The following is a 56,432-nucleotide window of genomic DNA, read 5'->3' as shown; positions in this document are numbered from 1 at the left end:
GGGGGCTTGACCTCGATGACCATGCGGCCGGTCTGCACGCGCATGCCCTGCCGCTCGGCCTCCGCCCGGGCCCACGCCTCGACCTGCTCGGCCAGGTGCGGATTGGTGCGCCAGTGCAGGGCGACGGAGAGCCGCTTGTATTCGACCAGGACGCCCTCGGGCAGCTCGCGCTGCGCCCGCTCGGCCACCTCGGCCATCCCTGGCACCCAGGGCAGGGCGGCCGGCTCGGTGACCGTCTCGCCCGCGCCGTGGCTGTGCTCGAGCCCGTACAACCCGTACAGGTCGACGGTGGTCAGGTGGCCGAAGCGCTCACGGAGGAAGGCGACCGGGCGGGCGGAGACGACCGCCACCCGCTGGACCACCTCGGCGAGCCCGGCGATGGCGGTCATGACCTCCGGCACCGGCTGGACCGCGTTTGGGTCGTCGCCAACCGGTGCCACCACACCGTCGAAGTCGAAGAAGAGCATGCACTCCGCGGCCCGGGCTGTGGTGATCTGCCACGCCTGGTCCGCGGTCAGGGGACGGGACGGGCGCTGTTTACCCGCATCGTTCGGCCGCACGCGGGCCAGCGTACCGAATGAACGACCTGGCGTTCGACGGTCGCGTAAGGATCAATCGTCGCTTCCGGTCATGGCCCGCCGTCCGATCCGCGGTCCCAGCGGCACCACGCTGGCATCCTGGCCCTGGCCGAGCAGGTAACCCTCGACGAAACCGCTGTTGCGGTCGCCGACGCGGTCATCGAGATCCGCCAGGCGGACGACCAGGAAATCGCTGAGCGCGCGCAACCTGTCGGTGGTCCGCTGGTGCAGCTCGGCCACGACCGCGAGCAGGGCCATCACCGAAGCGGTGGCGACCGCGAACATGTTGACGACGATGGGCACGTGCCGGGCGCTCAGCACCTCGACCAGGATGTTGGCGGTCACGCACAATGTGAACGCCACGGTCGCCACGACGACCGCGGTCCATTTCAGGGGCATAGACGACCCCTCCCTCTTGTCCCGCAGGGCTGGTGCGGCCTTGTCCCGTCCCCCCCGCCGACGACGAGCCCAAGCAGTACGAAGTGGACGGTAGCTTGCCGCGAGCCGGGGCACCGCAGTTTTGCGACAGCCGTACCGGGCTTCTTTCGCTATTTGGAGACTTGGCGTGCCTAGCTAGCCCTTTTGCGACCCTTGCGCGAGTCGGAGGGGACAGGGGGCCGGTAGGCGAGGTAGCGGACGGTCTCTCGAATGTGGAACTTCTCGGCGTCCGAGACATTGGGGTCGACCAGGCGCCGGAGCAGCGCCTCGACGTCGGGGTCCATCGGCGGTGCCGCCGGCGCTGATCTGGTGGGGGCTGCGTCGGCCCAGCCGAGGACGCCGAAGGCCACCGTGGGGTTGATGCCGAGGCCCTCGCAGAAGGCCACGACACGCTCGGCCTCGGGGTCGCTGGCCCACTCGCCGCGGACCCATCGGTTGATGGTCTGGCGCGACACACCTGTGCGTCGTGCGACCTCCGAACCGGTCCAGGCGCGGGTCGTGCGCGCATCTTCCAGCGCTTTGCGTACGAACGCGGCGAAAGCGATCTTTCGCCCATGCGTGCTTTCCGGCACCGGGTGACGGTACGGCCAGTTCGGCGGCCCGCTTTCTCGCGAAACGGCACTGTCCCGCGAGCGTGACGGGTCATGATCAGAACTGCCTAGCCAGTATTTCCTTTTCCTGAGGGGCGCCACGCCGATAGAGTAGGTCATCTGTCTGTCTCGTACATATCAGCCGAAAAGATGATGCTGTCACGCGTATGAGACGCCGTACGCTCTGTCACGTGCTTGGGACGATTCGTAGTCAAAGCTGTCACGTAGGTGTGACAGGAGGGAACGGATGACCGAGGTTGAGACGCGAGCGGACGCCTTCGGGTTGATCGCTGAGGGGGTGGCGGCTGGGCTGAGTGCTCCCTGGCGGCTGTATCTGGCCCGCGGTTCCCGGTACGTCTCGCTCAACGTCGGTAGCCGTGCCGAGTGGGACTCCTGGCGGACCCACCTGGGATGCCCCGAATTGAGTGTGCGGGTGTACGACGCGGGAGGCGACATCCGCCGCTCATCGGTGGCCGAGGTGGTGCTTGGGGGCTGCCGGATCAGCGTAGAGCTCGTCGAGGAGGTGAGCATGACGGACATCAGCCGGCTCCTGGATGCCGAGGTTGATCCATGAGCCCATTCTTCGCGCTGTTCTTCGTACTCCTGCTGGGTTCGTCGAGCTACGCCGCCGGTCGGCTGCATGGTCAGTTGAGCTATCGCATCGGGTACCGGTTCGGGTACCGCCAAGGCTATTTGGACGGCGACCGCGGGGCATGGAACCGGCGGCGTCGCGAGGTGCAGACGGCCAGGACCAGAGCGGGTAACGAACTGCCGGCCGGGCCGGCGGTGGTCGTACGGCAGGGAACCACGTACACCAGCGCCTCATTCGTGGAAGCCGCGTCCAACGGCGGAAGGCACTCCACTCCGGTGGGGTGAGCGGCTTCCTCAGGGGGTCGTGCGGCCAGACCGGTGGCCGTACGACTCGCCGACCGGGATGCGCGCAGGGGGCACGCATCCTGGTCGGCCCCTCCCAGCCGGCCCGTCCGACCCTGGGTCGCAGCCGCCCTCGGGTCGGGCGGGCCGGCGCCTAAAAGCTTGGCGCTGGTCGCCTGAAAAGCTCCGGGGCCATCGGCATGTCGGTGGTCCCGGCTCCAGCGCTCGTGCGGCGTCGATCACGGCGCGCCGGCCGGCTTGTACTAGCCCAAGCCACCCTTCGCCGGTTAGCTTCTACGCATGGCGCGGGGTCATCCCAAGCCACCGGCCGGCCCGGGACCTGCGTTTTACCGCCACGGGACCTCGCATCCGACCCCGTGACTCCGGGCACCGGACGAGGCGGATCGCGGGCGGTCCGGGTGCACGCCCGCCGGAGCAGGCCTGTGACGACTCGCCGTACCAATCCTCGGGCCACCAATCAGGACCCAGCCGCCACGACCCCGAGCCGCCGTTCGAAGTCCACTCGCACCGCAGCACCGGCCGAGCCCGCGCCCACGGAGCCGGCCGGTAAGTCGTATGTGCTGGACACCTCGGTGCTGCTGTCCGATCCGGCGGCTTTCTACCGCTTCAATGAGCACGAGGTGGTCCTGCCGCTGGTCGTCATCTCCGAACTGGAGGGCAAGCGCCACCATCCGGAGCTTGGCTGGTTCGCCCGCCAGTGCCTGCGCATGCTCGACGAGCTGCGGATCAAGCACGGTCGTCTGGACGCCCCGCTGCCGGTCAACGACGTCGGTGGCACGCTGCGCGTGGAGCTCAACCACGCCGACCCGTCCGTGCTGCCGCAGGGCTTCCGCAACGAGTCCAACGACGCCCGCATCCTCTCCGTCGCCCTCGGCCTGGCCGCCGAGGGGCGCGACGTCACGCTGGTGAGCAAGGACATGCCGCTGCGGGTCAAGGCCGCCTCGGTCGGCCTGCACGCCGACGAGTACCGCCATGGCCAGGCCAGCGATCCCACCTGGACCGGCATGGCCGACCTGGAGCTGGGCGAGGAGCAGGTCAACCAGCTGTACGCGGGCGAGACGCTCGATGTGGACGAAGCCGCCGGCCTGCCCTGCCACACCGGCCTGGTGCTGCACTCGTCACGTGGCTCGGCGCTGGGCCGCGTGCTGCCCGACAAGACCGTGCGGCTGGTCCGTGGCGACCGGGAGGCGTTCGGGCTGCGCGGGCGCTCGGCGGAGCAGCGGATCGCGCTCGACCTGCTGCTCGACGAGTCGATCGGCATCGTGTCGCTCGGCGGGCGGGCCGGCACCGGCAAGTCCGCGCTGGCACTCTGCGCCGGCCTCGAAGCCGTGATGGAGCGGCGCAAGCACAAGAAGGTCATCGTCTTCCGCCCGCTGTACGCGGTGGGCGGCCAGGAGCTCGGCTACCTGCCCGGCTCCGAGTCGGAGAAGATGTCGCCGTGGGCCCAGGCGGTCTTCGACACGCTGGGCGCGGTGGTGCACGAAAACGTCATGGAAGAGGTCCTGGCCCGGGGCATGCTCGAGGTGCTCCCGCTGACCCACATCCGGGGCCGCAGCCTGCACGACGCGTTCGTGATCGTCGATGAGGCGCAGTCGCTGGAGCGGGGGGTCCTGCTCACCGTCCTGTCCCGGATCGGGCAGGGCTCGCGGGTCGTGCTCACGCACGACGTGGCCCAGCGCGACAACCTCCGGGTCGGCCGCCACGACGGTGTGACCGCGGTGATCGAGGCGCTGAAGGGTCACCCGATCTTCGCCCACGTCACCCTGAACCGGTCAGAACGGTCACCGATTGCCGAAGTGGTCACTGACCTGCTGGAGGACATCCCCCGCTAACCGCGCGGGATATGTCCATATTTGCCCAGATAAAAGGCGTGGCGCAAATCACAAAGGGTCTAGCGCGACTCCCCAATCGCCTCACTGTGCGCAATGGTGTCCTGCGGGCACCCGCACAACGCTGGCACCGCTCGTCGGTCCAGGAGCAGGTGCCCACGGCGCGGACCGCCGTCCCCCTCGCAGTCGTCCGCGCCGTGTCCTTGCCCCCGACGAAGGGACCACTTCGTGAGTCGGCTGTGGAGCCGGTTCGGGATCCGGGCTTCAGCCCTCGCATTGCTCCTCGCGGGCGTTGGCGGTGGCTACCACCTGGGTCAGGACCGGGAAGCGCAGCAGCAAGGGATCAGCGCTCAGCTGGCCGCCGATGCCGATCAGGAGGAGATCGCGTACATCAAGGAGCGCCACCGCGAGCACATGGTCGCGACGGCGCACCAGCGCGAGGCCCAGCGGGTCGCCGCCGAGAAGGCCGCCGCCGCGGCCAAGGCGGAGGCCGAGCGGGCCCGCAAGGCCGCCGAGGCTGCGAGCCGCAAGAAGCGTGAGGAGCAGGAGCGGAAGGAAGAGGAAGAGGCCAACGCGGCACCAAAGCCGTTCACCGGCCCGATTCCGGCCTCCTGCAACGAGTACAGCGGCAACCGCAAGACCGGTTGTGCACTCCTCCTCAGCAGCGGCTTCAAGATCGACCAGATGCCCTGCCTGGACAAGCTGTGGACGAAGGAGAGCGGCTGGAACCACAAGGCCCGCAACCCGTCCTCCGGCGCGTACGGCATCCCGCAGGCACTGCCCGGCGGCAAGATGGAGTCGGCTGGTTCCGACTGGCAGACCAACCCGGCCACGCAGATCAAGTGGGGCCTGGGCTACATCAAGGGCCGTTACGGCGACCCCTGCGGCGCATGGGCGCACTCGCAGGACGTGGGCTGGTACTGACGACCCGCTGACCGATCGGAAAGGGCACGCCCCGCGAGGGTGCGTGCCCTTTCTGGCGTTTCGTGACCGGGCTCGCGGCGACCGACCGTCCATACTGGTCAAACTGCCTATATCGGGGGGAATCGCATGCGTGGTGCGGGGTGGCTCGGCGCGCTGGTCGCTGGCGCGGTGCTTGGCTCGATCGCGGTGACCGGGCCGGTCACGGCGGCGCCCGTACCTTCGCCTCCGCCGCGTGACGAGATCGTCGGCGGCCGGCTGGCCGAGCCGGGGGAGTTTCCCTGGGTGGTGCGCCTTTCGATGGGCTGCGCGGGCGCCCTGACCGCGCCGCGCGTGGTGCTGACCGCGGCGCACTGCGTCGACCGCACCGGCTTCGACAGCGGCATCACGATCATCGCCGGCACGGCCGACCAGCACTCGCCGGACGCGATCCGGGTCAAGTCCCGGTACGTGCTGCGCGCCCCCGGCTTCCGGGACGCGACCCGGGGCGACGACTGGGCGCTGATCCAGCTCGCCCAGGAGCTCGACCTGCCGCTGCTCCCGCGCGCCGCCGACAGGTCGTACGACAAGGGGACCTTCACGGTCATGGGCTGGGGCTCGACCCGCGACGGCTCGGCGACCCAGCAGCGGTACCTGCGCACCGTCGACGTGCCCTTCGTCTCCGACCGGATCTGCGGGCAGACGTACCGGGACGCCGGCTTCCCCTTCGTCTCCAGCGACATGATCTGCGCGGGCGACACGCGGCGGGGAGGGGTGGACGCCTGCCAGGGCGACTCGGGTGGGCCGCTCGTACGCCGTGACGCGGCCGGCGCGTGGGTCCAGGTGGGCATCGTCAGCTGGGGCCGCGGCTGCGCTCGCAGGGACTACCCCGGCGTCTACACGCAGATCTCCCGGTACGCCGAGGTCCTGGATAGCCGCACCGGTGAATTGGACTGAATGAGGCCCGCTCATTTGGCGACGGCCCCCGAGAGCTGATAGCAACGGGAGCGTGGTTTACGGCGGCACCTCGAGCGGCGATCCCAACCGCTTCGGCACTGATGCGTTCTACGCCTCGTTGGGGCGGGCCTTCGTGGCGATGTGTGCCGTGGTGCCGGTGCTCTTCGCGATCGAGGCGATCGACAGCTGGCTGGGCAACCCCTTCGACACGACGGTCGGCATCGTGCCGAAGCACATCGAGGGCCTCGACGGCGTGTTCTTCGCGCCGTTCCTGCACCACGGCTTCGACCACCTTTACAGCAACAGCGTGCCACTGATCCTGCTCGGCACGTTCGTACTGGCGGCGGGGGGCAAGCGCTTCCTGTACTCGACGCTCTTCATCATCTTCGCGAGCGGCCTGGGCGTGTGGTTCACCGGCAACTCCAACACCATCGTGGTGGGCGCGAGCGGCGTGATCTTCGGGTACCTCGGTCTGCTGCTGATGCGCGGCCTGGTCGAGCGGAGCTGGTGGAACCTCGGCGTGGTCTTCCTGGTCGGCCTGCTCTACGGCTGGCAGCTGATCGTGGGCATCCTCCCCTCCGACCCCCAGGTCTCCTGGCAGGGGCACCTCTTCGGCTTCCTGGGCGGCCTGGTGGCGGCGATCCTCTTCCGCCGGCGCCCCGCCCAGTCGACGTACCCGCTCGACTAGGGCACCTCGGGCGCACCGGCTCCTGGCGCGTCCTCGTCGGCGGCGAGATCGAGGGTTGGGTGGGGGCGTGGGGACGCGGAGGGTGAGGCTGCGGGAGCGACGGTCTTGACCGCGACGGGCATCGCGGTAGCCCAGATCGGGGTCTTCGAGGGCTTTCAGTGAGGTAGGGCAAGCCCCTGTTCTGCGGGACGTCCTTGCCGGCCGCCGCGCGGTGTGCCTACGGTCTGGTCCTGCGATGCATCTGTTAGCGGCAGGCTCGGTCCCACGGAAGGCTACGGTGGACGCATGCGCGAGGTCGATGTCGCGATTGTGGGGGCTGGACCCACAGGGCTCTACGCGGCTTACTACGCCGGGTTCCGAGGGCTCACGACGGCGGTCATCGACGCGCTGCCCGAGCCAGGCGGCCAGGTCACGGCGATGTACCCGGAGAAGGCGATCTACGACGTCGCCGGCTTCCCCGTGATCAAGGGGCGTGACCTGGTGGCCAACCTGGTCGAGCAGGCCGCCCCCTACAACCCCGAGTACATCCTGGGCGCCCGCGCCGAGGAGCTGTCCTACGTGGATGAGCGGCCGCTGCTCTCGCTCGGCGGGGGCGAAAAGCTGCTCTGCGGTGCGATCATCATCACAGGCGGGCTGGGCAGCTTCAGCCCGCGGCCATTGCCGGCCGCGGCGGCGTTCAGCGGGAGTGGGCTGGTCTACTTCGTGCCCCGCCTCGCCGACCTGGCTGGCCACGACGTGCTGATCGTGGGCGGCGGCGACTCGGCGTTCGACTGGGCGCTGGCGCTGGAGCCGCTGGCCAAGTCGATCACGCTCGTGCACCGCCGGGAGAAGTTCCGGGCGCACGCGGCCACCGTCTCCCGTGTGCAAGGGCTGCCGGTGCGGATCGTCGTCAACGCGGAGATCGCCAAGATCCACGGGGTCGAGCAGGTGACCCACGCCGACATCGTGGTCAAGGGCGCCGAGGCCGAGACGGTCCCGGTCGACACGGTGGTCGCCGCGCTCGGCTTCACCGCCGACCTGGGCCCGCTGGCCGAGTGGGGGCTCGATATCGACAAGCGGCACATCAAGGTGGACAGCACGATGCTGACCAACCGGCCGCGGGTCTTCGCCGCCGGCGACATCGCCGAATACCCGGGGAAGGTGCGGCTGATCGCCACCGGCTTCGGCGAGGCGGCCACCGCGGTCAACAACGCCGCCGTCACCATCGACCCCGGCGCCCACCTCTTCCCTGGCCACTCGTCCGACGCGGGCTGACGGGTCACCTGCGCGGTCGCCATGACCGGCCGGCGCGAACCCCACAAACCTGGACAAAACATGCGGGCTGCCGCGGCGTCCGCCGTGGTCCGGACCGTCGCTCCCGCAGCCTCACCCTCCGCGCCCACACGACCGCCGCCGGCCCACTGGGCCGGCGGCCGGGTCGCGGAGCGGGGCCGGAGGTCAGGAGATGTCGGCCAGCGGGCGCCCGTCGAAGTCGACGGCCGAGTAGAGGGCGAGCTTCTCCAGGCGGTGGTACGAGTCGATCACTCGGATCGTGCCGCTCTTGGAGCGCATCACGATCGACTGCGTGTACGCGCCACCGGCCCGGTAGCGCACCCCCTTGAGCAGGTCACCGGTGGTGATGCCGGTGGCGACGAAGAAGCAGTTGTCGCCGGTGACGAGGTCGTCGGTGGTGAGTACGCGGTCGAGGTCGTGGCCGGCGGCGATCGCCTTCTCCCGCTCGGCGTCGTCGCGCGGCCAGAGCTTGGCCTGCATCGCCCCGCCCATGCACTTGAGCGCGCAGGCGGCGGTGATGCCCTCGGGCGTGCCGCCGATGCCCACGAGTAGGTCTACATCGGACTGCTCGCTCGCCGCGGAGATGGCCCCCGCGATGTCGCCGTCGGAGATGAAGCGGATGCGGGCGCCGGCATCGCGTACCTCGCGGACCAGCTCTTCGTGCCGGGAGCGGTCGAGGATGCAGACGGTGACGTCGGAAACGCCGGAATTCTTGACCTTCGCGACGCGGCGGATGTTTTCTGTCACGCCCGCGTTGATGTCGATCACATGCGCGCAGTCGGCCCCGACCGCGAGCTTCTCCATGTAGAAGACCGCGCTCGGGTCGAACATCGCGCCCCGCTCGGCCACCGCCAGCACCGCGATCGCGTTGGGCATGCCCTTGCTCATCAGCGTGGTGCCGTCGATCGGGTCGACCGCCACGTCGACCTCCGGCCCGCTGCCGTCGCCGACGTGCTCGCCGTTGAAGAGCATGGGCGCGTTGTCCTTTTCGCCCTCCCCGATGACCACCACGCCGCGCATCTGGATCGAGTTGATCAGTTTGCGCATCGCGTCGACCGCGGCGCCGTCACCGCCCTCCTTGTCGCCCCGGCCGACCCACCGGCCGGCGGCCATCGCCGCGGCCTCGGTGACCCGGACTAGTTCGAGGGCGAGGTTGCGGTCGAGATCCTGAGGGATACGGTCCTGCGGCATGGTGGTCCTCCTCGCGACGTTGCGGGGCTCTGCTGGCTGGCGCGCGCTTTCGCTCGCACGACGCCCCCGGGGCGCCGCCTCGGTCCCCCCGACCGGACCACGCGACGCCGCAGGGGGCGTTAGCTGCCTAAATCCTGTCATGGTCGGGGGCTGAACGCCTGTTCGGTGCGAGGACTGAGAAGATGGTTACGTGGACCAGCCGACACCACCGCCCGTAGCCAGCACGCGCACGCCGCGCGACATGGTGCTGTCGCTGATCGTGCTGCTCGTCCCGGTGCTGCTGGTGGTGTTGATCTACCGAGTGGTCCAGGGCGGCGACCAGCCGGTCACCGTCGACACCGCGCCGGCCATCTCGCAGGCGCGGTCGGCCAACGCCTTTCCGGTGAGCGAGCCCGCGGGGCTGAGCGACGACTGGCGGGCGATCAGCGCCACGTTCCAGAAGGCGGAGGGCGGCCAGATCCTCCGCCTCGGCTACGTGACGCCCGACGGCGCCGGCCTCCAGTTGATCCAGAGCAACGTGCCGGCGGAAAACCTGCTCCCCGCGGAGCTGACGAAGAGTGGCCGCGCGGAGGGGGCTGTCAAGATCGAGGGCCGGAGCTGGCAGCGATACACCGCCCGCCCCGGCGAGCGGGCGCTGGTGCTGCTGGAGCAGGAGCGCACGATCGTGGTCGTCGGTAGCGCCCACGAAGAGGAGCAGGGCGAGCTGGCCGCGGCCGTACGCTGAGTGTCGTGACCGATCTCGGATCCGCCTCTGTCGACGGCGAGCTGGAGAGCTTCAGCCTCGTGGAGCTGGCGGTCCTGCGCCTGCGGCGGGAGATCCTGAGTGGCCGCACCGATCCGGGCGAGCGCCTGGTCGAGGAGCAGCTGACCCGCCGGCTCGGCATCAGCCGGGCACCTTTGCGCGAGGCGCTGCGCCGGCTGGCCGAGCAAGGGCTCGTCGAGCACGTGCCGCGGCGGGGCGTGCGGGTCGCGACGCTCTCCGAGCGTGACGTGCGCGAGCTGTACGAGGTACGCGACGTGCTGGAGCGGCACGCCATCTCGACCGCGCTGCCGCTGCGCCGCGAGGCCGACCTGGCCGGGCTGCGGGCGGCGCTCGACCAGATGCGCGAGGCGACCCGGGCCGGCGACCGGTTGCAGATCGCCGAGGCGCACCGCCGCTTCCACGTCGCGGTGGTCGCGCTCGCTGGCAACAGCCAGCTCACCTCGATGTACGAGTCGATCCTGGTCAAGCTCCAGCTCTACATGGCGCGCAACCTGAGCCGCGAGGCCGAGGTGGCCCAGCCCCAAGACGGCGTGCACCGGCACGAGCGCCTGCTGACCGCGGCGGCGGGCGATGCCGAGGCGATGCTGACCGAGCTGGCCGGGCACGGCGCCCGCTCCTACCTCGCGTAATTCCCCCGTTACTCGGCGGACTTTGGCGGGAAACGGTTCGGTCGACAATCGACTGTATGCCAGGCCCAATCATCGGACCCGTCAAGGCCGACCCCTACCTCTGGCCGTACGACGGCGCGGCTCCGGTCGCGCGCACCGCCCTGCTCTGCATCGACTGGCAGACCGACTTCTGCGGCCCCGGTGGCTACGTCGACAGCATGGGCTACGACATCGCTCTCACCCGGGCCGGGCTGCCCGCCACGCGGCGATTGCTGGCGCACGCCCGTGACCTCGGCATGCTCGTCATACACACGCGTGAGGGGCACGATCCCGACCTCGCCGACCTCCCGCCCAACAAGCGCTGGCGCTCTGCCCAGATCGGCGCCGAGATCGGCTCCGCCGGCCCCTCCGGACGGATTCTGATCAAGGGCGAGCCGGGCTGGGAGATCGTGCCCGAGGTCGCGCCGGCGCCCGGCGAGGTGGTGATCGACAAGCCGGGAAAGGGCGCGTTCTACGCCACCAACCTCGACCTGGTGCTGCGTACGCGCGGGATCAGCCACCTGATCCTCACCGGCATCACGACCGACGTCTGCGTGCACACGACCATGCGCGAGGCGAACGACCGAGGGTACGAGTGCCTCATCCTCTCCGACTGCACCGGCGCCACCGACCCGGGCAACCACGCGGCGGCGCTGCACATGGTGACGATGCAGGGCGGCGTCTTCGGCTGCGTCGCCACCTCCGATGCCGTGATCGAGGCGACATCATGATCACGGTCGGGGCGCGGCCGGCACCGTTCAGCTTCGAGCCGGCGCACACCGTGCTGCTCGTCATCGACATGCAGCGCGACTTCCTGGAGCCCGGCGGCTTCGGCGAGACCCTCGGCAACGACGTCAGCCAACTCCGCCGCACCATCGCGCCGCTGGCCGCGCTGCTCGCCGGCTGGCGGGCGGCCGGGCTGGGCGTGATCCACACGCGCGAGGGGCATCTGCCCGACCTCTCCGACTGCCCGCCGGCCAAGCTCGCCCGCGGCGTGCCGAGCATGCGCATCGGCGACCAAGGGGCGCTCGGCCGCATCCTGGTGCGCGGCGAGTACGGCCACGACATCGTCGACGAGCTCTCACCCGCGCCGGGTGAGCCGGTCATCGACAAGCCGGGCAAAGGCGCCTTCTACGCCACCGGGCTCGGCGCGCTGCTGGAGGAGCGGAAGGTCACCAGCCTCCTCGTCACCGGCGTGACCACCGAGGTCTGCGTGCACACGACAGTCCGCGAGGCGAACGACCGCGGGTACGAGTGCCTCGTGCTCGCCGACTGCGTCGGGTCCTACTTCCCCGAGTTCCAGCGGGTCGGGCTCGACATGATCGCCGCGCAGGGCGGGATCTTCGGTTGGGTCGCCGACTCGACCGACGTGCTCAGGGCTCTCCGGGAGGAGTCATGAAGCTTCCGTACTGGGTGCGCGGGGACACCAACGCCTTCTTCGGTTTCGGCGTCAACGTGCTGGTCAACGTCCTCACACTGACCGGCCTGTGCATCGGCGTCATCCACATGTCGTCGGGCGACGTCTTCGGCACGGTGCTGCCGGCGCTCGGCATCGCGCTCGTCTTCGGCAACGTCTACTACACGTACCTGGCGCGGCGGCTGGCCCGGCGGGAGCGGCGCACCGACGTGACCGCGATGCCGTACGGGCCGAGCGTGCCGCACATGTTCATCGTGATCTTCGTGATCATGCTCCCCATCTACCTGCGCACGAACGACCCGATGCGGGCGTGGCAGGCGGGCCTGGCGTGGGCGTTCATCATCGGCGTGATCGTCCTCATCGGAGCGTTCGTCGGGCCGTACATCCGGAGGTACGCGCCGCGGGCCGCGCTGCTCGGCACGCTCGCCGGCATCTCCATCACGTTCATCTCGATGAACCCGGCCGCGCAGATGTGGGACATGGCCTGGATCGCGCTGCCGGTCTTCGCGCTGCTGCTGATCGGGCTCCTCACCGACGTCAAGCTGCCGGGCAACATCCCGATCGGGCTGGCCGCGCTGCTGGTGGGCACCGCGATCGGCTGGATCGGCGGCGCGATGTCGGTGCCCGACGTGGAGGCGGCGGCGAGCGACATCGCCGTGGCGGTGCCCGACCTGAAGCTCGGCCTCCTCTTCGACGGGCTGGGCGACATGGCGCCACTGCTGGCGACCGCGATCCCGCTGGGCGTCTACAACTTCACCGAGGCGATGACCAATGTGGAGAGTGCGGCGACCGCGGGCGACAGCTACAACCTGCGCAGCGTGTTGCTCGCGGACGGCGCGGGCGCGGTCATCGGCTCGGCGCTGGGCTCGCCCTTCCCGCCGGCCGTCTACGTCGGACATCCGGGATGGAAGGCGGCTGGCGGGCGAACGGGATACTCCATGGCGACCGGTGTCGTCATCGCCCTGCTCTGCTTCCTCGGCATGTTCGGCCTACTGGGCGCGCTCCTGCCCACACCGGCGATCGTGCCCATCCTGCTCTACATCGGACTGTTGATCGGCGCGCAGGCGTTCCAGGCGACGCCACGGGCACACGCGGCGGCGGTGGTCGCCGCGCTGATACCCAACATCGCCGCCTGGGCCAGCGGGCAGATGGACAACGCGCTGGTGGCCGCGGGCACGACCGCGGCGCAGGTGGGCGACGCGGCGCTCGAAGGGGCCGGCGTCTTCTACCACGGACTGCTCGTGCTCGGGCAGGGCGCGATCCTCGCCGGCCTCGTGCTCGGCGCGATGGTCGCGTTCATCATCGACAAGCGCTTCTGGCACGCCGCGGCATTCGCCACCTCGGGCGCCGTGCTGTCGTTCATCGGGCTCATCCACGGTGAGAAGGTCGAGTGGGCCGCCAACGGGCAGGTCGCCCTCGGCTACGCCTTCGTGACGGTGGTCTGCGTCGCGTTCGCGCTCGCCAAGGTGCCGCCCCGCGAGCCCGAGCCGGACGAGGCCGGTGCCGAGATGCCGGAGCCTCGGCCAGCCTCGCCCCGCGAGGAGGCGGCGGCACCGGCCGCGTGACCATCCATGTCGACCCTCACGAGAGGACGCCAATGGAGATCAACCGGCCCGAGGTGGTCGCGGAGGTGGCGGCGGCCTTCGCCGCGTACGAGGCCGCCCTCGTCGCCGGTGCGCCCGACCGGATCGTCGACTTCTTCTGGCAGTCGCCGGAGGCCGTGCGGTACGGGATCGCCGACCAACAGATCGGCGTCGAGGAGCAGCGGGCCTGGCGTTGGGCACAGCCGCCGCTGCCCGCCGGCCGGCGGCTGTGGGAGACCCGGATCGCCACCTTCGGCGCCGACCACGCCGTGGTCAACACGCTCTTCGGGTATCCGGGCGGCAGCGCCGTGGGCCGGCAGTCACAGACCTGGGTACGCCTCCCGGCCGGCTGGCGGATCGTCGCCGCGCATGTCTCGGAGCCGGCGGTGCAGCCCGCCCAGCCATAGGGGCGTGCTCAACGCTCGGCCCACACGCCGATCCGGCGGAAGCGCATCGGCACGTCCACCACGATGATGTCGCTGTCGGTGCCCGACTCGATCACCAGGTCGTGCGGGCCCACCACTTTGCCAGCGTCGCGGGCGGACACGGCCCGGCCGTCGAAGGTGCCGGAGCCGTCGATCAGGTACACGTACCCGCCCCGGTCGTCTCCGAACGTGTACGTGAGGCCGCGGCCGGCGGTGAGTCGGGTCACGTGGACCCGCGCGTCCTGGGCCAGGTCGAGGCCGTCCTCGCCGGGCGGTCCCATGATCTGCAGCCAGATGTTGGTGCGCGCCCCGGGGTCGAACTGCCGCTGCTGGACGTGAGTGGGCAGCACCGGATCACTGGGCAGGATCCAGAACTGGAGGAAGCGCAGCGGCTCGCGGTGTGACGCGTTGCGCTCCGAGTGCAGCGCGCCACCGTGGCTGAAGTCCATCACCTGCGCACCGCCGGGGCCCAGCCGGCCGCCGTTGCCGAGCGAGTCGGCGTGGTCGAACTCGCCCTCCACCACGTACGTCAGCGACTCCAGGTCGCGGTGCGGATGCATGGGCCAGGACGCGCCGCCGATGATGCGGTCGTCGTTGAACACCCTCAGCGCGCCCACGCCCATCTGGTCTTCGTCGCGGTAGTGGTCGAAGGAGAAGTGCCACCGGGCCTGGTACCAGCCGCCGTCCTTCTCGAAGATGTCGATCTCGCGCCGAATGGTCAGCATCGTCGGCGGTTACCCGTGCCGCGCGGCTCCTAACTCTCCTCGCGCGCGGCGCGGGCGGCGTCGAGCCGGGCCCGGGCACCGTCGAGCCACTGCTGGCAGATGTCGGCGAGCTGCTCGCCACGCTCCCACAGCGCGAGCGACTCCTCCAGCGAACCGCCGCCGGTCTCCAGCCGCTCCACCACGGAAGCCAGCTCCGCGCGGGCCTGCTCGTAGCTCAACCGCGAGTCGCTCATGGCCGTCCTCGCTTCGCCGCGGGCGGCCATGAGGCTCCTGGCGCGCTGTGCCTAATGATTCGCTCGCTTCGCTCGCTCATGGCCGTCCTCGCTTCGCTGCGGGCGGCCATGAGGCTCCTGGCGCGCTGTGCCTAATGATTCGCTCGCTTCGCTCGCTCATGGCCGTCCTCGCTTCGCTGCGGGCGGCCATGAGGCTTCAAACACGCCGTGCCTGATGGTTCGCTCGCTCATGGCCGGTCACCCTACCGGTGGCCGGGCGGCCGGCCCGCTCACGTCACGCCGGTGAGTCGGTCACCTGGGCGGACACCTCACCAGCCGCTAGTCGTACCCGGAGATCGTCGCCCTTGGCCACGTCGGAGGGTGAGCGCACGACGTGGCCGTCGGCGCGCTGGACGATGGCGTATCCGCGATCGAGCGTCGCGGCGGGGGAGAGCGCGCGGAGGCGGGCGAGTGTGTGGCGCAGGTCGCCGCTCGCGGCGGCGAGCTTGTGGTCGAGGGAGCGGGCGGCGCGGTCGCGGAGCGCGCCCACCTCGGCGGCGCGCTGCTCGATCATGATGTGTGGGCGGGCCAGCACCGGGCGGGAGCGGATCGCGTCGAGGCGGTGCTGCTCGCGGTCGAGCAGCCCGGTCACCGCGCGCCCCAGCCGCTGCCGGGCGAGGGCGATGAGGCGCAGCTCTTCGGCGAGGTCGGGGACGATCCGCTTGGCGGCGTCGGTGGGGGTCGAGGCGCGCACGTCGGCGACGTAGTCGAGCAGCGGTGCGTCCGTCTCGTGGCCGATCGCGCTGACCACCGGCGTGCGGCAGGCGAAGACCGCGCGGCACAGCGCCTCGTCGGAGAAGGGCAGCAGGTCTTCCACGCTCCCGCCGCCCCGGGCGATCACGATCACGTCGATCGTCTCGTCGGCGTCGAGCACCTTGAGCGCGTCGACGATCTGCGGTACGGCCGTCGGCCCCTGCACCGCCACGTTGATCACGCGGAACTCCACGGCGGGCCAGCGGCGGCGGGCGTTGGTCAGCACGTCCCGCTCGGCGGCCGAGGCGCGCCCGGTGAGCAGCCCGATCCGCGCCGGCAGGAACGGCGGTCGCCGCTTGCGCTCGCGGGCGAAGAGTCCTTCGGCGGCGAGCAGCTTCTTCAGCTTCTCCAGCCGGGCCAGCAGCTCACCGAGTCCCACCTGGCGGATCTCGTCGGCGCGCAGGCTGAGCGTGCCCCGCGCGGCGTAGAACTCGGGCTTGGCGTGCAGGACGACGCGGGCGCCCTCGTTGAGCTGGGGCGCACCGATGTCCAGTACATCCCGGTTTGTGGTGACGGTGAGGCTCAGGTCGGCGGACGGATCACGCAGCGTGAGGAAGACCGTGCTCGCCCCCGGGCGGCGGCTGATCTGCGCCACCTGGCCGTCGACCCAGACCCAGCCGAGCTTGGCGACCCAGCCGCTGATCTTCTGGCTCACCACTCGGACCGGCCAGGGCTCCTCAGGCGTGCTCTTGGGCGTCTCCGGCTGCGTCACGCAGGCCAGCCTATGTGCTCCTCATCCGGGTACTCCCCGGTCTCGGCCCGGGCGGGTCGGGCGGCGCGGCACGTACGATGGCCGAGTGACCGAGATCCGCAAGCGCGTGCTGCTGGCCAAGCCCCGCGGATACTGCGCCGGCGTCGACCGCGCGGTGCAGACCGTGGAGGAGGCGCTCAAGCTCTACGGGCCGCCGATCTACGTGCGCAAGCAGATCGTGCACAACAAGCACGTGGTGTCGACGCTCGAGGCCCGGGGCGCCATCTTCGTCGAGGAAAACGAGGAGGTCCCCGAGGGGGCCATCGTGATCTTCTCGGCGCACGGCGTCGCCCCGGAGGTGTACGAGCAGGCCAAGGCGCGTTCGCTCAAGGCGATCGACGCGACCTGCCCGCTGGTGACCAAGGTGCACCAGGAGGCGAAGCGGTTCGCGGCCGACGACTACGACATCCTGCTCATCGGTCACGAGGGTCACGAGGAGGTCATCGGCACGGCTGGCGAGGCGCCCGCGCACGTCCAGCTCGTCGACGGCCCCGATGATGCCGACAAGGTGACGGTGCGTGACCCGTCCAAGGTCGTGTGGCTCTCCCAGACCACACTCTCCGTCGACGAGACGATGGAGACCGTGGCCCGGCTCAAGCAGCGGCTGCCGCTGCTCCAGTCGCCGCCCAGCGACGACATCTGCTACGCCACGCAAAACCGCCAGCACGTGGTCAAGCAGATCGCCCCCGACTGCGACGTGGTGATCGTCGTGGGCTCGCGCAACTCCTCCAACTCGGTGCGGCTGGTCGAGGTGGCCCTCGACGCCGGTGCGCGCGCCGGCCACCTGGTCGACTACGCGCACGAGATCGCCGACGAGTGGCTGGAGGGTGCCACCACGGTCGGCGTCACCTCCGGCGCGAGCGTCCCCGACGAGCTGGTCATGCAGGTGCTGGAGCACCTCGCGGCGCGCGGCTTCGGCGATGTGGCGGAGGTCACGACCGCTGACGAGCGGCTCACCTTCTCGCTCCCGCAGGAGCTCAAGCGCGAGATGAAGGCGGCCGCCGCCGCCCGCTCGAAGGAGGCCGCGGCGCTAGTCGCCGACCAGCTCGGGTGACTGGGGCTGCCGGGGCGAGATCTCGACCTGGGCCGGCGCGGGCAGCTCGTCGTCGGAGACGCCCAGCTCGGCGAGCTTGCGGGCGCTGACCAGCACGCGGGCCTCCAGCGAGCCCACCGCCCGGTTGTACGCGCTCACCGCCCCGCCCAGCGCGCCACCGAGCTTGCTCACGTGGTCGCCGAGCGTGGAGAGCCGCCCGTACAGCTCGCGGGCGAGCGTGTGCACCGCGAGCGCGTTACGGGCCAGCGCCTCCTGCCGCCAGACGTACGCCACGGTGCGCAGCAGCGCCATCAGCGTCGCCGGCGTGGCGAGCACCACATTGCGGGCGAACGCGTGCTCGAGCAGTGCCGGGTCGCGCTGGAGTGCCGCGTCGAGAAACGGGTCGGCCGGCACGAAGAGCACCACGAACTCGGGCGTCTGCTCGAACGCCGACCAGTACGACTTGGCGGCCAGCGCGTCGACGTGCCCGCGCAGGTGGCGGGCGTGCTGGTCGAGGTGGCCGTCACGGCCCCGCTCGTCGCGCGACTCCATCGCCGCCAGGTATGCTTCGAAGGGCGCCTTGGCGTCGACCACCACCGACCGTCCACCATGGAGCTTGACGACCAGGTCGGGCCGGACCCCCTGGATGTCGTTGGCGGCGGTGACCTGCTCGGCGAAGTCGCAGTGCTCCAGCATCCCCGCGGCCTCGACGATCCGCCGTAGCTGGTGCTCGCCCCACCGCCCGCGCACCTGCGGCGCCCGCAGCGCGGCGACCAACTGCTTGGTCTCGGTGCGCAGCTCGCCGGAGACGGTGGACATCGAGCGCACCTGCTCGCGCAGCTCGGCGTAGGCGTCGACGCGCTCCCGCTCCAGCTCGGCCACGCGCAGCTCGTAGCGGCGCAGCGACTCGTGCAGCGGGGCGACCGCGCGGGCCACCGCCTCCTGCGACTGGGCGGTGGCCTCATAGGACAGGGCGCGCATCGACTGCTCCAGCCGCTCCTCGCCCTCGCGCGTGGCGCGCAGCGTGGCGTCGAGACGGGCCAGCTCCGCACCGGCTCGGGCCCGCGCCGCCAGCCACCCCACCGCACCCCCGGCACCGAGACAGACGACCACCACGGCCAGCGTCGAAATGTCCACGTCCGTGAGCTTGCCAAACGAGTACGACGAAACCGGCCGGGTACCGTCGTGACATGGAGTGGTTTTTGCTGGTCGTGCTCATCGTGCTGATCGCCGGCGGCGCGTTCCTGCTGCGCCGGGCGAGTGCGGAGCGGCACGCCCGGGAGCTGGCGGACGCCCGGGCCGAGGCACAGCGGTGGTACGAGCGGCTGGGCGGACAGGTCATGAACCTGCACGGCGACGAGCCGGCCGTCCGGCAGGCGCTGGTGGACGCCGGCGAGCGGTACACGGCCGCCGGCAGCCAACTGGAGCAGGCGCGCACGGTGCGGCAGTACGCGCTGGCGCGGGAGACGGCGCTGGAGGGGCTCGCGTACGCGCGGGCGGCCCGGCTGGCGATGGGGCTCGACCCCGGCCCCGACCTGCCGCCCCTGGCCGCCGCGCAGGGTACCGGCCAGTTGACGGTGGAGCGCGAGGTCGACGTGCAGGGCCAGCACCTCAAGGCGGGGCCGCGCCCCGGCAGCGACACGCCGTACTACTACCCGGGCGGGCGCGTGCAGGGGCGCCCGGTGCCGGCCGGCTGGTACTCGCAGCCGTGGTGGAAGCCGGCGCTCGCCGGTGCCGCCGGTGCGGTCGGCGGCCTGTTGATCTTCGACGCCCTCTTCTCGCCGGCCTTCGCCGACCCCGGCTACGGGTACGACGCCGGCTACGCCGAGGGCTTCGGTGACGGCGCCGACCACGCAGGTGGTGGCGACTACGGCGGTGACTACGGCGGCGGCGACTTCGGCGGTGACGCGGGCTTCGGCGGCGGCGACTTCGGCGGCGGCGACTTCTGACCCGTGAGCCCCGCTCCCTGGCGGGCGCTTGGCCGGCGTGGGCCGCGAGGCCCGGCGCGGCGGGCCAGCCGGAGCGCGGAGAGTAGGGCTAGCCGGATGGTGTCCGGCCGGTGCGCCGGGCAGAGTCGACAAGCGTGAGCCTAGAGACGCAGACGAGGGCGGGGGTCCAGTCGGTGCGGATCCAGCCGCTGCGGGCCTGGTGGTTCGCGGCGGCCGCGGTGGCGATGGGCGCCGCGACGGTGACGGCGATCGCCCAGGCGACCGGGCGTTTCCACTGGTGGGCCGGGTTTGTGCTGGTGCCTGGTGCGTTCATCGCGGCGGCCGGTGCGCCGCTGCTCACCAGGGGCGGCGGCCGGGCGGTCACCGGCTACCTGATCAGCTGGGTCGGCGCGATCGTCTTCGCGGTCGGCGCGATGCTGATGTTCGGCGTGATGGCCGAGGGCTGGCCGGTGATGATCATCCTGCCCACGCTCGCGGTCGCCGGCACGTACATCTGGCGGCCGGAGCATCCGCTCGCCCGGGCCTTCCACCGCACGATCGCCACGCTGGCCCTCTGCGGCGCCGCGCTCGGCGTGATGTTCCTGCTCATGAGCGGCGACGCGGTCGACTTCGGCGACACCGACTGGTGGGGTGGCTTCATGATGGCCGCCGCCGTGGCCGTCGCGCTCAACGGGCTGGCGCTGCTGCGCCATCAGATCGAGTACCGGCTCCAGGCGGTCACGCTCGCCGTCTTCCCGGCTCTGATCCTCTTCCTGCTCGGCCTGCGCTTCATCCGAGGCGACTGGCCAAGCCACTTCTGACCGCGTTCTCGGGCGAGCCGGCCCGACCCACCGGCGGGCCGAGCCCGACCCACCGCATCGGGCCGGGCCAGCCCGACGGCCCGACCCACCGGTGGGCCGAGCCCGACCCACCGCGCCGGGCCAGCCCGACCTACCGCGGGTCGAGCCCGACCCACTGAGGATCGGGCTCGACGGCTCAGAACGCGCAGGCGATGACCAGCTCGGGCGTCCGGTCGGGGAGCAGGTCGAGCCGCTCGATCCGCCCGGCCGCGCGGAAGTCACCGGCCACGCGGGCCAGCCGGTCTAGCTGCTCGGCCGGTCCCAGCGCCTCGGCCAGCGGCACGTCGGCCCGCATCGAGAGCTGCCGCTCCGACTTGGCCCGGCGCACCTGGGTCAGCGCCGCGCTCGCCACGCGCAGCAGCTCCGGGTCACCCTCGCTCTTCAGCTCGTACCGGGACGGCCACGGCGCGCGGTGCACCGAGCCGTACCGCCACCACGACCACACCTCCTCGGTCACGTACGGCAGGAAGGGCGCGAACAGCCGCAACTGCACCGAAAGCGCACTCGCCAGCGCCGCGCGAGCCGACTCGGCGCCCTCGCCCGAGCCGTACGCCCGCTCCTTGACCAGCTCGATGTAGTCGTCACAGAACGTCCAGAAGAACGCCTCGGTGGCCTGGAGCGCGCCGGTGTGCTCGTAGTCGTCGAACGCGGCGGTCGACGCATGGAGCACCGCGGAGAGCCCGGCCAGCATCGACCGGTCGAGTTCGTCGGTCACCGGTGCCCGCAGCGCCTCGGCCGCGCCCAGCCCGAGCGCGAACTTCGACGCGTTGAGCAGCTTCGTCGCGAGCCGGCGCCCCACCTTGATCTGCCGTGGCTCGTACGCCAGGTCGGTGCCGGGACGCCCGCTCGCCGCCCAGTAGCGCACCGCGTCGGCGCCGTGCTCCTCCAGCAGGCCCATCGGCGTGACCACGTTTCCCCTGGACTTGGACATCTTCTTGTGGTCGGGGTCGAGGATCCAGCCGGACTGGACGGTGGTGTGCCACGGCAGCACACCGTGCTCGAGGTGGGCCCGGACCACCGAGGAGAAGAGCCAGGTGCGGATGATCTCCTGCCCCTGCGGCCGCAGGTCCATCGGGAAGACCCGCGCGAACAGGTCGGGATCGGTCTCCCAACCGCCGACGATCTGCGGCGTAAGCGAGGAAGTCGCCCAGGTGTCCATGACGTCCGGATCACTGATGAAACCGCCCGGCCGTCCCCGGTCTTCTGTGAGGTATCCATCAGGCACGTCGGTGGACGGGTCGATCGGCAGCCGCGCCTCGTCAGGTGTGAGAGGGTGGTCGTGGTCCGGCTCGCCAGCGTCGTCGAGCCGGTACCAGATCGGTATCGGCACGCCGAAGAAACGCTGCCGGCTGATCAGCCAGTCTCCGGTGAGCCCGCCCACCCAGTGTTCGTACCTGTGGCGCATGTGCTCTGGGATCCAGCGCAGCTCGCGCCCTCGCGCGAGCAGTGCGTCCCGGAGGCCGGGGTCGCGACCGCCGTTGCGGATGTACCACTGGCGAGTGCCGACGATCTCCAGCGGCTGCTCGCCGTTTTCGTAGAACTTCACCGGGTGCGTGATCGGCCGTGGCTCGCCGACGAGGTCTTCGCCGAGCAGGCCGACGATGGCATTGCGGGCGGCCTTGACGGTGAGCCCGGCCAGCGGGGAGTACGCCGGCGCCGGCACGCCCGCCGGCGGCTCGGGCAGCAGCCGCCCGTCGCGCCCGATCACCACGCGCGTGTCGAGCTGGAGCTCGCGCCACCAGGTCACGTCGGCCAGGTCGCCAAACGTGCACACCATCGCGATGCCGGTGCCCTTGGCCGGATCGGCGAGCGGATGGGCGTGCACCGGCACCGCCACGTCGAAGAGCGGCGTGCGCACGGTGCGGCCGACCAGCGCCGCGTATCGCTCGTCGGAGGGGTGGCAGACCAGCGCCACGCACGCAGGCAGCAGCTCGGGCCGGGTCGTCTCGATGTGCACCGGCTCGCCGTCGGGGCCGTGGAAGCGGAGCTTGTGGTAGGCACCGGGGCGCTCCCGATCCTCCAGCTCCGCCTGGGCCACCGCGGTGCGGAAGCCCACGTCCCACAGCGTCGGCGCCTCGGCCGTGTACGCCTCGCCCCGGGCCAGGTTGCGCAGGAACGCCCGCTGCGAGGCCAGCCGCGCGGCGCGGCCGATCGTCGTGTACGTCAGCGACCAGTCCACCGACAGCCCCAGCCGCCGCCACAGCGCCTCGAACGCCTGCTCGTCCTCGGCCGTGAGCCGCTCGCACAGCTCGATGAAGTTTTGCCGCGAGATGCTGGTGGGCTCTCCGGTGGGCGCCCAGTCGGGGTCGTACGGCAGCGCGGGGTCGCACCGCACCTTGAAGACGTTTTGCACACGGCGCTCGGTGGGCAGGCCGTTGTCGTCCCAGCCCATCGGATAGAAGACCATCTTGCCGCGCATGCGCTGGAAGCGGGCCACGACATCGGTGTGCGTGTACGAGAACACGTGCCCCACGTGCAACTCGCCCGATACGGTCGGCGGAGGCGTGTCGATCGCGTATACGTCCGAACGGCGCAGTGCCCGGTCGCTCCGCGCCGCTCCCCGGTCGCTGGCACTCCCTGCGATGCTGTCGCCGAGTGCCGACCGGTCGAACGCGTACGTGCCCTCCTCCTGCCAGCGGCGCGCCCACTTCTCCTCCAGCCCGTCCAGCGTGGGACGGTCGGGGAGACCGGGGCGCGCGGTCCGCGCCGTATCAGTCATGCGATCGAGACTACGGACGGGCGGGCGGCCGGGCATCTCCTATACAAGGGAGTCGCGCCACTGGCGGTGCAGATCGGCGTAGCGGCCGCCGCCGGCGATGAGGCTGGACGGCGGGCCGTCCTCGACGATGCGACCGGCTTCGAGCACGAGCACGCGGTCGGCGATCTCCACTGTGGACAGCCGGTGGGCGATGACGAGGGCGGTGCGCTCGCGCAGGATCGTGCGGAGGGCGCGCTGCACCAGCCGCTCGCTCGGCACGTCGAGCGAGGAGGTGGCCTCGTCGAGGATGAGCACGGCCGGGTCGGCGAGGAACGCGCGGGCGAACGCGACGAGCTGCCGCTGCCCGGCGGATAGCCGCCCGCCTCGGCGGTGCACGTCGGTGTCGTACCCCTTGGGGAGCGCCTCGATGAAGGTGTGCGCGCCGATGGCGCGGGCGGCGTCGGCCACCTGCTGGTCGGTGGCGCCGGGACGGCCGAAGCGGATGTTGTCGGCGACGGTGCCGGAGAAGAGGTGGTTTTCCTGCGTGACCATCACGACCGCGCGGCGCAGCTCGGCGTCGTCCACCTCGCGCAGGTCGACCCCGTCGAGCGTGACGGTGCCCCGCACCGGGTCGTAGAAGCGGGCGACCAGCTTGGCGACGGTGGACTTGCCGGCACCGGTGGGTCCGACGAGCGCGACCGTCTGCCCGGCCGGGATCTCGAGGTCGAGCGTGGGCAGGATCGGCTTGTCGGGCCGGTAGTGGAACGCCACGGCGTGGAAGACCAGCGCGCCACCGCCGCCGGCCGGCAGGGGAGTGGCGACCGCCGGCTCGGGGACGGCGGGCTTTTCGTCGAGTACGCCGGCGAGCTTCTCCAGCGCGGCGGTGGCCGACTGGAGCGCGTTGTAGAACTGGCTCAGCTCCTGCATCGGCTCGAAGAAGCGGCGCAGGTAGAGCAGGAACGCGGCGAGCACGCCCAGCTCGGTGTGGTCGTGCATGACCTGCCAGCCGCCGTAGGTGAGGACCACCGCGATGGCGATGTTGCCGATCACCTTGATGCCGGGGGAGTAGATGGCGATGAGGCGGAAGGCGTGCAGGTTGGCCCGGCGGTAGTCGTCGTTGAGGTCTTCGAAGATCTGCTGGTTGCGCGGCTCACGGCGAAACGCCTGCACGGCGCGGATGCCGCCGAGCGACTCGACGAAGTGGACGATGACGAGCGCGACGGCCTCGCGCGTGCGCCGGTAGGCACGGGCGGAGGCGCGGGCGAACCAGCGGGACAGCCACAGCAGGAACGGGAAGGCCAGCAGCGTGACTGCGGCGAGTGGCGCGTCGAGCCAGAGCAGGATGCCGGCGACGGAGAGCACGGAGAGGCCGGCGAGCACGAGGTCGTCGATACCACCGTCGACCAACTCGGCGATCGAGTCCATGTCGCTGGTGAGGCGGGCGACGACCCGGCCGGAGGTGTATCGCTCGTGGAAGTCGATCGAGAGGCGCTGGAAGTGGTAGTAGACGCGCTGGCGCAGGTCGAGCAGCACAGCCTGGCCGATGCGGGCGGAGAGGATGAGGAAGCCGCGCTTGCCCGCGTACTCGGCGGCGGCCGCGGCGAGGAACGCGGCGGCGATCGCGATCAGCGGGGTCATGTCGCCGTCGTCGCGCAGCGGCGGGATGCCCCGGTCGATGCCGAGCATGACGAGGAACGGGCCGGCCATGCCGGCGGCGTTCTGCAGCAGCAGGAGGCCGACCGCGAGCGAGAGCGACCGGCGGTGAGGGCGGATCAGCGAGCCGAGCAGCACTCGGCTGCGGGCGCGGAGCCGCACGACCGAGCCGGTCTCGGCGAGTGTCTGGTCGGCGGCTTCGTCGGCCGCCCGGCCGCGCCAGCTATCGGCTGACGACATCGTCGAAACCATCCAACGAGAAGGCCCCGCTCCGCTCCACGTCTGGGCCCGGCGCTTCGGCGGACAGCGCGGCGCGGTATGCCGGCACGGTGTCGAGCAGCTCGGAGTGCGTGCCGACCGCGGCTATCGCACCGTCGGCGAGCAGAGCCACGCGGTCGGCCAGGGCCACCGTGGACGGCCGGTGGACGACGAGCAGCGCGGTGGTGCCGTGCAGCACACGGGCGAGCGCCTCCTCGACGAGCGCCTCGGTGTGCACGTCGAGTGCGGAGAGCGGGTCGTCGAGCACGAGCACGCGGGGCCGCCCGATGACCGCGCGGGCCAGCGCGAGCCGCTGCCGCTGCCCGCCGGAGAGGGAGAGGCCCTGCTCGCCGATCCGCGTGTCGAGGCCCCACGGCAGGTCGTAGACGAACTCGGCCTGCGCCACTCGCAACGCCTCGTGGATCTCGTCGTCGGTGGTCTCCCGGCGGCCGAGCGTCAGGTTTTCCCGGACCGACATGGAGAAGAGCGTGGGGTCTTCGAACGCCATGCCCACCAGGCGCCGCAGCGAGTCGAGCTGGATGTCGCGGATGTCGCGCCCGTCGAGCGTGATCCGCCCGCCGGTGACGTCGTAGAGCCGGGGCATGAGCGAGACGAGGCTGGTCTTGCCGCAGCCGGTGGCGCCGACGATCGCGAGCGTCTCGCCCGGACGCACGTCGAGGTCGATCCGGCGCAGCACCGGTGTCGCCGTGCCCGGATAGGTGAACGTGACCCCCTCGAACCGCACGTGGCCGCGGGACTCGGCCACGGTGACCGCGCCCGGCCTGTCCACGATGGAGGGTGGCGTGTCGAGCACCTCGTGGATGCGGTCGGCGGCGGTCATCGCCTCCTGCGCGTTGGCGATGATCCAGCCCAGCGACTCGATCGGCCAGATCAGCATCAGCTGGAGCGACACGAACGCGACCAGCTCGCCGAGCGTCATGCCGTCGGTGGCGACCGTGGCGGCGCCGACGACCAGCACCACCGCGAGTGTCAGGTTGGGCACCAGGTCGAACCGGGCCGAGCTGAGCGCCAGCAGCCGCCCCTTGCCGATCGCGGTGTCGTGCAGCTGCCGCGCCTCGCGCCCGAAGCGGTCGGCCATGAACGGCCGCCGCCCGAACGCCTTGATCGTGCGCAGCCCTTGCGCCGACTCCTCCACCAGCGTGGCCACGTCGCCCAGCTCGTCCTGCATGCGGCGGGAGGCGGCGATGTAGGCCCGGGAGAAGCGGCGGCTGAGGATGAACAGCGGGATCGCGCTCGCCGCCACCAGCAGCCCGAGCGGCCACTGTAGGTGGATGAGGAGCGCGACGACCGTGATGTAGGTGGCGGTGTTGACGATCAGGAACACCAGCCCGAACGACAGGAACCGCCGGATCACCGACAGGTCGGCGGTCACCCGCGACAGCAACTGTCCCGACTGCCACTGGTCGTGGAAGCCGATCTCGAGGCGCTGGAGGTGGGCGTAGATGTCGTTGCGGATCGTCGCTTCCATGCCCAGCGCCGCCGCCGCCTGCGTCCACCGGCGGACGAAGATGAGCACCGCCTCGATCAGCCCGAACACCGCCGCGAGGCCGCCGAGCCACAGCAGGCCGGACGGGTCGCGGTGGGCGATCGGGCCGTCGACCACGCGCTGGACCACGAGCGGCACCGCGATGCTGGCGCCCGTGGCCGCGAAGGCCGCGAGCACCAACCACACCATCAAGGCGAGATAAGGACGGACATAACGGCGGATGCGCCACAAATTGTGCACCGGATGGTGTCGGTCACCGTCATAGTGCACACAGTGACGGTAACGGTTACGTCTGACGTTTACGAGCTTGTATTCCGTTCGTGTGCCAAGAGCCACTTCTTTACGTCCAGGCCCCACCGGTAGCCGCGCAGCGTGCCGTCCGTACCCACCACTCGGTGGCACGGGACGAAGAGCGCGGCCGCGTTGCGGGCACAGGCGGTGGCGGCGGCCCGGACCGCGCCGGGGCGGCCGGCGAGTTCGGCGAAGCCGGTGTACGTCACCGGATGGCCGGGCTTGACCTCCCGCAGCGTCTCCCACGCGTGGGCCAGGAACTCGCCGCCGGTGTGCTGCTCGACCGGCACCTCGTCGATCGCCGCCAGATCACCATCCAGATAGGAGGCCACCGCGGCGGTGACGGGCCCGAGGTCCGGTCGCGGCCGTGGCTCCTCCCGCAGCCCAGGGTGTACGAGCGAGAGCAGGCCCGCCACGTCGGTGGTGAAGCCGGCCGCGCGGACGGCGCCCGCGTCGCTCGCCAGGATCGTGAGTGGACCGGCCGGCGTGGCGATGGTCGTGCTGTACATCCGGCGCCCCGTCGTAGGCGTGCCGTGATGCGGCGCGTGGCTTGATTTCATGCGTTTCTCCAGAGTCGGATCAGGGCGTACGAGCGCCACGGCGCCCAGCGGGCGGCGTGCGCGTCGAGCGCCTTCGGGTCGTCGGGGAGGCCGAGCGCCTTCGCGCCACGGCGCACCCCGAGGTCTGTGGGGAGGAACGCGTCCGGATCGCCGACGCCCCGCATCGCGACGTAGCCGGCGGTCCACGAACCGATGCCGGGCAGCGCGGTCAGGCCGCGTACCGCCTCCTCGCGGTCGGCGCCCGGGTCGAGGTCGAGCCCGCCGCCGGCGACCGCCTCGGCGAGCGCGCGGATCGTCGCCCGCCGCGCGGCCGGCATCCGGAACGCCTCGTCCGGCAGCGCCAGCACCTCCTCTGGGGAGGGAAACAGCTGGGCGCCGGGCGGGACCAGGCGGGACAGCACCTTGCGCGCGGCGGCGCCCGAGACCTGCTGGCCGACGATCGCGCGTACCGCCATCTCGAAGCTGTCCACCGACCGCGGCACGCGTACGCCTGCCTCCTTCGCGACCTGCGGGGCGAGCGCCTCGTCCTCGGCGAGCGCGGCGTCCACCGCCACCGGGTCGGCGTCCAGGTCGAGCAGGCGGCGGCAGCGGGCCACGGCCGGCGCGAGGTCGCGTACGTCGGAGAGGCGCAGGAGCGCGGCCACGTAGCCGGGCGTCGGGGTCAACTCGACGGTCGCGGTGCCGTGCGGCAGGCGCAGCGCCCGGCGGTACGTCGTCGCGTCCGCCTCCTCCACGCCCGGCACCGCCCGCAGCGCCAGGAACTCCAGCAGCGACTCGGCGTGCAGCGGTGGCCGGTACGCCAGGCGCAGGTGGATCGCGCCGGGCTCGGGCGCTTCGCTGGCCTCGCTCGCCGCCGGCCCCCGCTTCGGCCTGCGCAGCGCCGACGGCGGCGACCCGAACACCTCGCGGATCGTGTCGTTGAACTGCCGCACGCTGCCGAATCCGGCCGCGAACGCGATCTCGGCCAGCCCCAGGTCGGTCGTCTCGATCAGGATGCGCGCGGTCTGCGCCCGCTGTGCCCGAGCCAGCGCGAGCGGGCCCGCGCCAAGTTCGGCGGTGAGCATCCGGTGCAGGTGGCGCTCGGTGTACCCGAGGCGGCCGGCGAGCCCCGGTACGCCGTCGCGGTCGACCACACCGTCGCCGATCAGGCGCATCGCGCGGCCGACCACGTCGGCGCGTACGTCCCACTCGGGCGAGCCGGGCGCCGCGTCCGGGCGACACCGCCGGCAGGCCCGGAACCCGGCCCGCTGCGCGGCGGCGGCGGTCGGGTGGAAGCGTACGTTCTCCGGCTTGGGCGTGACCGCCGGGCAGGACGGCCGGCAGTAGATGCCGGTCGAGGTGACGGCGGTGAAGAACCAGCCGTCGAACCGCCCGTCGCGGCTGTCGACGGCCCGGTAGCACCGCTCGAAGTCCAACTCCACGCCATCGATCGTGCCCCGCCCGCCAGCTGGAAGCTCGCGGTTTTCGGACATGACCGTGACGGTTGGGCGGATGGGGGCAGCGCGTAGACTGGCCGCCCGTGAGTCTCACCATCGGCATCGTCGGGCTGCCCAACGTCGGCAAAAGCACGCTGTTCAACGCGCTGACCAAAAACGACGTGCTCGCCGCCAACTACCCGTTCGCCACGATCGAGCCCAACGTCGGCGTCGTCGGCCTGCCCGACCCGCGGCTGGGCAAGCTCGCGGCGATCCACGACTCGCAGAAGCTGATCCCCGCGCCGGTGTCGTTCGTCGACATCGCCGGGCTCGTCCGGGGCGCGTCGAAGGGGCAGGGGCGGGGCAACGCGTTCCTCGCCAACATCCGCGACGCGAGCGCGATCTGCCAGGTCGTGCGCGCGTTCTCCGACCCCAACGTCGTGCACGTCGACGGCAAGGTCTCGCCCGGCGACGACATCGAGACGATCAACACCGAGCTGATGCTCGCCGACCTCCAGACGATCGAGAAGGCGCTGCCCCGGCTGGAGAAGGAAGCCAAGCTCCGCAAGGAGCGGGCGCCGATCGCCGCCGCCGCGGCCGCCGCCGCAAAGGTGCTCAACGAGGGCACCACGCTCTACGCCGGCGCCACCGCGGCCGGCATCGACCTGGCCGAGCTGCGCGAGCTGCACCTGCTCACCACCAAGCCGTTCCTCTACGTTTTCAACGTCGACGAGGAGGAGCTGGCCAACGGCGAATTCCTCGACGAGTTGCGCGCGCTCGTGGCGCCTGCCGAGGCCGTCTTCATGGACGCGAAGGTCGAGTCCGAGCTGATCGACCTGCCCGAGGAGGAGGCGCGCGAGCTGCTGGAGTCGATCGGCCAGCCGGAGCCGGGCCTGCACCAGCTGATCCGGGTCGGCTTCCGCACGCTGGGGCTCCAGACCTACCTGACCGCCGGCCCGAAGGAGGCGCGCGCCTGGACCATCCCGGTCGGCGCCACCGCACCGGAGGCGGCAGGCGTGATCCACTCCGACTTCCAGCGCGGCTTCATCAAGGCGGAGATCGTTTCCTACGACGACCTGATGGCGGCGGGGTCGATGGCGGCCGCCAAGGCGGCCGGCAAGGTGCGCATGGAGGGCAAGGACTACGTGATGCGCGACGGCGACGTCGTCGAGTTCCGGTTTAACGTGTAGCGTTATTAACGCGATACGTTATACACTGGCTCGGTGATCAGGTCGTTCGGCAACAAGGACACCGAGCGACTCTGGAACAGGGAACGAGCTGGATCGATCGATCCGCGGATCCATCGGGTGGCTCTGCGAAAACTGAGGCAGGTCGGTTCGGCGCTTACCCTGGACGATCTTCGCATTCCTCCGGGTAACCGCCTGGAGGCGTTGAAGGGCGACCGCAAGGGTCAGTACAGCGTCAGGATCAACGACCAGTGGCGGATCTGCTTCGTGTGGAAGGACGGAGGTGCTGAGGATGTCGAAGTCGTCGACTACCACTGACAAGTTGGACCCCGTCCACCCAGGCGAAGTGCTGATGGAGGACTTCATCAAGGGGTTCCACATCACCCAGAACAGGCTTGCGGTCGCCGTTGGCGTGCCGCCCCGCCGGATCAACGAGATCGTGCACGGCAAGCGCTCGATCACGGCTGACACGGCCCTGCGCCTAGGCAGGTACTTCGGCACCTCGGCCCAGTTCTGGCTCAACCTGCAAGATCAGTACGACCTGGACGTCGAAGAGGACCAGATTCAGGCGGAACTCGACGCCATCAAGCCACTCAAGATCGCTTGAGGTAAGGCAAACCTCAGCATCCTTGCCAGCAGGTACGGCGACCTCGAACGACGGGTACTCGACCGTTTCGTGAGTCAGTCCGACCTGATTGAAGTGGCCGTGGACACCAGCCACACGCTGCTGCTCGACTATCTGATTCGCTTCAACGTGAGCACGCCGGTCACACGTCGCTGGTTACGGTCCGGTATGCGTCTTCGATGCGGGCGGCCAGCGTGACCTCGCCCTCGGTGATGGTCTCGCCGTCGCGGGGGATCAGGCGGATCTGCGTGTGCCCGTCGAGGCGCCGGACCTCAGGTTGCAGGTGTAACGCATCGGCGACCACCTTGATACGCTCGGTGAGTGCTGCGTGTTGTGAATCGTCGATTACCAGCGTGCGCTTGATCTGCCGGCCCTCGCGGGTCCAGCCAGGCAGCAGGGTCAGGGCGTCGCTGAGGTAGTCACGGCTGGCCCTGCTTCCCCACAGAGCGCGCATATGCCACACCTCCCAGGCGTCGTTGCCGGCTTGTGGCCAAATCGTCGCCATCTCGTCATCGTTCGGTGCCCCCAGTCTTGCCGCTAACCGGCTGGTGTGTCCACGCCCACATTTCCGTCTTCTGGTGCCGTACGGGACGCCTCAGGCACCCGAATTCCTTTTTGATCTGGAAGGCTGGTCGGCCGTGCAGTCCGAACGGATTAACCAAAGGATCATCGTCGGCGCCGCGATCATCGTAGACGGGAAGGTTTTGGCCTGCGCTCGATCTGATCCTCCTGAGATGGCCGGAATGTGGGAGTTTCCCGGCGGGAAGGTCGAGTCGGGCGAATCCGACGTGGAGGCGCTCGTCCGAGAGTGCGAGGAAGAACTCGGGGTGCGGGTCGCCGTGGGCGAGCGGGTCGGCGACGACGTGCTCCTGGGACACGGGCGTGCCGTGCTGCGGGTCTTCACCGCGGAGCTGCTCGACGGGGGCGTGCCACAGGCGCTGGAGCACGAGGAGCTGCGCTGGCTCGGCACCGAGGAGCTGCTCTCCGTGCAGTGGCTGCCGGCGGACGCGCCGATCGTGGCCGCCCTGCCACCGTTCCTGAAGCGCTGAGGCCCGCGCCCCGCTAGGCCCGCGCCGCGCGAGGCGCGGGAAGCGGGCGGAGGCGGCCGTCAGCGGCCTGGGCTGGCGTGGAAGCGCTGAGGGCGCCCCGGAGCATCTCCGGGGCGCCCTCGTCACGCTGAAACCGCTCAGTCCCGCTCGGGGTGGGCGTAGTTGAGGCCCTCCGGCGGCAGCGGGAACTTCACGTCTTCGCCGAACGGCGACGGGCCGCCCGCACGGTCGAACGTGAATTCCCTGATCGGCAGCTTGCCGTCTTCGGCGACCGGCGCGGACTGCGGCCGCGGCACCTCGCGGTGCCAGTTGACCCCTTGCTCCACGTGGGATCCCTCCGTACGTACACCGGTGAGTGCGGAGGCCTGCTCCGCCTCCTCGAGCTGGTCGCGCCGGAAGATCTTCCGGCCCAGCCACACCAGCGGATCGTACCGGCGGTCGACCACGCGCTCCTTCATCGGAATGATCGCGTTGTCGGTGATCTTGATGTGCTCGGGGCACACCTCCGTGCAGCACTTCGTGATGTTGCAGTAGCCCATGCCCATCGTGGCCTGGGCGTACTCCTTGCGGTCCTCCCGCGCGTCGAGCGGGTGCATGTCCAGCTCGGCGGCGCGGATGAAGTAGCGCGGCCCGGCGAACGCCTGCTTGTTCTCCTCGTGGTCACGCACCACGTGGCAGGTGTTCTGGCACAGGAAGCACTCGATGCACTTGCGGAACTCCTGCGAGCGCTCGACGTCGACCTGCTTCATCCGGTACTCGCCCGGGGCCAGCTCCGGCGGCGGCGCGAAGGCCGGCGTCTGCCGTGCCTTGTCGTAGTTGAAGGAGACGTCGGTGACCAGGTCGCGGATCACCGGGAACGTCCGCAGTGGAGTGACCGTCACGGTCTCGTCCTCGGTGAACGTGGACATCCGGGTCATGCAGCCCAGTCGCGGCGTGCCGTTGATCTCCATCGAGCAGGAGCCGCACTTGCCTGCCTTGCAGTTCCAGCGGCAGGCCAGGTCGGGCGCCTCCGTGGCCTGAAGCCGGTGGATGACGTCGAGGACGACCTCGCCCTCGTTGACCTCGACCTCGTAGTCCTTCAGGTCACCGCCGGTCTCGTCACCCCGCCAGACCTTGAAACGACGCTTCGCGCCCATTACTTGGCAGCCTCCTCAGCGAGCGCGTCGAACTCGGCGAGCTCCTCATCGGTCAGATACTTGGAAAGCTCGGCACGGTCGAAGAGCTGGATCAGCTCCGGCCGCATCTTCGGCAGCGGCTTGTGCTCCAGCCGCACCTTGTCGCCGTCGAGCGAGCAGACCAGGTTGACCTGCCGCCACTGCGGGTTCATCGCCGGGAAGTCTTCGCGCGTGTGGCCACCGCGGGACTCCTCCCGCTCCAGCGCCGCCTTCGCGGTGCACTCCGAGACGACCAGCATGTTGCGCAGGTCGAGCGCGAGGTGCCAGCCCGGGTTGTACCGGCGGCCGCCGGTGGCGCTCACCTTGCTGACCCGCTCGCGCAGCTCGGCGAGGCGGACCAGCGACTCCTCCAGCTCGCCCTTGCGGCGGATGATGCCGACCAGGTCGCCCATCACGGCCTGAAGGTCCTGCTGGAGCGTGTACGGGTTTTCCCCGCCGTCTCGCTCCAGCGGCGCAAGCGCGGCCTCCACCGCCCGGTCGAGGTCGGCCGGCGCGATCTTCGGGCGGGCGGGGAGCGCGTCGGCGTACGTGGCCGCGTGCTCGCCGGCCCGCTTGCCGAAGACGAGCAGGTCGCTCAGCGAGTTGCCGCCCAGCCGGTTGGAGCCGTGCATGCCGCCGGAGACCTCACCGGCCGCGAAGAGCCCCTGCACGCTGCCGGCCGCCGCACCAGTGTCCGGATCGACCTCGACGCCGCCCATCACGTAGTGACAGGTCGGCCCGACCTCCATCGGCTCCTTGGTGATGTCGACACCGGCCAGCTCCTTGAACTGGTGGTACATCGACGGGAGTCGCCGCTTGACCTCCTCGGCCGGGAGGCGGCTGGCGATGTCCAGGAAGACTCCGCCGGAAGGGGAGCCGCGCCCCTCCTTGACCTCGTTGTTGATCGCGCGGGCGACCTCGTCACGGGGCAGCAGCTCGGGCGGACGGCGGTTGTTGTCCGGGTCGGTGTACCAGCGGTCGCCCTCCTCCTCGGTCTCCGCGTACTGCTTGCGGAAGACGTCGGGGACGTACTGGAACATGAACCGCTTGCCCTCGGAGTTCTTCAGCACGCCGCCGTCGCCGCGTACGGACTCGGTGACCAGGATGCCCTTGACCGAGGGCGGCCAGACCATGCCGGTCGGGTGAAACTGGAGGAACTCCATGTTGATCAGCGTCGAGCCGGCGCGCAGGGCGAGCGCGTGGCCGTCGCCGGTGTACTCCCAGGAGTTCGACGTCACCTTGTACGACCGGCCGACGCCGCCCGTGGCCAGTACGATCGCCGGCGCCTCGAAGAGCACGAACTCGCCGCTCTCGCGGTAGTAGCCGAACGCGCCGGCCACCTTGTCACCGTCGAGGAGCAGCTCGGTGATCGTGGTCTCGGCGAAGACCCGGATCCGCGAGTCGTAGCTTCCGGTCTCGGCCTTGTCCTCCTGCTGGAGGGAGACGATCTTCTGCTGGAGGGTGCGGATCAGCTCCAGGCCGGTGCGGTCACCGACGTGCGCCAGCCGCGGGTACTCGTGGCCGCCGAAGTTGCGCTGCGAGATCTTGCCGTCTTTCGTACGGTCGAACAGCGCGCCGTACGTCTCCAGCTCCCAGATCCGGTCTGGCGCCTCCTTGGCGTGCAGCTCGGCCATCCGGAAGTTGTTGAGGAACTTCCCGCCGCGCATGGTGTCGCGGTAGTGGACCATCCAGTTGTCGCGGCTGTTGACGTTGCCCATCGCCGCGGCCGCACCGCCTTCGGCCATGACCGTGTGCGCCTTGCCGAAGAGCGACTTGGAGATGATCGCCGTCTTCTTACCGGCCAACCGGGCTTCGATCGCCGCGCGCAGGCCGGCACCACCGGCCCCGATGACGACGACGTCGTAGTGGTGTCGTTCGATTCGCGTAGTCATGTCTGGGCGCCTTTAGTTGATGAACCGGAGGTCCGAGAACCAGCCTGCGGACACGGCCATGATGTAGAAGTCCGTCAGCGCGAGCGTGCCCAACGTGATCCACGCGAGCTGCATGTGCCGCACGTTCAGCTTGGAGACGAACGTCCAGGCGCGGTAGCGCATCGGGTGCTTGGAGAAGTGCTTCAGCCGGCCGCCGACGATGTGCCGGCACGAGTGGCAGGAGATGGTGTACGCCCAGAGCATCACCACGTTGCCGACCAGGATCACGTTGCCCAGGCCGAAGCCGAAGCCCTGCGGGCTGTGGAACGCCAGGACCGCGTCCCACGTATTGATGATCGAGATGATGCCGGCGGCGTAGAACGCGTACCGGTGGGCGTTCTGGAAGATCAGCGGGAAGCGCGTCTCACCGCCGTACTTCTTGTGCCCGTCCGGCACCGCGCAGGCCGGCGGCGACAGCCAGAAGGCGCGGTAGTAGGCCTTCCGGTAGTAGTAGCAGGTGAGCCGGAAGAGCAGGAGGAACGGGAGGCTGAAGGCAGCCTCCGGGATGATCCACCAGCCCGGCAGGAACGTGCCGAAGTGTGCGGCCTCGGGTATGCACCGGTCCGTGATGCACGGCGAGTAGAACGGGGTGAGGTAGTGATAGTCCTCGACCCAGTAGAAGTCGTGCATGAAGACCCGCACGGTGGCGTACGTGACCCAACCGCCGAGTCCGACGACGGTGATGAGCGGGGCCAACCACCACCGGTCCGTACGCAGGGTCTTCGCCGCGATGGCGGCGCGCGCCCGCGCACCCGGCCTCGTTGCCGTAGTCGTCATTCTTTATGTCTCCCTAACGGCGCATCCGCGCGGTTTCGGTGCTACACGTTACGCCGCGTGTTGACGGCCACGTGCATGGGAGTCTTGCGTGTGTCAGGTGGATTACGTAAGTCCAGTGGGTTGTGCAGTAGTTCACTACCTGCCAGACCGGGGTCCGTCGCCGGGTCCGAGGCGGGCCGGCGGAGGTCCAGGAGGCGATTCTCAGAGGTCCGGGCTGGCCAGACGGCGGACGGATCCGTCACAGGAGTCGGGTCCCGCGTCGACCAGTCGCTCGACCACCGGCTTGCCGCGCTGACCCTGCGGCGGCACGAAGAACGCCGGCTCCCCGCCGGCCGCCTGGCCCTCCAGCGCGCCAGCGTAGGCGGCCCGCGCGTCGACCAGCCGGCTCCACGCGTCCAGCCAGTCCTGTCGATGCTCTCGGCGGTCGCCCGGTAGCTGGTCGAGCTCGGCGAGGAAGGGGCGGACGGCCGCGTTCTCGTTGCGCACGGCGGTGGCCCGGGCCCGCGGGTTGGCCGTCGAGCCGGGCGGGGCCACCCGGTTGAGCCGCCGCTCGAGCTCCACGCAGGCGGCCTCGGTGCGGGCCACGCTCCGCTTGTTCTCCTTGGCGCGGTCGGCCAGGCCATCGATCGTGCTGATCACCGCGATGCCGCCGGCGCACGCCCCGACGACGAGCAGGGCGAGCAGCCCGCCGCCGATGGCGAGCAGCCGTCGACGGCGCCGGGTCGCCGGGTCGGCGGGCGGTCGGTCCGGGGCGGTGGCCGGCTTGTCCGGGGGCGTCTCCGCGGGGGTGAGCGCGTCGTCGTCCGTCACGGCGCCAAGTCAAGCACTGCGGCGCTGTGTGATCCACCCCATGATCGCGGGGCGCCCGGCCGGGCGCCCCGCTCCACACGCCCTAGCCCGACGCGCCGCCGGTGAAGTTCCACGAGGCGAGGCGGATGGCGGGCGCCGTACGCCACGCCGCGCCCCAGCCGTCGGGCACCGTGGTCACCTCCGTGCCCACCCCGAGCACCGCGCCCGGGGCCAGCGCCTGCGGGTACGACTGGGTGAACCGGAAGTTCCGGACCGGCTTGGTGATCTCACCGTCTTCGATCAGCCACACTCCGTTGCGGGTCAGGCCGGTCACCACGAGGCTCTTCGGGTCGAGCACGCGTGTGTACCAGAGGTCGGTCACCAGCAGTCCCCGCTCGACGGCGGCGACCAGCGGCGCGGCGGCCGGGTCGACGACCGCGCCGAGTTCGACCCGCGCGCCCGCGGGCCCCGGTTCGAGCCGCATGTTGGTCGGCACCGCCCCGAACCCGCCGCCGCCCGCCACCGCGTGCGCGGTCGACTGCGCGCGTGCCTCGGCCGCCGTACGCCGGTCGTGCGCCACCGTCATGGTCATGCCGGAGGAGACGAACACCACACGGCGCTTCGGCATGCCCTCCGCGTCGAACGGGAGCCCCAGCCCTCCCGGGCCGGCCGTGTCGTCGACCAGCGTGATCGCGGCGTCGAACTGCTCCGCGCCGGGCTCGGCGAACGACCGGCGCTCGTTGTACGCCTTGCCGTTGAAGCCGTACATCGCGAAGTTCTGGAGCAGGTCGGCCACCGCCGGGGCTTCGAGCACGACCTCGTACCGGCCCGGTGGCAGCTCGACCGCGCCGGTGCTCGCGCGGGCCTTCGCGGCGGCCCGGGCGCCGAGCGCGGCACCATCCACGTCGGAGAGCCGGCCGCTGGCGAGGCGGGCCAGCCCGTCCGCGCCGTCGATCCGGGCGATCGCGTCCATCGCCACCTCGGCGGTGCGGCCGCTGACCGACTGGCCGGCCGAGTTGGCGAACGTCCCGGTCACGTGCAACGTGCGGCAGTAACCGGCCGTCTCCAGCCCGCCGGCGGCGGCGACGAACGCGTGTACCCGATCCGCCCGCGCGTCGGGCGACGCCTGTGCGGTGGCCTCGTCCCAGTTGCCCTCGCCGTCCAGCGGCGCGGGCGGGGTGAGGCCGGGCCAGCCGGCGTCGGGCGGCAGCAGCCGGGCCGCCTCACGGGTCCGCCGCACCAGCCCGGCCAGGCCCTCGTCGGTGGTGACGGTGGTCGAACCGGTCGCGGTCCGCCCGTCCGCGTGCAGGCGCAGGCGTACCGACGTGGTGGCGTCGGCGACGTTCTGGTGGATGAACGAGTTGGCGAAGCGGGTCAGCGCCAGCGCGGTGTGGCCGACGAAGACCTCCGCCTCGACGCCCGGGCCGGCCATCTCCAGGACCCGGCGAGCGATCTCGTTCATCAGCCCTTCACTCCCACCCGAACGTTCTGGAACCTCGCCGGAGCGGCGGGGTGGCCGGTGTGGCCGATCTGGCCGGGCTGCCCCTTGCCGCAGTTGGGGGTACCCCACGGGACGATCTCGGAGGAGAGCATGTCCATCGAGCGCCAGAAGACCGGCCCGATCCCGGTGTACGTGGGGTTGCGCAGCAGCCGCCCCTGCCTGCCGTTCTTGACCTCGTACGCGACCTCGGTGCCGAACTGGAAATTGAGCCGTTTGTCGTCGATCGACCAGGAGCGGTTGGTCTCCATGAGGATGCCGTCGTCGGTGGCGGCGATGATCTCTTCGAGCGTGTGCGGCCCGGGCTCCAGCCCCACGTTGGTCATGCGCACCATCGGCAGGCGGGCCCAGCCGTCGGCGCGTACGCTGCCCGCGTAGTCGAGCCCGGCGACCGCGGCCGAGTCGCGCCCGGCCAGCACGCCGACCCAGCGCCCCTCGCGCACCGCGTCGCGGCGGGCGGCCGGCGTGCCCTCGTCGTCGAAGCCGAAGCTGCCGAGCGCGCCGGGGATCGTCGGGTCGATCGTGATGTTCATCAGCTCGGACCCATAGTGGAGGCTGCCGAGCTGGTCGAGGTCGAGCCAGGACGTACCGGCGAACGCGGCCTCCCAGCCGAGGATCCGGTCCAGCTCGATCGCGTGCCCCACCGACTCGTGGATCTGTAGGGCCATCTGTTCGCCGCCCAGGATCAGCGTGGTCTCGCCCTCCGGGCAGAGCGGCGCGCTGAGCAGGGCGCGCGCCTCCTCGGCGGTGCGGGCCGCGTGCGCGCCCAGGTCGAGCGCCCGGACGAGCTCCCAGCCGCTGGTGCCGTACTGGCCGCGGTAGGCAGGGTAGCTGCGCCGCTGCACCTCACCGTCACCGATCGCGGTGGACGAGATCCCCGCCCCGCACTCCCGGATGTGCTGGTCGATCCGGTGCCCCTCGCTGGAGACGAACCACTTCTCGGTGTCCCAGATCTGGTACAAGCCCTCGGCCACGTCGGCGCCGTGCTCGCGCATCGTCTTGGTCGCGTACACCAGCAGGTCGCCCTTGTCGGAGAGGGGCACCGCGAGCGGGTCGATCTCGCAGGCCGAGGCCCACGAGCCGGCCCCGGCACCGACCGGCGCCAGGTCCGCGGCGGGCCCTGGTACGCGCGCGCTGGCGGCCGCGGTCTTCGCGGCCCGGCCACCGGCCGCGCGGGCGGCGGCATCCGACAGATCGGGTACGGCGTAGAAGCCCCATCCGCTCCCGACGAGCGCCCGGACGCCTATGCCGGCGTCCTCGTTCTGGCTGAGATCCTCGATTTCGCCGTTTCTGGCGGACATCGCCTCGTAGCGCCGGTGCATCACCCGGGCGTCGGCGTAACGCGCCCCGGCGTCCAGCGCGGCTTGCACCGCGGCGGTAGCCACGTCGAAGTGGGTCATGAGAAACGACCCTATGCGCCGATCAGCGCGGTGGCAGCAACGACTCCGGACGGATGTCGACCGTTACCGGCTCGATGAGCCGCAAGACGTCACCAGGCCGAACGGTAGCGTGCCGGACGTACGCGTTGTTCTCCAGTCGGTGCAGCACCAAGGTCCCTGTCTCGTGGTCGATCAGCAGGTACCACGGGATGCCAGCCTCGGCGTAGTAGTGCATCTTGAGCACCTTGTCCGTCGCCGCGTTGCTGGGTGAGGTGACCTCGCACACCAACCTCGCCCGGTCAGCCGGAACAACGCGATCGTCGAAGTCGATCGCCGACGTGATAGTCAGGTCGGGAATCACGATGGTGCCCGGTTTCAGCCGCAAATTGATAGCCGCGTGGACGTATAGACCGCGTGCCTCGCAGGGGGCGTCGAGCCTAAGCAGAAGTTTGCCGCAGATGCGCTGGTGGCGTGGGGTAGGGGAGGAGCTCACATGCAGGTCGCCCTCGAAAAGCTCGACCCGGTCCTCGGTCTCGCCGAGCGCAAGGTACTCCTCCTCAGTCCAGGGAAAGTGGTGATCGGTTGGGATCACCGCCGTCATCGTCATCACCTCCAGAGCGTCTCGATCCCGTGCATGTTGGTGCAATCCTCCCACGGGATTTACCTACGCAGGGCACTGTGGTGGACGCGGTCGTACCTTTGGCCGGTGGCGACGGCGGCGGTGCCGGCCTTGAGGTCGTAGACCACCGACCACTGCGTGTGGCCCTGCCGGAGCGTGCGCAGCAGGCTCATCGCGCCGCCCGGGTCGAGCCGGCCGCCCGCCGAGGTCAGCTCCTTCGAGCCGGTCGCGTAGCGCCAGTCGGCGTCGCGCTCGGCCGCGCTTGACGTACTCAGGTTGAAGTTGGTCATCAGCTGCCACCGGCCGTCGCCGCGGGTGACGGTCATCGTGCCGGTCGCGAACTCGATGACCGCGGAGTCGCCCTTGGCGTCGGCGACCAGGTAGTGCAGCGCGGGCGCGCCGCTCCAGTCCAGCGTGTACGACTCGAAGACGCGGACGGCCTCGTCGACCGTGCGAGCGGTGTCGAGGGCGAGGCGGACGACCGCGAGCGAGCCGACCACCGGGGCGCCCGGGCGTACCTGCGCCTGGCCGTCGACCTGGGCCATGCCGACCGCGAGGCCGTGCTCGTTCAGGCCGTCGAAGGGGAGCGTGGGGGCCAGCAGCAGGTCGCGCCTTGACGCGGGGTCGTCGAGCTTCGCCAGCCGGGCGTGGTCGAAGCCGAGGTAGGAGAGGTCGACCAGCGAGATCGAGTCGTACGCGTCGGGCGGGCGGGAGTGCAGCACGAGCGCCGGGTTGTGGTCCCAGTCGAAGTTGCGACCGAGCACCGGGCGGGCGGCGTCGCCCGCGGCGAGGAAGACCGTGCACGCGAACGTGTCGCGGTCGGCCGGCAGCGCGATCTCCCGGGGCTTGGCGCCGGGCGGTGCGAGCCTCGGCGCCGGCCCGTCGTACGTCATCTCGAAGAGTGGATGGTCGTCGATGCGACGTAGGCTGGCGAGCGCGCGCTCGGACTGGTCGGCGCCGGGCGAGTAGGTGAGCGTGTGAAACGTGAGCGCCTCGGCCCGGGAGGCGGGCGCGGGCGTGGCGCCGTGGCAGCCCGCCAGCGCGAGCAGTCCGGCCGTGAGGGCGCGCCCCAGGAGGGTGGAGCGCCGAGCCGCCATCTCATTACGGTAGCGGCTGCTGACAGGAGACCTCGTTGTAGCTTATTTTCATCTCCAGCGATGTACTGCAAGGTTCTCTACGAGTGCGAGGTGCCGTGGGATCGACCGCCGACCCGTACCTCCAGGTGCGTGACCTTCGCGTGCGGTTCACCACCGAAGACGGCGTGGTGCGGGCGGTCGACGGGGTCTCGTTCGCGGTGGAGCGAGGGCGGACGCTCGGCATCGTCGGGGAGTCCGGCTCCGGCAAGAGCGTCACCAGCCTCGCGGTGCTCGGCCTGCACGATCCCAAGCGCGCGGCCATCAGCGGCGAGATCCTCGTCGGCGGTCGCGACATCGTGGGCCGCACAGACGAGGAGGTACGCCGGCTGCGCGGCCGTGACATGGCGATGATCTTTCAGGACCCGCTCTCCGCGCTGCATCCGTACTACCCGGTGGGCCGGCAGATCGAGGAGGCGTACCGGGTGCACCATCCGCGCGCCGGGCGGGGCGAGGCGCGGCGGCGCACGATCGAGATGCTCGACCGGGTCGGCATCCCGCAGCCGGAGCGGCGGGCGCGGCAGCATCCGCACGAGTTCTCCGGCGGCATGCGGCAGCGGGCGATGATCGCGATGGCGCTGGTCAACGACCCCGACCTGCTGATCGCCGACGAGCCCACGACCGCGCTCGACGTGACCGTGCAGGCGCAGATCCTCGACCTGCTCGAAGACCTGCAGAAGGAGTTCAACTCGGCGATCGTGCTGATCACGCACGACCTGGGCGTGGTGAGCCAGGTGGCCGACGACGTGCTCGTGATGTACGGCGGGCGTGCGGTCGAGCACGGCAGCGTCGAGCAGGTGCTGCGGGCGCCGCGACATCCGTACACCTGGGGGTTGTTGTCGAGCGTGCCCTCCCTCCACGGCGACGCGGACGCGGACCTGGTGCCCGTCCCCGGCAGCCCGCCGAGCCTGATCAACCTGCCGCCGGGCTGTGCGTTCCATCCCCGCTGCGCGTACGCGGACGAGCGCTCGCGCACCGAGGTGCCGGAGTTGCGCGCGGTGGCCGCCGGGCACCTCGTCGCCTGTCACCGCCCGGGAGTGGTCAATGCCGGCTGAGCTGCTGCGGGTCGAAGGGCTGACCAAGCACTTCCCGGTGCGCGGGCGGGGCCTGGTGCGGGCGGTCGACGGGATCGACTTCGAGGTGGCCGGCGGCGAGACGCTCGGGCTGGTGGGCGAGTCGGGCTGCGGCAAGACGACCACCGGGCGGATGCTGGTGCGCCTGCTGGAGCCGACCGGCGGGCGGATCGTCTTCGAGGGGCGGGACATCAGCCACCTCGGCCGGCGCGGGCTGCGGCTGCTGCGGCAGGACCTCCAGATCATCTTCCAGGACCCGTACGCCTCGCTGAATCCCCGGCACACCGTCGGGCGGATCGTCGCGATGCCGATCGAGGTCAACGGCGTGCGGCCGCCGGGCGGCGTCAAGCAGCGCGTACGCGAGCTGCTGGAGCTGGTCGGCCTCAATCCGGAGCACTACAACCGGTATCCGCACGAGTTCTCCGGCGGGCAGCGGCAGCGCATCGGCATCGCGCGGGCGCTCGCGCTGAGCCCCAAGCTGATCGTCGCGGACGAGCCGGTCTCCGCGCTCGACGTGTCGATCCAGGCCCAGGTGATCAACCTGCTTCGCGGGCTCCAGCGCGACCTGGGGCTGGCGTTCGTGTTCATCGCGCACGACCTGGCGGTGGTGCGGCACTTCTGCCAGCGGGTCGCGGTGATGTACCTCGGGCGGATCGTGGAGATCGGCGACCGGGAGCAGATCTACGAGTGGCCGCGCCATCCGTACACGCGCGCGCTGCTCTCCGCCGTACCCGATGTCACCGCCCCGGCGAAGGCGAACGGGCGGATCCGCCTGGCCGGCGACGTGCCCACGCCGCTCGACCCGCCCTCGGGATGCCGCTTCCGTACGCGGTGCTGGAAGGCCCAGGACGTCTGCGCCACGATCGAGCCACCGCTGGAAAACGGCGTGGCCTGTCACTTCCCGGAGGGAACCAACCAGCTCAGCCCGGAGGGAACCAACCAGCTCAGCCCGGAGGGAACCAACCAGCTCAGATCGGAGGGAACCGGCCAGCTCAGCTCGGAGGGAACCGGCCAGCTCAGCTCGGAGGGAGACGAGGGATGAGCCTCTCCACGGAGATCCCGACCGTCGCGCCGCCACCGCCCACAGAGGTCGACGTCGCCGGCCGCTCGCCGGGGCAGCTCGCCCGGGCCCGCCTGCGCCGCGACCGAGTGGCGATGGTCAGCGGTGGCGCGCTCGTCTTCTTCCTGCTCGTCGCGATCCTCGCCCCGCTGATCGAGCTGGCGTACGGGGTGGGGCCGTACGAGCAGTTCCAGGACAAGCTCAACCGGTACGGCATGCCGCTCGGCTACGCGGGCGGTATCTCCGGCGACCACTGGTTCGGCCTCGAACCCAACTCGGGGCGGGACATCTTCATCCGCCTCGTGTACGGCATCCGCACCTCGCTCTTCATCGCCATCACGGCCGCCCTGCTCACCTCGCTGATCGGCATCACGCTCGGCGTCCTCGCCGGCTACCTGGGCGGCTGGGTCGACGCGGTGATCGGCTGGATCACCGACTTCGCGCTCGCGCTGCCCTTCCTGATCTTCGCGCTCGCCGTGATGCCCACTGTGGAGCTGCGCTTCTACGGGCCGCGCGACGAGGTGCCGACCTGGTTCCGCGTGGTGGTGCTGATCGCGATCTTCGCCGCGTTCGGTTGGACCGGCATGGCCCGCCTCGTCCGTGGGCAGGTGATCTCGCTGCGCGAGCGGGAGTTCGTGGAGGCGGCACGGGCGAGCGGTGCCGGGCTGGGGCACATGCTCTTCCGCCAGCTCCTGCCCAACCTGTGGGCGCCGATCCTGGTGTCGTTCTCGCTTGCCGTGCCGGCGTACGTGACCGGCGAGGCGGCGCTCTCGTTCCTCAACATCGGCATCCGCGACCCCACGCCCGACTTCGGAGTGATGATCTTCCGGAGCATCGACTACCTGCAGGGCGACCCGGCGTACGTCTTCTTCCCGGGCGTCACGATCTTCGCCCTCGTGCTGGCCTTCAACCTGTTCGGCGATGCGCTGCGCGACGCGCTCGACCCGAAGTCCTCGCGATAGGAGCAGACCGTGGCACGCTTTCTGATCAAGCGGTTGCTCTCCGCGACGCTCACCCTCTTCGCGATCAGCGTGGTCAGCTTCCTGATGTTCTTCGCGCTGCCCCGCGACCCGGTCACCGGCATGTGCCCGAAGAACTGCAACCCCGAGCGGCTGGAACGGGTGCGGGAGGAGCTGGGGCTGCGCGACCCGAAGATCGAGCAGTACGTCGCGTACATGAAGGGAATCGTCGTCGGGCGCGATCTCGGCAGCGCCCAGGGCGGCCGGTGCGACGCGCCCTGCCTCGGATACTCGTACGTCAACAGCGAGGCGGTCACCGACACGCTGGCCCGCGTACTCCCGGTCACGCTGAGCATCGTGATCCCGGCCGCGATCCTGTGGCTGGCGCTGGGCGTGGGGCTCGGCGTGATCTCGGCGCTCAAGCGGGGTACGTGGGTCGACCGGCTGGCGATCGGCTTCTCGCTGACCGGGGCGTCGCTCCAGCTCTACTTCACCGGCGCGGTGCTGCTGATCGTCTTCGTGTACCAGCTGAAGATCTTGCCCACACCGCACTACACGTCCATATTCGACGATCCCGTCGACTGGGCGAAGGGGTTGGTGCTGGCCTGGGTCGCGCTGGCGTTCCTCTTCTCGGCGATCTACGCGCGGCTGGCCCGGGCACAGATGCTGGAGACGCTCTCGGAAGACTTCGTGCGCACCGCGCGGGCGAAAGGGCTGGCCAAGAAGAAGGTGTACGGCCGGCACGCGCTCCGCGCCGCGATGACGCCCCTGGTCACGATCGCCGGGCTCGACGTCGGCGCGGCGCTCGGCGGCACCGTGATCACCGAGACGACCTTCGGCATCCAGGGGCTCGGCCGCACCGCCGTGTACGCCGTCCGCGGCGGCGACCTGCCCATGATCATGGCGACCGTGCTGATCGCCGCGGTCTTCGTCGTGCTGGCCAACGTCGTGGTCGACCTGCTCTACGCGGCTATCGACCCGCGTGTCCGTCTCCGATAAATTTTACCGTACGGTGACGTGGAAGCTGTAGCTTTCCTTCAAGTTGACGTTTGGGAGGAAACCTATGCGCACACGAGTGGCAGCCGCCCTCGCGCTGGTTTTGGTGGCCGGCGCCTGTAGTGAGACCACCGACGACGGTCCCTCGGTGGACCAGCAGCGCACCGCGACCGGCGTGATCGCGACCGACCCGAAGGACTCGCTCGGCCCGGCGCCGGAGGTGCCCGGCGCGGCCAAGGGAGGCACGTTCACGATCATCCGCGAGGTCAAGATCTCGCACCTCGACCCCCAGCGCGTGTACTCGTTCGCCGGCCTCATGAACGCACCGCTCTACGCCCGCTCGCTGACCACGTGGAAGGACGACGGCAAGGGCAACCTCACGCTGGTCGGCGACTTGGCGGAGACGCCGGGGACCAACGTCAACAACGACTGCAAGGTGTGGGAGTTCAAGGTCAAGGACGGCGTGAAGTTCGAGGACGGGCGCCCGATCACCGCGAAGGAGATCGCGTACGGCATCGCCCGCTCGTTCGACCCCGACCTCACCGGCGGCCCCACGTACGTGCAGGAGTGGCTCGCCGACACCGCCGACTACGACACCAAGTGGGACTTCAAGGCCAACAAGACGTCGCTGCCGCCCGGCCTGACCACGCCGGACGACAAGACGGTGCGGTTCGAGTTCGCCAAGGCGCACTGCGACCTGCCGTTCGCGCTGTCGCTGCCGTCGAGCGCGCCGCTGCCGCCGGACAAGGACACCGGCGTCAACCTGGACAACCAGCCCTTCTCCTCGGGGCCGTACAAGATCACAAAGCACACGCCCGGCGTCGAGCTGGTGCTGGAGCGCAACGAGCACTGGGACCCGGCCACCGACCCGGTCCGCCACCAGTACCCGGACAGGTTCGTGTGGAACTTCGGCCCCGACCCCGCCGCGGGCGCCAACCGCGTGATCGCCGACAGCGGCCCCGACCAGTCCGCGCTCGCGTTCAACGGCGTACCGTCGGCGCTTGTCTCCCAGGTCGCGGGCAACGCGGCGCTCAAGGACCGCTCGGTCATCTCGCCCACGCCCACCGCGTGGCGGCTCACCATCAACACGCAGCGGGTCACCGACCTCTCCGTACGCCAGGCGCTCAACTACGCGATCGACCGTGACGGGTTCATCAAGTCGATCGGTGGCGAGACGGTGGCGTCCCCGCTCACCACGCTCATGCCGCCGGCCACGATCGGCTACCAGAAGTACGACGCCTACCCGGCCGGTCCCAGCGGCAACGTGGAGAAGAGCAAGGAGCTGCTCGCCGGCAAGACCCCCGAACTCGTACTCGGCGTGGGCGACGACTCGGTCGAGTTGGGTACGCAGCTCAAGGGCAACCTGGAGAAGGCCGGCTTCAAGATCACGGTGAAGACCATCCCGGCCGACGCCAAGCTCGACGAGACCAAGAAGAAGGACAACCCCTGGGACCTGTACCTCGACTCGTGGGCCGCCGACTGGCCCAGCGGCGCCTCGATCCTGCCGGTCCTCTTCGACGGGCGCTCGATCAAGGCTGAGGGCAACAGCAACACGTCGTACCTCAACGACGACGCCATCAACGCCGAGTTCGACCGTGTGCTCGCCATGGACCCGGCCGCACAGGCCACCGAGTGGGCCAAGCTCGACGAGCGGATCATGAAGGAGCTGGCCCCCGCCGTCCCGATGTACGTCGAGGTCGCCTACTACCTGCACGGCTCCAAGGCCGGCGGCGTCTTCATCTCCAGCGTGTTCGGCTACCCGGCCTTCGTGAACGCCTTCGTCAAGCAGTAACTCCCCCACCCCCCGGCGCGAGCCCGTACCGGAAGTCCGGTGCGGGCTCGCGCTACATGTTGCGGCGGAGGAAGTCCAGCTCAACCCGGAGCAGTTGCTCGGCCACGCCACCGGCGGCCATGTGCGTCGCGCCGGTCAGCGGGATCACCGAGTGGGGGCGGCCGGATGCCAGCAGCGCCGCGGAGAGGCGGAGCGTGTGGGCGGCTACGACGTTGTCGTCGGCCAGGCCGTGGATCAGCAGCAGCGGACGGGCGTCGTGAGCGGGCTCGGCGGCCAGCTCGATGAGTGAGTGGTGGGCGTAGACGTCGGCGTTTTCGCTCGGCAGGCCGAGGTAGCGCTCGGTGTAGGCGGTGTCGTACAGGTGCCAGTCGGTCACCGGGGCGCCGGCGATGCCGCAGCGGAAGATCTCCGGCCGGCGCAGGATCGCCAGGCCGGCCAGCCAGCCGCCGAACGACCAGCCGCGGATCGACACGCGCTCCAGGTCGAGGTCGGGGTGCTTGTCGGCGAGTGCGGCCAGCGCGTCGACCTGATCGGTGAGGGCCACGTCGGCCACGCGGCGGTGGATCACCTTCTCGAACGAGGGGGCGACGCCAGGAGTACCCCGATTGTCGACAGTGACCACCGCGAACCCGGCGTCCGCCCACCACTGCCGCTCGAGCCACCTCGACCGCGCGGACAGGACCTCCTGGTGGCCGGGGCCGCCGTAGACGTCGAGCAGTACGGGCAGGCGGCGGCCGGTCACGTGGTTGCGGGGGTACAGGACGGCGGCGGGGAGGCGGCGATCGGCGACCCGCTCCAGGACCGGGCGGGGTGAGTACGGCGGCTTGGCGGCGTGCGAGGTGATCCCGGCGACCTGCTTGCCGGCGCGCCACACCGTCCACTGCGTGCCGGCCCGGTCGAGCGAGGCGGAGCCGACCACCAGCACGTCACCACCGACCGCGCCCATGTGCCAGCCGGGCGCGCTGGTGAGCGGGCGGATCTCGGCACCGCCAGCGCCGATCGCGGTGCGTACGCGGAAGAGGTGCTGCTCGCTCGGCTCGCCCTCACTCGCCTCGACGAGCAGGTCGGGCGAGCCCGCGCCGGCGCCGGCGGACATGCGGCCGACGACGCGGCGCACGTACAGCGAGGGCGGGGTGAGCAGCGTGCCGTCGGCGAAGAGGCACCGGGCGTCGTATCCGTCGTGGGCCAGCTCGCCGCCGACCAGCACGCGCCCGTCGGGCAGGTGGCTGGGCGTGCCGGCGACGGGCTCGACCCAGCGCGGGTCGGCCAGCTCGGCGTGCACCTGGGTCTCGCCCGTGCGGGGGTCGACCGAGAGCACGAGCCCGTGCTGCTGGAGGCGGCGCAGCACGGTGATCAGCGGGCCGCCCTCGGCCCAGTGGACCGACACCAGGTAGGGGTAGGTCTCCCGGTCCCAGTGCACGTCGACCCAGCCGCCGTCGAGGTCGAGCAGGTGGAGGGTGACCTCGGCGTTGGCCGCCCCCGCGTACGGGTAGGCCACGCTGGTCGGCGCCACCTCCGGGCGGGCCGGGTCGTGCAGGTGCCAGCGGGGCACGCGGGACTCGTCGACCCGCGCGGCAAGGATGCACCGCCCGTCGGGCGCCCACCAGAAGCCGCGGTAGCGCCCCAGCTCCTCCGCCGCGATGAACTCGGCGAGCCCCCAGGTGACGTCACCGTCCTCGCCGGCCAGCAGCGCGTCGGTGCCGTCGGGGTGGATCACGTGAAGGTTGCCCGACGTCACGTACGCGATGCGGCGCCCCTGCGGGTCGGGGCGGGGGTCGACGACCGGGCCGGCCGTCGCGACCTCGACCACGTCACCGGCGACCAGGTCGGCGCGGAAGAGGCGACCGCCGAGCGGGAACGACGCGACCCGCGCGGCGGGGTCGGTCGCGTACGACCCGATGCCGCTCGCCGAGAGGCGCAGCCGCTCGCGCAGCGCCCGCTCCTGGGCGGGCAGGTCGTCTGGGGCGTCGGCGAGCAGCACCGCCGGATCGGCGATCAGCCGCTCGGTCGCGGTGCCCACGTCGAACACCCACAGGGCGTCGGCGGGGTCCTCCGGGCCCGACGAGCGCAGAAAGACGACCCGCGAGCCGTCGCTCGCGACTGTCACGGCCCGCGGCGCTCCGCGGGTGAACCTCCGGGTACGGGCGGCCAGCTCCGGGTACTCCACCACCGGATCGTAAATCCGGGTGATTGGTCAGCCCGACCGTGTTCGGCGTGTCCGCACGTGAAACGCCATATCCGGGTGGTGACGTGGCAGACGATGGGGGAGGGCACGCCGCGTAGAGTGGCCCGCGTGAGTGAGCCAGAAGGCACGGCGGCGCGACGACTCATGCTGGTCCACGCCCACCCCGACGACGAGACGGTCGGCACCGGCGCGACCATGGCCCACTACGCCGCCCAGGGCGCCCAGGTCACGCTCGTGACGTGCACGCTCGGCGAAGAGGGCGAGATCCACGTGCCCGAGCTCGCGCGGCTGGCCGCGTCCGAGGCCGACCAGCTGGGCGGCTACCGGCTGGCCGAGCTCGACGCCGCGTGCGCCGCCCTCGGCGTCACCGACCACCGCTTCCTCGGCGGCGCCGGGCGCTACCGCGACTCCGGGATGGCCGGCCTGGAGACCAACAAGCACCCCCGCTGCTTCTGGCAGGCCGATCTCGACGAGGCCGCCGCCCTGCTGCTGGAGATCATGCGGGAGACCCGCCCGCAGGTGCTGATCACGTACGACGAAAATGGCTTCTACGGCCACCCCGACCACATCCAGGCGCACCGGGTCGCGATGCGGGCGGCCGAGCTGGCCACCGCCGAGGGCTTCGGGCCCGCCAAGATCTACTGGACCGCGGTGCCGAGGAGCGTTCTCGAGGCGGGCATCAGCGCGTTCGCGCAGTCGAGCGACAACCCGTTCGCCGGCCTTGAGCAGGTGGACGACTTCCCGTTCGGCACGCCCGACGACCTGGTCACGGCCCGGGTCGACGCCACCGACCAGCACGACGCCAAGGTCGCCGCGATGCGGGCCCACGCGACCCAGATCCCGGAGACCTCCTGGCTGTACTCGATCGCGGGCAACTTTGGCAGTGAGTTCATGGGCGTGGAGTACTACACACTGGCCTCCGGCGAGCGCGGACCCGGCGACGGCCCGCACGGCTGGGAGAGCGACCTCTTCGCCGGCCTGCCGTCATGAGCATCCGCTCTCGTCCGAGGTCCCGGTGACGGCGACGGTGTCCAGCGCGAGCAGCCCACCGAGCGCCGGCCTGCCCGGCGACGGCACCGAGCCGGCCCCGGGCGGCGTCGCCGCGCCGGTCGAGACGCCACCGGCCGAGCCGCGCCCGCCCTCCCGCCACAGCTGCATGGCCCAGACCGGGCTGCGGGTCGCCGGCGGGGTGATCGCGGTGGTCGCCGCGTTCGCCTCCGCCCTGGGCGAGCTCATCCTGGCGCCGCTCCGCGTGGGCGGCCACCTGATCGGCGTGGCCGTGATCGCGGCCGTGGTGGTCAACTACGCGCTTGGCTGGTTCGCGTACACGACCGTGGGGCGCAAGTGGGCCGTCGCGCTCCCCGCCACCGCCTGGCTCGTGCTCATGTTGGCAGCCTCGGGTCGCACGACCGAGGGCGACCTGCTGCTGGTCGGGCCGCAGGGCGACGCGCTGGTCGATCGCAACAGCTGGGTCGGCGTCAGCATGATCCTGGCCGGCTCGATCGCTTTCGCGGCGGTCGCGTTCCGCCTGATCCTCTCCCAGCCGCCGCACTCCGCCCCGAGGCTGTGACCGGAGACACCTTCCGCACTACTCTTCTCAGGCGAGGAAGTTCACCTGTTGTTGGGGAGGGTGTGCGATGAAGGACCGTTGGCTGCCGGTCGGCGTGCTCGCGGGTGTGCTGTTCGCGGTCAACGTGGCGGCGCGCCTGGTCGCCCGCCTCGGATTCAACGAAGACGGCGAGGCGCAGGATCGCATCTCGCTGGGCATGTTCGTGGCGCTCGGGCTGATCCTGGCGGTCACGGCGTTCCTCTGGGGGCGCCGCAGCCCGGCCGGGCGGTGGATCGCCGACATCGGTGCGGCCGCGATCGTCGCGATGCTGCTGACGATCCTGGTGGGTCCGTTCGTCAGCGGCGACACTCCGTTCGAGAGCGGTGCCGGCGACTTCTTCGCGCAGATCTGGCTCTACGGCGCCTTCGCGATCGGCGGCTCGCTGGTCGGCTTCCTGATCCTGGTGACGCTCGGGCTCGACTACCGCTCGCAGGGGCTCAAGCGCTACGCCGAGGCGAAGATGGCCAAGCCTCGTCGCGTGGTGCGTCGCTAGGCCCTAGGGCGTGTCTGGTGGATCTTTGCGGGGCTGCGGCGGGCCCAGACGGCGCCCGGCGGCACCGGACGAAAGGCCACATACAACACCGGTATGCGACCTTCCGCCCGGCACCACCGGACCGCCGCCTGGACCTCGCCTCGCACCCACAAGATCCACCAGACACGCCCTAGGTCGGCCCCAGCCCTGTCGTGAGCGCCTGACCCGCGAGGGGCCTAGCTTGGCTGCGGCCCCTCGCGGGTCAGGTAGCTGTGGTGGGTCGTGAAGCCCAGCTTCGCGTACAGCGCCACCGCCGCCGTGTTGCGCTCCTCTACCTGGAGGAAAGCCCGGCTCACGCCGGACTCGGCGCCCCAGCGGGCGAGCGCGGCCACGACCTCCTGGGCCAGCCCGCCGCGCCGTGCCTCGGGCACCACCTCGATGAGGGCGAGGCCGAGCCAGCGGCCTTCACCGCCGATCGCGCCGCGGCCGACGGCGAGGAGCGTGCCGCCGTCGTCGTACAGGTGGGCGAAACGGACCTGGCGCACGGCGGTGAGGATGTGGCGCGCGGCGTCGGGGAGGCTGCCCTTGCGCCCGGCGGCGATCTCCAGCCAGGCGTCCGAGGGGGTGCGCGTGAGCTCGACCCGGGCCTTGGCCGGCGTGGCGTCGAGGATCGAGCGGAGCGGTGTGGTCTGCACGAGCGTGAGCGGGCGGGCGCTCCAGCCGCGCGCGTCGAGCGCGGCGCCGACCGGGGCGGCGAGCGGGAGGGGCGTGTTGATCAAGGGCTGGGCGCCGCGCCCCAGGTACCACCGCTCGACCGCGTCGATCGCCGCCTCCAGCGGGCGGTCGGGGTCACCGATGGGGAGCGCCGAGTTGGCCCGCCCGGTCCAGCCGTCGGCCGCCCGCAGCAGCCAACCGCCCAGGCTGTCCTGCACCGGCGCCGGCCACACCTCGTTGGCGGCCAACTCCAGGGCGATGACGTCCGTCGCGTTCGGCCGGCGCGTCGGTGGCACTCGCTTCGCGCGGTGAATCTCACTCAGTGGTACGCGCAGCGGCCCCTTCGACGTCGCGATCGTGAGATCGGTCTCGGTGATCTCGACCAACTCGCCGAGCGCGTCCGAGTAGAGGGGTCTATCGTTACGAACACCGACAATTCGCCGCACCACGACCCGGTGTCCCACATCCTGCCGGCGGAGCACCAACCACTCCCTCCAGGGCGAGATACTAGGCCTCTAGGGCGAGATACTAGGCTCCTACTGCCGCGGTCAAAGAGCGGCGTGGCTTGCGGAGAGGATGACCCGTGACCTACATCATCGCCGAGCCGTGCGTTGATCTGCTCGACAAGGCGTGCATCGAGGAGTGCCCTGTCGACTGCATCTACGAGGGCAACCGGATGCTCTACATCCACCCCGATGAGTGCGTTGACTGCGGGGCGTGCGAGCCGGTCTGCCCGGTGGAGGCCATCTTCTACGAAGACGACGTGCCCGAGCAGTGGAAGGACTACACCGCCGCCAACTACGAGTTCTTCGAAGACCTCGGCTCGCCCGGCGGCGCCTCGAAGATCGGCAAGGTGGAAAAGGACGCCGCCTTCGTGGCCGCGCAGCCCCCGCGCGAGACCGAGCACTGAGCGAGCGGCACATGTCCGTCAGCCGCCTTTCCGAGCGGCTGCCCGACTTTCCCTGGGATCTGCTGGCACCGGCCAAGCGGGTCGCCGCCGCGCATCCGGGCGGCCTGGTCGACCTCTCGATGGGCACGCCGGTCGACCCGGTGCCGGCGGTGGTCCGCGCGGCCCTGACCGAGGCGTCAGACTCGCCGGGCTATCCGCTGACGGCTGGCACCCCGGCGCTGCGGGCGGCCATCGCCGAGTGGGCGGCCCGCAACTGCGGTGCCCTCGCCGACGGGCTCGGCGTGCTGCCCACCATCGGCTCGAAGGAGCTGGTGGCGTGGCTGCCCACGCTGCTCGGCATCGGCCCGGGCGACACTGTGGTCATTCCCACCGTGTGCTACCCGACGTACGAGGTGGGGGTGCGCCTGGCCGGTGCCACTCCGGTGCGCACCGACTCGCTCACCTCGCTCGGCCCGGCCCGCGTGCGGTTGGTCTGGGTCAACTCGCCGTCAAACCCGACCGGCCAGGTGCTCCCCGCCGCGCACCTGCGAAAGGTCGTCGAGTGGGCGCGCGAGCGGGGCGCTGTGGTCGCCAGCGACGAGTGCTATCTCACTCTCGGCTGGGAGTCGACGCCGATATCGGTGCTCTCGCCGGAGGTCAACAGCGGGCGGCTGGATGGCGTGCTCGCGGTGCACTCGCTCTCCAAGCGCTCCAACCTCGCCGGCTACCGGGCTGGTTTCGTGGCCGGCGACCCGGCGATCGTGTCCGAGCTGCTGGCCGTACGCAAGCACGGCGGCCTGATCGTCCCCGCGCCCGTGCAGGCCGCGATGGTCGTCGCGCTGGGTGACGAAGACCACGCGACCGTCCAGCGGTCGGTCTACGCGGCCCGCCGTGGCGTGCTGCGTGACGCGCTGGCCAAGGCCGGTTTCGAGATCGAGCACTCCGGTGCCGGGCTCTACCTGTGGGCGACCCGCGACGAAGACTCGTGGGCCACCGCCGACTGGTTCGCCGAGCGGGGCATCCTGGTCGCGCCCGGCGCCTTCTACGGTCCGGCCGGCGAGCGGCACGTGCGGGTCGCGCTCACCGCCACCGACGAGCGAGTCGCGGCCGCCGTCGAGCGACTGGAAATCTGAGTCAATTTCGCGTCCGCTGGTTGTCGCGGCCCGTCCGCAGGTTCGGCGATAACGCGCCCGTGATCGGCTGAAAAGCATAGTCCGCGGACTATGGCGTACCGCTTCGGCGACTGGTAGAACGTTCAACGGACCCGTCGTGGCGGTCCAATCGCGTCGCTGGCCGCGAAGGGGAGGCTCGTGTCAGCTCGACGAGTCATGACCTGCTACGGGCTGTGGATGACGGCCCTGGGCGCTGGCGCGTTCGCGTTGCCATCGCTGCACCTCTATTTTTGGGCAGCGATCGGCGCCAGCAGTGTCGTGGCGGTCGTCGTCGGTGTCGCTCGATACCAGCCGAGGCGCCGGTTTTCGTGGTGGTTTCTCGCCGGTGGCCTGGCCGTTTTCGCCGCCGGCGATCTCGTATTCAATATCGGTGCGCGCACGGGCAACCCGCCGCTTCTGGCCGACATTCTTTACCTGAGCGTCTTTCCGTTGGTCGTGGGCGGCTATTACGGCTTCACCCGGGCCAGCCTCACGATCCGCGACCGGTCACGGATGCTCGACCTGCTCGTCTTCGCCGCTGCCGGCGCGATGGTGCTCTGGGTCTTCGTGGTCGGGCCCGACCTCACCTCGCCAGCGGTGAACTCGTTCGAAAAGTCGACGCTGGCCGCGTACGCGCTGGGCAACCTGCTCGTCTTCGCCATCACCGTGCGCCTCTTCGCCACCTACCAGCGCACCGTCTCGGTGGTGCTGCTCGCGGTGGGCTCGGCGGGCGTGTTCGCGGCCGACGTCTTCTACGGTCTGACCACTTTGGACGGTGCATACCGCAACGCCGGCCCGATCGACATCGGCTGGTGGGTCTTCTACACAGCCTGGGGCGCGGCCGCGCTGCATCCGTCGATGACCGGGCTGACCGCGCCGGTCGACGCGCGGCGTGGCGAGATCAAGACGACCTGGCTGGCGCTGCTCGGCTTGGCGACGCTGGTGCCGCCGGGCGCGCTGCTGGTGCAGGCGATGACCGGCGAGATCCGGGATGCCTCGCTGATCGCGGTCACCTCCGGCGTGGTCTTCATCGTCGTGCTGAGCCGGCTGACCGACTCGATCTTCGCGCACCGCCACTCGGTCGGCCGCGAGCGGGGCATGCGCGAGTCGGTCGCGGCGCTGGTCTCGGCCACCGACGCGGGCGAGGTCAACCGGGCCGTACGCGCGGCGGTCGCCCGCCTCATCCCGCCAGACACCGGATACCGGGTCGTTTTCGCGGTGCACCACTCCGACGGCGTGCCGGCCACGGCGATCAGCATCTGGGGCCCGACGGTCGTACCGCCGGGGTCGCCACACGACGCGCGCGGTGCGGCCGCCGCCCGGCGTACACGCGTGCTGCGCGTACGGATGCTGCATCCGGCGCTGGCCGAGCAACTGGGCGGCTTCGAGTGCGCGGTGATGTGCCCGCTGGTGCTCGACTCGCCGGCCGGTGGCGCGCCCCGCGTGGGCGCGCTTATCGTTTCCGCCGAGGCGGGCGTCCTCGACAGCCTTCGCGACGCGCTGGAGGTGCTGGCCGGGCAGGCCGCGCTGGCGTTGCAGCGGATCGCGCTGAGCGACGAGGTCAACCGGCGGCAGAGCGAGGCGTACTTCCGCACGCTCGTGCAGAGCACCGCCGACGTGATCCTGATCGTGGGCGACGACGACTCGATCAAGTACGCCAGCCCTTCGACCGCCGCGGTGCTCGGCGTCGACCCGGCCGACTGCACCACGCTCTCGGCGGTGATCCATCCCGACGACCGGGCGGCGGTGCGGCAGACGCTCGACCTCGCCCGCTCCGGCCAGGCGCCGGCCAGCGAGTGGACACAGTGGAGCCTCCAGCATCCCGGCGGCAGCCGCGTGCAGGTCGAGGTGAGCTGCCGTGACCTGCGGCGTGACCGCACCGTACGCGGGCTCGTGGTCACCATGCGCGACGTCACCACGCGCGATCGGCTGGAGCGGGAGCTGAGCCACCGGGCGCTGCACGACGCGCTGACCGGGCTGCCCAACCGCGTGCTCTTCCACGACCGCGTACGCGAGGCGCTCGCCCAGGCGCCAGAGGCCGGCGGCGAGGTGGCCGTGCTGCGGGTCGACCTCGACGACTTCACCATGATCAACGACACCTCTGGCCACGCGGTCGGCGACGAGCTGCTGACCGCGGTGGGCCAGCGGATCGCGGCGGCGGTCGGCGAGCGGCACACGGTGGCGCGCGTGGGCGGCGACGAGTTCGCGGCGGTGGTCGACGGTGTCGCCGACCCCGTGGCGGCCGAGCAGGTCGCCGCCGACGTGCTGGCGGCGCTGGCCCAGCCGTTCCGGCTCAGCGACACCGCGGTCAGTGTCTCGGCCAGCCTGGGCCTCGCCACCACCGCCGACGCGTCCGATGTAGACGATCTGATCCGCCAGGCCGATCTCGCGCTGCGCCTCGCCAAGGGGGCGGGCAAGGGTCGGTGGCGTCGCTACCAGGCCGCACTGCACACCGCCGTGCTCCAGCGGATCGAGATGCGGGCGGCGCTGGAGCAGGCGGTCACCGACCTCAACT

General features: G+C 70.9%; 55 protein-coding genes (2 of these 55 running past the window's edge). 31 read left to right on the top strand and 24 right to left on the bottom strand.

The annotated features are described in order from the left end of the window. From otsB to ACFFIA_RS10395, 3 genes are all read right to left on the bottom strand, one after another. Positions 1-560, bottom strand: the 5' portion of a protein-coding gene (otsB, locus tag ACFFIA_RS10405; protein ID WP_377249183.1) for a trehalose-phosphatase. 268 nt of this gene lie to the left of the window's left edge; only the first 560 of its 828 coding nucleotides appear in the window; the start codon lies at positions 558-560; its stop codon lies beyond the left edge, outside the window. Between the two features lie 51 nt (positions 561-611). Next, positions 612-977 (bottom strand): hypothetical protein, encoded by a 366-nt coding sequence (locus tag ACFFIA_RS10400; RefSeq protein ID WP_377249180.1) that lies wholly within the window; start codon positions 975-977, stop codon positions 612-614. A 170-nt stretch (positions 978-1,147) separates the two neighbouring features. Then, on the bottom strand, positions 1,148-1,588 hold the full coding sequence (locus tag ACFFIA_RS10395) for an XRE family transcriptional regulator (protein ID WP_377249177.1): 441 nt from the start codon (positions 1,586-1,588) through the stop codon (positions 1,148-1,150). Between the two features lie 265 nt (positions 1,589-1,853). Here ACFFIA_RS10395 and ACFFIA_RS10390 point away from each other — a divergent pair, with 265 nt between their 5' ends. The 7 genes from ACFFIA_RS10390 to ACFFIA_RS10360 all read left to right on the top strand — a co-directional run bounded on the left by ACFFIA_RS10390 (position 1,854) and on the right by ACFFIA_RS10360 (position 8,128). Continuing rightward, positions 1,854-2,180, top strand: coding sequence for a hypothetical protein (locus ACFFIA_RS10390; RefSeq protein ID WP_377249174.1), 327 nt, complete (start codon positions 1,854-1,856; stop codon positions 2,178-2,180). Beyond that, entirely contained in the window at positions 2,177-2,482 is a 306-nt protein-coding gene (locus tag ACFFIA_RS10385) for a hypothetical protein (protein WP_377249171.1), read from the top strand. The genes ACFFIA_RS10390 and ACFFIA_RS10385 overlap by 4 nt, the downstream gene beginning before the upstream one ends. A 440-nt stretch (positions 2,483-2,922) precedes the next feature. Further along, positions 2,923-4,332, top strand: a complete 1,410-nt coding sequence (gene phoH2 / locus ACFFIA_RS10380) for an RNA 5'-3' helicase PhoH2 (protein WP_377249168.1) — start codon at positions 2,923-2,925, stop codon at positions 4,330-4,332. A gap of 225 nt (positions 4,333-4,557) precedes the next feature. Continuing rightward, a complete protein-coding gene (locus ACFFIA_RS10375) occupies positions 4,558-5,253 on the top strand; it encodes an aggregation-promoting factor C-terminal-like domain-containing protein (RefSeq protein WP_377249165.1) in 696 nt (231 codons plus the stop codon). Between the two features lie 126 nt (positions 5,254-5,379). Continuing rightward, a complete protein-coding gene (locus ACFFIA_RS10370; RefSeq protein ID WP_377249162.1) occupies positions 5,380-6,186 on the top strand; it encodes a S1 family peptidase in 807 nt (268 codons plus the stop codon). 52 nt (positions 6,187-6,238) lie between these two features. Then, positions 6,239-6,874 (top strand): rhomboid family intramembrane serine protease, encoded by a 636-nt coding sequence (locus tag ACFFIA_RS10365; RefSeq protein WP_377249159.1) that lies wholly within the window; start codon positions 6,239-6,241, stop codon positions 6,872-6,874. A gap of 285 nt (positions 6,875-7,159) precedes the next feature. After that, complete coding sequence (locus ACFFIA_RS10360) at positions 7,160-8,128, top strand: NAD(P)/FAD-dependent oxidoreductase (protein ID WP_377249156.1); 969 nt, start codon at positions 7,160-7,162, stop codon at positions 8,126-8,128. Between the two features lie 183 nt (positions 8,129-8,311). Here the strand turns inward: ACFFIA_RS10360 and glpX are convergent, their stop codons facing one another. Further along, complete coding sequence (glpX, locus tag ACFFIA_RS10355; RefSeq protein ID WP_377249153.1) at positions 8,312-9,337, bottom strand: class II fructose-bisphosphatase; 1,026 nt, start codon at positions 9,335-9,337, stop codon at positions 8,312-8,314. A 190-nt stretch (positions 9,338-9,527) separates the two neighbouring features. On the opposite strand from glpX, the gene ACFFIA_RS10350 reads away from it, so the two are divergent. Genes ACFFIA_RS10350 through ACFFIA_RS10325 form a run of 6 tightly spaced genes read left to right on the top strand, consistent with a single transcriptional unit; the run spans position 9,528 to position 14,154 of the window. Next, a complete protein-coding gene (locus ACFFIA_RS10350; protein WP_377249150.1) occupies positions 9,528-10,061 on the top strand; it encodes a DUF4245 domain-containing protein in 534 nt (177 codons plus the stop codon). Positions 10,062-10,066: 5 nt separating this feature from the next. After that, on the top strand, positions 10,067-10,729 hold the full coding sequence (locus ACFFIA_RS10345) for a GntR family transcriptional regulator (RefSeq protein WP_377249147.1): 663 nt from the start codon (positions 10,067-10,069) through the stop codon (positions 10,727-10,729). A gap of 56 nt (positions 10,730-10,785) precedes the next feature. After that, positions 10,786-11,478, top strand: coding sequence for a biuret amidohydrolase (gene biuH / locus ACFFIA_RS10340; RefSeq protein ID WP_377249144.1), 693 nt, complete (start codon positions 10,786-10,788; stop codon positions 11,476-11,478). Continuing rightward, positions 11,475-12,146, top strand: a complete 672-nt coding sequence (locus ACFFIA_RS10335) for a cysteine hydrolase family protein (protein ID WP_377249141.1) — start codon at positions 11,475-11,477, stop codon at positions 12,144-12,146. Before biuH ends, ACFFIA_RS10335 begins: the two co-directional genes overlap by 4 nt. Continuing rightward, positions 12,143-13,729, top strand: a complete 1,587-nt coding sequence (locus tag ACFFIA_RS10330) for a regulator (protein ID WP_377249138.1) — start codon at positions 12,143-12,145, stop codon at positions 13,727-13,729. Before ACFFIA_RS10335 ends, ACFFIA_RS10330 begins: the two co-directional genes overlap by 4 nt. Before the next feature lie 32 nt (positions 13,730-13,761). Further along, positions 13,762-14,154 (top strand): AtzH-like domain-containing protein, encoded by a 393-nt coding sequence (locus ACFFIA_RS10325; protein WP_377249135.1) that lies wholly within the window; start codon positions 13,762-13,764, stop codon positions 14,152-14,154. An 8-nt stretch (positions 14,155-14,162) separates the two neighbouring features. Here the strand turns inward: ACFFIA_RS10325 and ACFFIA_RS10320 are convergent, their stop codons facing one another. The 3 genes from ACFFIA_RS10320 to xseA form a co-directional block, all read right to left on the bottom strand. Then, complete coding sequence (locus tag ACFFIA_RS10320; RefSeq protein ID WP_377249132.1) at positions 14,163-14,897, bottom strand: pirin family protein; 735 nt, start codon at positions 14,895-14,897, stop codon at positions 14,163-14,165. Positions 14,898-14,926: 29 nt separating this feature from the next. Further along, a complete protein-coding gene (locus ACFFIA_RS10315; RefSeq protein ID WP_377249129.1) occupies positions 14,927-15,130 on the bottom strand; it encodes an exodeoxyribonuclease VII small subunit in 204 nt (67 codons plus the stop codon). Between the two features lie 274 nt (positions 15,131-15,404). Beyond that, positions 15,405-16,634 (bottom strand): exodeoxyribonuclease VII large subunit, encoded by a 1,230-nt coding sequence (xseA, locus tag ACFFIA_RS10310; protein WP_377249126.1) that lies wholly within the window; start codon positions 16,632-16,634, stop codon positions 15,405-15,407. An 85-nt stretch (positions 16,635-16,719) separates the two neighbouring features. On the opposite strand from xseA, the gene ACFFIA_RS10305 reads away from it, so the two are divergent. Beyond that, positions 16,720-17,727 carry a 4-hydroxy-3-methylbut-2-enyl diphosphate reductase gene (locus ACFFIA_RS10305; RefSeq protein ID WP_377249123.1) on the top strand — a complete coding sequence of 336 codons (1,008 nt, stop codon included), beginning with the start codon at positions 16,720-16,722 and terminating at the stop codon, positions 17,725-17,727. Here the strand turns inward: ACFFIA_RS10305 and rmuC are convergent. Then, positions 17,704-18,843, bottom strand: a complete 1,140-nt coding sequence (gene rmuC, locus ACFFIA_RS10300) for a DNA recombination protein RmuC (protein WP_377249120.1) — start codon at positions 18,841-18,843, stop codon at positions 17,704-17,706. The two genes, ACFFIA_RS10305 and rmuC, sit on opposite strands and share 24 nt — an antisense overlap. A gap of 53 nt (positions 18,844-18,896) precedes the next feature. Here rmuC and ACFFIA_RS10295 point away from each other — a divergent pair, with 53 nt between their 5' ends. Continuing rightward, positions 18,897-19,655: a hypothetical protein gene (locus ACFFIA_RS10295; protein ID WP_377249117.1), complete on the top strand. Its 759-nt coding sequence runs from the start codon at positions 18,897-18,899 to the stop codon at positions 19,653-19,655. 134 nt (positions 19,656-19,789) lie between these two features. After that, complete coding sequence (locus ACFFIA_RS10290; RefSeq protein ID WP_377249114.1) at positions 19,790-20,455, top strand: hypothetical protein; 666 nt, start codon at positions 19,790-19,792, stop codon at positions 20,453-20,455. Between the two features lie 175 nt (positions 20,456-20,630). On the opposite strand, the gene valS is transcribed toward ACFFIA_RS10290, so the two are convergent. The 5 genes from valS to ACFFIA_RS10265 form a co-directional block, all read right to left on the bottom strand. Continuing rightward, positions 20,631-23,213, bottom strand: coding sequence for a valine--tRNA ligase (gene valS / locus ACFFIA_RS10285; protein WP_377249111.1), 2,583 nt, complete (start codon positions 23,211-23,213; stop codon positions 20,631-20,633). A 39-nt stretch (positions 23,214-23,252) separates the two neighbouring features. Then, complete coding sequence (locus ACFFIA_RS10280; protein WP_377249108.1) at positions 23,253-25,085, bottom strand: ABC transporter ATP-binding protein; 1,833 nt, start codon at positions 25,083-25,085, stop codon at positions 23,253-23,255. After that, positions 25,069-26,799, bottom strand: a complete 1,731-nt coding sequence (locus ACFFIA_RS10275; protein WP_377249105.1) for an ABC transporter ATP-binding protein — start codon at positions 26,797-26,799, stop codon at positions 25,069-25,071. The genes ACFFIA_RS10280 and ACFFIA_RS10275 overlap by 17 nt, the downstream gene beginning before the upstream one ends. 110 nt (positions 26,800-26,909) lie before the next feature. Further along, positions 26,910-27,410, bottom strand: a complete 501-nt coding sequence (locus tag ACFFIA_RS10270) for a methylated-DNA--[protein]-cysteine S-methyltransferase (protein ID WP_377249102.1) — start codon at positions 27,408-27,410, stop codon at positions 26,910-26,912. 47 nt (positions 27,411-27,457) lie between these two features. Further along, entirely contained in the window at positions 27,458-28,882 is a 1,425-nt protein-coding gene (locus tag ACFFIA_RS10265) for an AlkA N-terminal domain-containing protein (RefSeq protein WP_377249728.1), read from the bottom strand. Positions 28,883-28,980: 98 nt separating this feature from the next. Here ACFFIA_RS10265 and ychF point away from each other — a divergent pair, with 98 nt between their 5' ends. Genes ychF through ACFFIA_RS10250 form a run of 3 tightly spaced genes read left to right on the top strand, consistent with a single transcriptional unit; the run spans position 28,981 to position 30,670 of the window. Continuing rightward, on the top strand, positions 28,981-30,066 hold the full coding sequence (gene ychF, locus ACFFIA_RS10260; RefSeq protein ID WP_377249099.1) for a redox-regulated ATPase YchF: 1,086 nt from the start codon (positions 28,981-28,983) through the stop codon (positions 30,064-30,066). Between the two features lie 33 nt (positions 30,067-30,099). Continuing rightward, complete coding sequence (locus ACFFIA_RS10255) at positions 30,100-30,381, top strand: type II toxin-antitoxin system RelE/ParE family toxin (protein WP_377249096.1); 282 nt, start codon at positions 30,100-30,102, stop codon at positions 30,379-30,381. After that, positions 30,356-30,670 carry a HigA family addiction module antitoxin gene (locus tag ACFFIA_RS10250; protein ID WP_377249093.1) on the top strand — a complete coding sequence of 105 codons (315 nt, stop codon included), beginning with the start codon at positions 30,356-30,358 and terminating at the stop codon, positions 30,668-30,670. Before ACFFIA_RS10255 ends, ACFFIA_RS10250 begins: the two co-directional genes overlap by 26 nt. Positions 30,671-30,830: 160 nt before the next feature. Here the strand turns inward: ACFFIA_RS10250 and ACFFIA_RS10245 are convergent, their stop codons facing one another. Further along, entirely contained in the window at positions 30,831-31,142 is a 312-nt protein-coding gene (locus ACFFIA_RS10245; protein WP_377249726.1) for a 4a-hydroxytetrahydrobiopterin dehydratase, read from the bottom strand. Between the two features lie 166 nt (positions 31,143-31,308). Here ACFFIA_RS10245 and ACFFIA_RS10240 point away from each other — a divergent pair, with 166 nt between their 5' ends. Beyond that, positions 31,309-31,737 carry a (deoxy)nucleoside triphosphate pyrophosphohydrolase gene (locus ACFFIA_RS10240; RefSeq protein ID WP_377249723.1) on the top strand — a complete coding sequence of 143 codons (429 nt, stop codon included), beginning with the start codon at positions 31,309-31,311 and terminating at the stop codon, positions 31,735-31,737. Between the two features lie 137 nt (positions 31,738-31,874). Here the strand turns inward: ACFFIA_RS10240 and ACFFIA_RS10235 are convergent, their stop codons facing one another. From ACFFIA_RS10235 to ACFFIA_RS10200, 8 genes are all read right to left on the bottom strand, one after another. Then, a complete protein-coding gene (locus tag ACFFIA_RS10235) occupies positions 31,875-32,873 on the bottom strand; it encodes a succinate dehydrogenase/fumarate reductase iron-sulfur subunit (protein ID WP_377249090.1) in 999 nt (332 codons plus the stop codon). After that, the gene (locus ACFFIA_RS10230) at positions 32,873-34,783 is read right to left on the bottom strand and encodes a fumarate reductase/succinate dehydrogenase flavoprotein subunit (protein WP_377249087.1); all 1,911 of its coding nucleotides are present in this window, start codon (positions 34,781-34,783) and stop codon (positions 32,873-32,875) included. Before ACFFIA_RS10230 ends, ACFFIA_RS10235 begins: the two co-directional genes overlap by 1 nt. A gap of 12 nt (positions 34,784-34,795) precedes the next feature. Continuing rightward, positions 34,796-35,599, bottom strand: a complete 804-nt coding sequence (gene sdhC, locus ACFFIA_RS10225; protein ID WP_377249084.1) for a succinate dehydrogenase subunit SdhC — start codon at positions 35,597-35,599, stop codon at positions 34,796-34,798. 201 nt (positions 35,600-35,800) lie between these two features. Further along, positions 35,801-36,409: a hypothetical protein gene (locus tag ACFFIA_RS10220; protein ID WP_377249081.1), complete on the bottom strand. Its 609-nt coding sequence runs from the start codon at positions 36,407-36,409 to the stop codon at positions 35,801-35,803. 82 nt (positions 36,410-36,491) lie between these two features. Next, entirely contained in the window at positions 36,492-37,850 is a 1,359-nt protein-coding gene (locus ACFFIA_RS10215) for a TldD/PmbA family protein (protein ID WP_377249078.1), read from the bottom strand. Further along, the gene (locus ACFFIA_RS10210) at positions 37,850-39,286 is read right to left on the bottom strand and encodes a TldD/PmbA family protein (RefSeq protein ID WP_377249075.1); all 1,437 of its coding nucleotides are present in this window, start codon (positions 39,284-39,286) and stop codon (positions 37,850-37,852) included. The genes ACFFIA_RS10215 and ACFFIA_RS10210 overlap by 1 nt, the downstream gene beginning before the upstream one ends. A gap of 22 nt (positions 39,287-39,308) precedes the next feature. Further along, positions 39,309-39,866 (bottom strand): Uma2 family endonuclease, encoded by a 558-nt coding sequence (locus ACFFIA_RS10205; RefSeq protein WP_377249072.1) that lies wholly within the window; start codon positions 39,864-39,866, stop codon positions 39,309-39,311. Positions 39,867-39,925: 59 nt separating this feature from the next. Further along, the gene (locus ACFFIA_RS10200; RefSeq protein WP_377249069.1) at positions 39,926-40,981 is read right to left on the bottom strand and encodes a carcinine hydrolase/isopenicillin-N N-acyltransferase family protein; all 1,056 of its coding nucleotides are present in this window, start codon (positions 40,979-40,981) and stop codon (positions 39,926-39,928) included. Positions 40,982-41,064: 83 nt separating this feature from the next. Here ACFFIA_RS10200 and ACFFIA_RS10195 point away from each other — a divergent pair, with 83 nt between their 5' ends. From ACFFIA_RS10195 to ACFFIA_RS10175, 5 genes are all read left to right on the top strand, one after another. Next, complete coding sequence (locus tag ACFFIA_RS10195) at positions 41,065-42,072, top strand: ABC transporter ATP-binding protein (protein WP_377249066.1); 1,008 nt, start codon at positions 41,065-41,067, stop codon at positions 42,070-42,072. Continuing rightward, on the top strand, positions 42,062-43,132 hold the full coding sequence (locus ACFFIA_RS10190; protein ID WP_377249063.1) for an ABC transporter ATP-binding protein: 1,071 nt from the start codon (positions 42,062-42,064) through the stop codon (positions 43,130-43,132). Before ACFFIA_RS10195 ends, ACFFIA_RS10190 begins: the two co-directional genes overlap by 11 nt. After that, entirely contained in the window at positions 43,129-44,112 is a 984-nt protein-coding gene (locus tag ACFFIA_RS10185; protein WP_377249060.1) for an ABC transporter permease, read from the top strand. The genes ACFFIA_RS10190 and ACFFIA_RS10185 overlap by 4 nt, the downstream gene beginning before the upstream one ends. 9 nt (positions 44,113-44,121) lie before the next feature. Further along, positions 44,122-45,108, top strand: a complete 987-nt coding sequence (locus tag ACFFIA_RS10180) for an ABC transporter permease (RefSeq protein WP_377249057.1) — start codon at positions 44,122-44,124, stop codon at positions 45,106-45,108. Between the two features lie 64 nt (positions 45,109-45,172). After that, positions 45,173-46,897, top strand: a complete 1,725-nt coding sequence (locus ACFFIA_RS10175; RefSeq protein WP_377249054.1) for an ABC transporter substrate-binding protein — start codon at positions 45,173-45,175, stop codon at positions 46,895-46,897. A 52-nt stretch (positions 46,898-46,949) separates the two neighbouring features. Here the strand turns inward: ACFFIA_RS10175 and ACFFIA_RS10170 are convergent, their stop codons facing one another. Continuing rightward, entirely contained in the window at positions 46,950-49,064 is a 2,115-nt protein-coding gene (locus tag ACFFIA_RS10170; protein ID WP_377249051.1) for a S9 family peptidase, read from the bottom strand. 162 nt (positions 49,065-49,226) lie between these two features. On the opposite strand from ACFFIA_RS10170, the gene mshB reads away from it, so the two are divergent. The 3 genes from mshB (at position 49,227) to ACFFIA_RS10155 (ending at position 51,184) form a co-directional block, all read left to right on the top strand. Beyond that, the gene (gene mshB, locus ACFFIA_RS10165; protein WP_377249721.1) at positions 49,227-50,072 is read left to right on the top strand and encodes an N-acetyl-1-D-myo-inositol-2-amino-2-deoxy-alpha-D-glucopyranoside deacetylase; all 846 of its coding nucleotides are present in this window, start codon (positions 49,227-49,229) and stop codon (positions 50,070-50,072) included. 166 nt (positions 50,073-50,238) lie between these two features. Continuing rightward, on the top strand, positions 50,239-50,652 hold the full coding sequence (locus ACFFIA_RS10160; protein WP_377249718.1) for a hypothetical protein: 414 nt from the start codon (positions 50,239-50,241) through the stop codon (positions 50,650-50,652). 67 nt (positions 50,653-50,719) lie between these two features. After that, on the top strand, positions 50,720-51,184 hold the full coding sequence (locus tag ACFFIA_RS10155) for a hypothetical protein (RefSeq protein ID WP_377249048.1): 465 nt from the start codon (positions 50,720-50,722) through the stop codon (positions 51,182-51,184). 215 nt (positions 51,185-51,399) lie between these two features. Here the strand turns inward: ACFFIA_RS10155 and ACFFIA_RS10150 are convergent, their stop codons facing one another. Next, entirely contained in the window at positions 51,400-52,359 is a 960-nt protein-coding gene (locus tag ACFFIA_RS10150; RefSeq protein ID WP_377249045.1) for a GNAT family N-acetyltransferase, read from the bottom strand. A 101-nt stretch (positions 52,360-52,460) separates the two neighbouring features. Between ACFFIA_RS10150 and fdxA the strand changes: the two genes are divergently transcribed. The 3 genes from fdxA to ACFFIA_RS10135 form a co-directional block, all read left to right on the top strand. After that, complete coding sequence (gene fdxA, locus ACFFIA_RS10145; RefSeq protein WP_173039946.1) at positions 52,461-52,787, top strand: ferredoxin; 327 nt, start codon at positions 52,461-52,463, stop codon at positions 52,785-52,787. Between the two features lie 11 nt (positions 52,788-52,798). After that, entirely contained in the window at positions 52,799-53,899 is a 1,101-nt protein-coding gene (gene dapC / locus ACFFIA_RS10140; RefSeq protein ID WP_377249042.1) for a succinyldiaminopimelate transaminase, read from the top strand. Positions 53,900-54,076: 177 nt separating this feature from the next. Continuing rightward, a protein-coding gene (locus tag ACFFIA_RS10135; protein WP_377249039.1) for a putative bifunctional diguanylate cyclase/phosphodiesterase crosses the window boundary here: on the top strand, positions 54,077-56,432 show its 5' portion. 746 nt of this gene lie beyond the right edge of the window; 2,356 of the gene's 3,102 nt are visible here — the first part of the coding sequence; it begins with the start codon at positions 54,077-54,079; its stop codon lies beyond the right edge, outside the window.

The organism is Phytohabitans kaempferiae (assembly GCF_042433955.1).
Classification (GTDB): domain Bacteria; phylum Actinomycetota; class Actinomycetes; order Mycobacteriales; family Micromonosporaceae; genus Phytohabitans; species Phytohabitans kaempferiae.
Note: the sequence above shows the minus strand (reverse complement) of the source record. Positions and strands in the feature narration are given on the sequence as shown.

Coding starts and splice junctions, on each gene's coding strand:
- ACFFIA_RS10200 (WP_377249069.1), bottom strand. CDS start 40,981: ATGGCGGCTCGGCGCTCCACCCTCCTGGGGCGCGCCCTCACGGCCGGA.
- sdhC (WP_377249084.1), bottom strand. CDS start 35,599: ATGACGACTACGGCAACGAGGCCGGGTGCGCGGGCGCGCGCCGCCATC.
- ACFFIA_RS10275 (WP_377249105.1), bottom strand. CDS start 26,799: ATGGTGTGGTTGGTGCTCGCGGCCTTCGCGGCCACGGGCGCCAGCATC.
- ACFFIA_RS10210 (WP_377249075.1), bottom strand. CDS start 39,286: ATGACCCACTTCGACGTGGCTACCGCCGCGGTGCAAGCCGCGCTGGAC.
- ACFFIA_RS10330 (WP_377249138.1), top strand. CDS start 12,143: ATGAAGCTTCCGTACTGGGTGCGCGGGGACACCAACGCCTTCTTCGGT.
- ACFFIA_RS10185 (WP_377249060.1), top strand. CDS start 43,129: ATGAGCCTCTCCACGGAGATCCCGACCGTCGCGCCGCCACCGCCCACA.
- ACFFIA_RS10250 (WP_377249093.1), top strand. CDS start 30,356: ATGTCGAAGTCGTCGACTACCACTGACAAGTTGGACCCCGTCCACCCA.
- ACFFIA_RS10245 (WP_377249726.1), bottom strand. CDS start 31,142: ATGCGCGCTCTGTGGGGAAGCAGGGCCAGCCGTGACTACCTCAGCGAC.
- biuH (WP_377249144.1), top strand. CDS start 10,786: ATGCCAGGCCCAATCATCGGACCCGTCAAGGCCGACCCCTACCTCTGG.
- ACFFIA_RS10215 (WP_377249078.1), bottom strand. CDS start 37,850: ATGAACGAGATCGCTCGCCGGGTCCTGGAGATGGCCGGCCCGGGCGTC.
- ACFFIA_RS10335 (WP_377249141.1), top strand. CDS start 11,475: ATGATCACGGTCGGGGCGCGGCCGGCACCGTTCAGCTTCGAGCCGGCG.
- ACFFIA_RS10190 (WP_377249063.1), top strand. CDS start 42,062: ATGCCGGCTGAGCTGCTGCGGGTCGAAGGGCTGACCAAGCACTTCCCG.
- ACFFIA_RS10270 (WP_377249102.1), bottom strand. CDS start 27,410: ATGTACAGCACGACCATCGCCACGCCGGCCGGTCCACTCACGATCCTG.
- ACFFIA_RS10280 (WP_377249108.1), bottom strand. CDS start 25,085: ATGTCGTCAGCCGATAGCTGGCGCGGCCGGGCGGCCGACGAAGCCGCC.
- mshB (WP_377249721.1), top strand. CDS start 49,227: ATGCTGGTCCACGCCCACCCCGACGACGAGACGGTCGGCACCGGCGCG.
- ACFFIA_RS10175 (WP_377249054.1), top strand. CDS start 45,173: ATGCGCACACGAGTGGCAGCCGCCCTCGCGCTGGTTTTGGTGGCCGGC.
- dapC (WP_377249042.1), top strand. CDS start 52,799: ATGTCCGTCAGCCGCCTTTCCGAGCGGCTGCCCGACTTTCCCTGGGAT.
- ACFFIA_RS10160 (WP_377249718.1), top strand. CDS start 50,239: ATGGCCCAGACCGGGCTGCGGGTCGCCGGCGGGGTGATCGCGGTGGTC.
- valS (WP_377249111.1), bottom strand. CDS start 23,213: ATGACTGATACGGCGCGGACCGCGCGCCCCGGTCTCCCCGACCGTCCC.
- ACFFIA_RS10230 (WP_377249087.1), bottom strand. CDS start 34,783: ATGACTACGCGAATCGAACGACACCACTACGACGTCGTCGTCATCGGG.
- ACFFIA_RS10370 (WP_377249162.1), top strand. CDS start 5,380: ATGCGTGGTGCGGGGTGGCTCGGCGCGCTGGTCGCTGGCGCGGTGCTT.
- ACFFIA_RS10325 (WP_377249135.1), top strand. CDS start 13,762: ATGGAGATCAACCGGCCCGAGGTGGTCGCGGAGGTGGCGGCGGCCTTC.
- ACFFIA_RS10390 (WP_377249174.1), top strand. CDS start 1,854: ATGACCGAGGTTGAGACGCGAGCGGACGCCTTCGGGTTGATCGCTGAG.
- ACFFIA_RS10385 (WP_377249171.1), top strand. CDS start 2,177: ATGAGCCCATTCTTCGCGCTGTTCTTCGTACTCCTGCTGGGTTCGTCG.
- ACFFIA_RS10320 (WP_377249132.1), bottom strand. CDS start 14,897: ATGCTGACCATTCGGCGCGAGATCGACATCTTCGAGAAGGACGGCGGC.
- ACFFIA_RS10235 (WP_377249090.1), bottom strand. CDS start 32,873: ATGGGCGCGAAGCGTCGTTTCAAGGTCTGGCGGGGTGACGAGACCGGC.
- ACFFIA_RS10360 (WP_377249156.1), top strand. CDS start 7,160: ATGCGCGAGGTCGATGTCGCGATTGTGGGGGCTGGACCCACAGGGCTC.
- ACFFIA_RS10315 (WP_377249129.1), bottom strand. CDS start 15,130: ATGAGCGACTCGCGGTTGAGCTACGAGCAGGCCCGCGCGGAGCTGGCT.
- glpX (WP_377249153.1), bottom strand. CDS start 9,337: ATGCCGCAGGACCGTATCCCTCAGGATCTCGACCGCAACCTCGCCCTC.
- ACFFIA_RS10295 (WP_377249117.1), top strand. CDS start 18,897: ATGGAGTGGTTTTTGCTGGTCGTGCTCATCGTGCTGATCGCCGGCGGC.
- ACFFIA_RS10400 (WP_377249180.1), bottom strand. CDS start 977: ATGCCCCTGAAATGGACCGCGGTCGTCGTGGCGACCGTGGCGTTCACA.
- ACFFIA_RS10205 (WP_377249072.1), bottom strand. CDS start 39,866: ATGACGGCGGTGATCCCAACCGATCACCACTTTCCCTGGACTGAGGAG.
- ACFFIA_RS10155 (WP_377249048.1), top strand. CDS start 50,720: ATGAAGGACCGTTGGCTGCCGGTCGGCGTGCTCGCGGGTGTGCTGTTC.